Source organism: Paracoccus haeundaensis (assembly GCF_006239215.1).
Lineage (GTDB): Bacteria > Pseudomonadota > Alphaproteobacteria > Rhodobacterales > Rhodobacteraceae > Paracoccus > Paracoccus marcusii.
Genome location: NZ_VDDC01000008.1, coordinates 171318 through 219460 on the forward strand (window position 1 = coordinate 171318; position 48143 = coordinate 219460).

At 69.0% G+C, this 48143-nt stretch carries 46 protein-coding genes, 1 pseudogene and 1 riboswitch (1 of these 48 only partly in view); of the genes and pseudogenes, 17 read left to right on the plus strand and 30 right to left on the minus strand.

Features of this window, described 5'->3' with window-relative positions:
* Positions 1 to 377, minus strand: the 5' portion of a protein-coding gene (locus FHD67_RS04785; RefSeq protein ID WP_139598003.1) for a superoxide dismutase. The gene continues 310 nt to the left of window position 1, outside the view; 377 of the gene's 687 nt are visible here — the first part of the coding sequence; it begins with the start codon at positions 375 to 377; its stop codon lies off the left edge, out of view.
* 170 nt (positions 378 to 547) lie between these two features.
* Here FHD67_RS04785 and FHD67_RS04790 point away from each other — a divergent pair, with 170 nt between their 5' ends.
* A complete protein-coding gene (locus FHD67_RS04790; RefSeq protein ID WP_139598004.1) occupies positions 548 to 1912 on the plus strand; it encodes an amidase in 1365 nt (454 codons plus the stop codon).
* Between the two features lie 4 nt (positions 1913 to 1916).
* Here the strand turns inward: FHD67_RS04790 and FHD67_RS04795 are convergent, their stop codons facing one another.
* On the minus strand, positions 1917 to 3443 hold the full coding sequence (locus tag FHD67_RS04795; RefSeq protein WP_139598005.1) for an argininosuccinate lyase: 1527 nt from the start codon (positions 3441 to 3443) through the stop codon (positions 1917 to 1919).
* A 282-nt stretch (positions 3444 to 3725) separates the two neighbouring features.
* Here FHD67_RS04795 and FHD67_RS04800 point away from each other — a divergent pair, with 282 nt between their 5' ends.
* Genes FHD67_RS04800 through FHD67_RS04820 form a run of 5 tightly spaced genes read left to right on the plus strand, consistent with a single transcriptional unit; the run spans position 3726 to position 8307 of the window.
* A complete protein-coding gene (locus tag FHD67_RS04800) occupies positions 3726 to 4931 on the plus strand; it encodes an ABC transporter substrate-binding protein (RefSeq protein WP_045983479.1) in 1206 nt (401 codons plus the stop codon).
* 15 nt (positions 4932 to 4946) lie between these two features.
* A complete protein-coding gene (locus FHD67_RS04805) occupies positions 4947 to 5723 on the plus strand; it encodes an ABC transporter ATP-binding protein (RefSeq protein ID WP_045983480.1) in 777 nt (258 codons plus the stop codon).
* Entirely contained in the window at positions 5720 to 6421 is a 702-nt protein-coding gene (locus FHD67_RS04810; protein ID WP_045983481.1) for an ABC transporter ATP-binding protein, read from the plus strand. The genes FHD67_RS04805 and FHD67_RS04810 overlap by 4 nt, the downstream gene beginning before the upstream one ends.
* A 1-nt stretch (position 6422) precedes the next feature.
* Positions 6423 to 7310 (plus strand): branched-chain amino acid ABC transporter permease, encoded by an 888-nt coding sequence (locus FHD67_RS04815; protein ID WP_045983482.1) that lies wholly within the window; start codon positions 6423 to 6425, stop codon positions 7308 to 7310.
* Position 7311: 1 nt separating this feature from the next.
* A complete protein-coding gene (locus tag FHD67_RS04820) occupies positions 7312 to 8307 on the plus strand; it encodes a branched-chain amino acid ABC transporter permease (RefSeq protein ID WP_139598006.1) in 996 nt (331 codons plus the stop codon).
* Positions 8308 to 8339: 32 nt separating this feature from the next.
* Here FHD67_RS04820 and FHD67_RS04825 read toward each other — a convergent pair whose 3' ends face one another.
* Together FHD67_RS04825 and FHD67_RS04830 are read right to left on the minus strand one after the other, a co-directional pair.
* The gene (locus FHD67_RS04825) at positions 8340 to 9095 is read right to left on the minus strand and encodes an IclR family transcriptional regulator (RefSeq protein WP_139598007.1); all 756 of its coding nucleotides are present in this window, start codon (positions 9093 to 9095) and stop codon (positions 8340 to 8342) included.
* Between the two features lie 228 nt (positions 9096 to 9323).
* Positions 9324 to 10217, minus strand: a complete 894-nt coding sequence (locus FHD67_RS04830; protein WP_139598008.1) for a LysR family transcriptional regulator — start codon at positions 10215 to 10217, stop codon at positions 9324 to 9326.
* A gap of 225 nt (positions 10218 to 10442) precedes the next feature.
* Here FHD67_RS04830 and FHD67_RS04835 point away from each other — a divergent pair, with 225 nt between their 5' ends.
* Positions 10443 to 10871, plus strand: a complete 429-nt coding sequence (locus FHD67_RS04835) for a GlcG/HbpS family heme-binding protein (RefSeq protein WP_046001618.1) — start codon at positions 10443 to 10445, stop codon at positions 10869 to 10871.
* A gap of 43 nt (positions 10872 to 10914) precedes the next feature.
* On the opposite strand, the gene bhcD is transcribed toward FHD67_RS04835, so the two are convergent.
* Genes bhcD through bhcA form a run of 4 tightly spaced genes read right to left on the minus strand, consistent with a single transcriptional unit; the run spans position 10915 to position 15213 of the window.
* A complete protein-coding gene (bhcD, locus tag FHD67_RS04840; RefSeq protein ID WP_139598037.1) occupies positions 10915 to 11880 on the minus strand; it encodes an iminosuccinate reductase BhcD in 966 nt (321 codons plus the stop codon).
* 17 nt (positions 11881 to 11897) lie between these two features.
* Positions 11898 to 13061, minus strand: coding sequence for a 3-hydroxy-D-aspartate aldolase BhcC (gene bhcC, locus FHD67_RS04845; RefSeq protein WP_139598009.1), 1164 nt, complete (start codon positions 13059 to 13061; stop codon positions 11898 to 11900).
* On the minus strand, positions 13058 to 14023 hold the full coding sequence (bhcB, locus tag FHD67_RS04850; RefSeq protein ID WP_164871508.1) for a beta-hydroxyaspartate dehydratase BhcB: 966 nt from the start codon (positions 14021 to 14023) through the stop codon (positions 13058 to 13060). Before bhcB ends, bhcC begins: the two co-directional genes overlap by 4 nt.
* A complete protein-coding gene (bhcA, locus tag FHD67_RS04855) occupies positions 14023 to 15213 on the minus strand; it encodes an L-aspartate--glyoxylate aminotransferase BhcA (protein ID WP_139598010.1) in 1191 nt (396 codons plus the stop codon). The genes bhcB and bhcA overlap by 1 nt, the downstream gene beginning before the upstream one ends.
* A gap of 197 nt (positions 15214 to 15410) precedes the next feature.
* Between bhcA and bhcR the strand changes: the two genes are divergently transcribed.
* The 6 genes from bhcR (at position 15411) to FHD67_RS04885 (ending at position 22374) form a co-directional block, all read left to right on the plus strand.
* Complete coding sequence (gene bhcR, locus FHD67_RS04860; protein ID WP_139598038.1) at positions 15411 to 16232, plus strand: HTH-type transcriptional regulator BhcR; 822 nt, start codon at positions 15411 to 15413, stop codon at positions 16230 to 16232.
* Between the two features lie 62 nt (positions 16233 to 16294).
* Positions 16295 to 16481, plus strand: a riboswitch (cobalamin riboswitch).
* Positions 16482 to 16614: 133 nt separating this feature from the next.
* On the plus strand, positions 16615 to 18507 hold the full coding sequence (locus tag FHD67_RS04865; RefSeq protein WP_139598011.1) for a TonB-dependent receptor plug domain-containing protein: 1893 nt from the start codon (positions 16615 to 16617) through the stop codon (positions 18505 to 18507).
* On the plus strand, positions 18504 to 19307 hold the full coding sequence (locus FHD67_RS04870; protein WP_246071227.1) for an ABC transporter substrate-binding protein: 804 nt from the start codon (positions 18504 to 18506) through the stop codon (positions 19305 to 19307). Before FHD67_RS04865 ends, FHD67_RS04870 begins: the two co-directional genes overlap by 4 nt.
* The gene (locus tag FHD67_RS04875; protein ID WP_139598012.1) at positions 19304 to 20281 is read left to right on the plus strand and encodes a FecCD family ABC transporter permease; all 978 of its coding nucleotides are present in this window, start codon (positions 19304 to 19306) and stop codon (positions 20279 to 20281) included. The genes FHD67_RS04870 and FHD67_RS04875 overlap by 4 nt, the downstream gene beginning before the upstream one ends.
* Positions 20278 to 21033 (plus strand): ABC transporter ATP-binding protein, encoded by a 756-nt coding sequence (locus tag FHD67_RS04880; protein ID WP_046001611.1) that lies wholly within the window; start codon positions 20278 to 20280, stop codon positions 21031 to 21033. Before FHD67_RS04875 ends, FHD67_RS04880 begins: the two co-directional genes overlap by 4 nt.
* Positions 21034 to 21123: 90 nt before the next feature.
* On the plus strand, positions 21124 to 22374 hold the full coding sequence (locus tag FHD67_RS04885; RefSeq protein WP_139598013.1) for a DUF2254 domain-containing protein: 1251 nt from the start codon (positions 21124 to 21126) through the stop codon (positions 22372 to 22374).
* On the opposite strand, the gene tdh is transcribed toward FHD67_RS04885, so the two are convergent.
* From tdh to FHD67_RS04905, 4 genes are all read right to left on the minus strand, one after another.
* The gene (gene tdh / locus FHD67_RS04890; protein WP_139598014.1) at positions 22371 to 23402 is read right to left on the minus strand and encodes an L-threonine 3-dehydrogenase; all 1032 of its coding nucleotides are present in this window, start codon (positions 23400 to 23402) and stop codon (positions 22371 to 22373) included. The genes FHD67_RS04885 and tdh overlap by 4 nt on opposite strands.
* The gene (locus FHD67_RS04895) at positions 23399 to 24592 is read right to left on the minus strand and encodes a glycine C-acetyltransferase (protein WP_139598015.1); all 1194 of its coding nucleotides are present in this window, start codon (positions 24590 to 24592) and stop codon (positions 23399 to 23401) included. The genes tdh and FHD67_RS04895 overlap by 4 nt, the downstream gene beginning before the upstream one ends.
* Positions 24593 to 24675: 83 nt before the next feature.
* Entirely contained in the window at positions 24676 to 25236 is a 561-nt protein-coding gene (locus tag FHD67_RS04900) for a helix-turn-helix domain-containing protein (protein WP_046001607.1), read from the minus strand.
* A gap of 15 nt (positions 25237 to 25251) precedes the next feature.
* Positions 25252 to 25722, minus strand: a complete 471-nt coding sequence (locus tag FHD67_RS04905) for an Lrp/AsnC family transcriptional regulator (RefSeq protein WP_045982091.1) — start codon at positions 25720 to 25722, stop codon at positions 25252 to 25254.
* 104 nt (positions 25723 to 25826) lie between these two features.
* Between FHD67_RS04905 and FHD67_RS04910 the strand changes: the two genes are divergently transcribed.
* The 4 genes and pseudogenes from FHD67_RS04910 (at position 25827) to FHD67_RS04925 (ending at position 28851) form a co-directional block, all read left to right on the plus strand.
* Positions 25827 to 27290, plus strand: a complete 1464-nt coding sequence (locus FHD67_RS04910; RefSeq protein ID WP_046001606.1) for an aminotransferase class V-fold PLP-dependent enzyme — start codon at positions 25827 to 25829, stop codon at positions 27288 to 27290.
* Between the two features lie 62 nt (positions 27291 to 27352).
* A complete protein-coding gene (locus tag FHD67_RS04915) occupies positions 27353 to 27697 on the plus strand; it encodes a hypothetical protein (protein ID WP_046001605.1) in 345 nt (114 codons plus the stop codon).
* A complete protein-coding gene (locus FHD67_RS04920; RefSeq protein ID WP_046001604.1) occupies positions 27690 to 28028 on the plus strand; it encodes a hypothetical protein in 339 nt (112 codons plus the stop codon). The genes FHD67_RS04915 and FHD67_RS04920 overlap by 8 nt, the downstream gene beginning before the upstream one ends.
* A 72-nt stretch (positions 28029 to 28100) precedes the next feature.
* A pseudogene (locus FHD67_RS04925) lies at positions 28101 to 28851 on the plus strand (IS5 family transposase).
* A 19-nt stretch (positions 28852 to 28870) separates the two neighbouring features.
* Here the strand turns inward: FHD67_RS04925 and FHD67_RS04930 are convergent.
* The 18 genes from FHD67_RS04930 to FHD67_RS20385 form a co-directional block, all read right to left on the minus strand.
* Positions 28871 to 29335, minus strand: a complete 465-nt coding sequence (locus FHD67_RS04930; RefSeq protein ID WP_139598016.1) for a hypothetical protein — start codon at positions 29333 to 29335, stop codon at positions 28871 to 28873.
* 66 nt (positions 29336 to 29401) lie between these two features.
* Positions 29402 to 30913 carry a PQQ-dependent sugar dehydrogenase gene (locus tag FHD67_RS04935; protein ID WP_246071228.1) on the minus strand — a complete coding sequence of 504 codons (1512 nt, stop codon included), beginning with the start codon at positions 30911 to 30913 and terminating at the stop codon, positions 29402 to 29404.
* A 13-nt stretch (positions 30914 to 30926) separates the two neighbouring features.
* Positions 30927 to 31367: a DUF2231 domain-containing protein gene (locus tag FHD67_RS04940; RefSeq protein WP_139598017.1), complete on the minus strand. Its 441-nt coding sequence runs from the start codon at positions 31365 to 31367 to the stop codon at positions 30927 to 30929.
* Between the two features lie 121 nt (positions 31368 to 31488).
* Complete coding sequence (locus tag FHD67_RS04945) at positions 31489 to 32859, minus strand: PepSY-associated TM helix domain-containing protein (protein WP_139598018.1); 1371 nt, start codon at positions 32857 to 32859, stop codon at positions 31489 to 31491.
* Between the two features lie 57 nt (positions 32860 to 32916).
* The gene (locus FHD67_RS04950) at positions 32917 to 33522 is read right to left on the minus strand and encodes an SCO family protein (RefSeq protein WP_139598019.1); all 606 of its coding nucleotides are present in this window, start codon (positions 33520 to 33522) and stop codon (positions 32917 to 32919) included.
* A gap of 2 nt (positions 33523 to 33524) precedes the next feature.
* Positions 33525 to 34103 (minus strand): copper chaperone PCu(A)C, encoded by a 579-nt coding sequence (locus FHD67_RS04955; protein WP_246071229.1) that lies wholly within the window; start codon positions 34101 to 34103, stop codon positions 33525 to 33527.
* A gap of 95 nt (positions 34104 to 34198) precedes the next feature.
* Entirely contained in the window at positions 34199 to 34627 is a 429-nt protein-coding gene (locus FHD67_RS04960; RefSeq protein ID WP_139598021.1) for a DUF2946 family protein, read from the minus strand.
* Between the two features lie 81 nt (positions 34628 to 34708).
* Entirely contained in the window at positions 34709 to 35401 is a 693-nt protein-coding gene (locus FHD67_RS04965; protein ID WP_046001600.1) for a response regulator, read from the minus strand.
* A complete protein-coding gene (locus tag FHD67_RS04970) occupies positions 35398 to 38064 on the minus strand; it encodes a sensor histidine kinase (protein WP_139598022.1) in 2667 nt (888 codons plus the stop codon). The genes FHD67_RS04965 and FHD67_RS04970 overlap by 4 nt, the downstream gene beginning before the upstream one ends.
* Positions 38065 to 38067: 3 nt before the next feature.
* Positions 38068 to 38658 carry a potassium-transporting ATPase subunit KdpC gene (gene kdpC / locus FHD67_RS04975; RefSeq protein WP_139598023.1) on the minus strand — a complete coding sequence of 197 codons (591 nt, stop codon included), beginning with the start codon at positions 38656 to 38658 and terminating at the stop codon, positions 38068 to 38070.
* 10 nt (positions 38659 to 38668) lie between these two features.
* On the minus strand, positions 38669 to 40708 hold the full coding sequence (kdpB, locus tag FHD67_RS04980) for a potassium-transporting ATPase subunit KdpB (protein ID WP_139598024.1): 2040 nt from the start codon (positions 40706 to 40708) through the stop codon (positions 38669 to 38671).
* 11 nt (positions 40709 to 40719) lie between these two features.
* Positions 40720 to 42420, minus strand: a complete 1701-nt coding sequence (gene kdpA / locus FHD67_RS04985; RefSeq protein ID WP_139598025.1) for a potassium-transporting ATPase subunit KdpA — start codon at positions 42418 to 42420, stop codon at positions 40720 to 40722.
* Positions 42421 to 42433: 13 nt separating this feature from the next.
* Positions 42434 to 42520 carry a K(+)-transporting ATPase subunit F gene (gene kdpF / locus FHD67_RS21160; protein WP_045982103.1) on the minus strand — a complete coding sequence of 29 codons (87 nt, stop codon included), beginning with the start codon at positions 42518 to 42520 and terminating at the stop codon, positions 42434 to 42436.
* Positions 42521 to 42710: 190 nt separating this feature from the next.
* Entirely contained in the window at positions 42711 to 45083 is a 2373-nt protein-coding gene (gene ligD / locus FHD67_RS04995) for a DNA ligase D (RefSeq protein ID WP_139598026.1), read from the minus strand.
* A 1-nt stretch (position 45084) separates the two neighbouring features.
* On the minus strand, positions 45085 to 45951 hold the full coding sequence (ku, locus tag FHD67_RS05000; RefSeq protein ID WP_045982105.1) for a non-homologous end joining protein Ku: 867 nt from the start codon (positions 45949 to 45951) through the stop codon (positions 45085 to 45087).
* Between the two features lie 290 nt (positions 45952 to 46241).
* The gene (locus tag FHD67_RS05005; RefSeq protein WP_046001594.1) at positions 46242 to 46805 is read right to left on the minus strand and encodes a DUF2076 domain-containing protein; all 564 of its coding nucleotides are present in this window, start codon (positions 46803 to 46805) and stop codon (positions 46242 to 46244) included.
* Between the two features lie 22 nt (positions 46806 to 46827).
* Complete coding sequence (locus FHD67_RS05010) at positions 46828 to 47544, minus strand: Bax inhibitor-1/YccA family protein (protein WP_045982107.1); 717 nt, start codon at positions 47542 to 47544, stop codon at positions 46828 to 46830.
* A 22-nt stretch (positions 47545 to 47566) separates the two neighbouring features.
* Positions 47567 to 48143 (minus strand): anti-sigma factor (locus tag FHD67_RS20385; protein ID WP_176695055.1); only part of this gene is annotated, 577 nt, incomplete at its 5' end.

Consider the following 48143-nt stretch of genomic DNA (forward strand, 5'->3'; position numbering starts at 1 on the left):
GCCTCGATCGCCTCGGTCAGTTCGGGCGACATCTCTCCGGTCTGGTCGGCCGGGGCCATCGATTCCCAGAAGAACGTGTGGTTCCAGTGACCGCCGGCGTTGTTGCGGACGCGGTCGGGATAGGTGCCGGCATTGGCCACCAGATCCTCCAGCGCGGTGCCGGCGGGGGCGTCGCCCTCGGCGATGGCGGTGTTGAGGTTGGTTACATAGCTCTGGTGATGCTTGCCGTGATGCAGGCCCATCGTTTCGGCGCTGATGACCGGGTCCAGCGCGTCTGCGGCATAGGGCAGGTCGGGCAGCGAGAACTCTCCCTCGGTCTGGGCAAGGGCTGCGACGGGCGTGGCGCAGATGGCAAGGATCGCAAGGGTCTGTTTCATCGGGTTCTCCTGTTGGTGTCGGGGCACAACCGCAGCATGCGCCCGATGTTCCGTTCCAACGCCGATGTCATGGATGCACACGGTTCCGTCATCGACACGGGCGGCAGGGGTTGTGGGGCGCGCGGTTTCGCCCCACGGTGACGGCGAGATCAGGAAAAGGGGCACATCGGATGATCACCGGGGATGCGACAAGCCAGCTGAAGGCCCTGCGCGCGGGCAGCATCGATGCGGTCGGGCTGATGGCGCTGACGCTGGACCGGATCGCGGCGACAAACCCGTCCATCAACGCCGTCGTCGCGCTGCGCGACCGCGACACCCTCTTGGCCGAGGCCGCGCAGGCCCCTGCGGGGCCGCTGCAGGGATTGCCGATGGCGGTCAAGGATCTGGCGGACACGGCGGGGATCGCCACGACCTATGGCTCGCCCGCGTTCCGCGACCACGTGCCGGTGGCGGATAGCCCGATGGTCGCGCGCCTGCGCCGGGCCGGGGCGGTGATCATCGGCAAGACGAACACGCCCGAATTCGGGCTGGGGTCGCACAGCTACAACCCGGTCTATGGCGTCACGCGCAACCCCTATGACCTGTCGCGGTCGGCGGGCGGGTCCAGCGGCGGCGCGGGGGCGGCGCTGGCCGCGCGCATGGTGGCGCTGGCGGACGGGTCGGACATGATGGGGTCGCTGCGCAACCCGGCCGGGTGGAACAACGTCTTCGGATTCCGGCCCAGCTATGGCCTGGTCGCGCCGTCCAACCCGGGCGACCTGTTCCTGTCCCAGCTGTCGACCGAAGGCCCGATGGCGCGGTCGATCCGCGACCTCGAGCTGTTGCTGGCGGTCCAGTCCGCCCCCGATCCGATGCATCCGCATTCCAGCGGTCCCTATCGCCCCGCGCCGCCCAAGGGCAGGCTGCGCATCGGCTGGCTGGGCGATTGGGGCGGGGCCTATGCGATGGAGCCGGGCGTGCTGGACCTGTGCGGGGCCGCCGTGCAGGTGCTGGCCGATCTTGGCCATGACGTGGTGCCCATGGCGCCACCCTTTTCGGCCGCCGCCCTGTGGGAGGCCTGGACGACGCTGCGCAGCTGGACCATCGCGGGCAGCCTTGGCCCGCTGCTGCACAGCGCCCCGGATCAGGTGAAGCCAGAGCTGCGGTGGGAGATTGAGCGCGGCCTGGCCCTGTCCGCCGCCGACCTGCGCCGTGCCAGCACGATCCGGTCGGACTGGTTCCGCCACACGGCGGGGATGGACGTGGACATCCTGGCGCTGCCGTCGGCGCAGCTGTTCGCGTTCGACGCGGACTGGACCTGGCCGCGCCAGATCGCGGGACGGCAGATGGACAGCTATCACCGCTGGATGGAGGTGGTCGTGCCGGCATCGCTGACCGGGTTGCCGGCGCTGTGCGTGCCGGCGGGGTTCGGACCGCCCGGCACGCCGATGGGGTTGCAGCTGATCGGCCACCGCGGGCGCGATGCCTGCGTGCTGAACCTGGGCCGCGCCTACGAGGCCGCGACATCCTGGATCGACCGCCAGCCCGCGCCCTGAAGGGTCAGTCCCGCGTCAGGCCGTCGAAATCGGCGTCCAGCCGATCCAGCGCCGCATCGACATGGCCGCGCCGGGCGGCGATCCATCCGGCGTGATCGTCCAGCCGCGCGCGGGCGGTGCCGATCATGCGCGTCATCTCCTGCGGTTGCGGCCCGCCGGAGGTGGCGCGCGCGGCGACGATCGCGGCGGGGTCCAGGGCCTGGCGGAACTGCTCTTGGGTCAGGGGCAGGTCTGCCGGGGCGTCGGTGCCTGCGACGGCATCCGCATAGATGCGCTGCGCCTCGGCATAGGGAAAGTCCAGCGGGCCAATCCCGTTTTGGCGTGCATGTGTCACGATCTCGGAGGCGACGTGATGGCCTTCGCGGAAGGGCAGGCCGTGGTCGCGCATCAGCCGGTCGGCGATCTCCTGCGAGGCGGTCCAGTCGCTGTTCAGCTCCTCCAGTGCGCGATCCTGGTCGATGACCAGCGCCTGAAGGACCGCGTCCAGCCGCGACAGGGTGGCGATGCCCGCATCGACCATCGCGGCATTGTCGGCGACATCCTTGGGGTCGGGCATGCCGGGAGTGATGTTGTGCGTCTGCAGGACCGGCCCCATCGCCAGCGCGATGGCCTGCGACGCATCGCTGCGCGTGTTGTTCAGCAGGCCCGGATTGCGCTTTTGCGGCATGGCCGAGGAGACATAGGTGTTCTCTCCGCCCTCCTCCAGCAGCATCCAGGGGCGGGTCTGGGCGTATTGGGTCATGATGTCCTCGACCAGGTTGCCGCTGTGCAGCGCGACCGAGGTGACGATGCCGGCCACCTCGACCGGGTGGTCCATCGACGAGATCTGTGACGCGTCATAGGCGTTCTCGACCAGCGCCGGAAAGCCCAGGTATTCGGCCATCCGCTGGCGGTTCAGCGGCCAGCTGGTGCCGTTCAGGACGGTGGTGCCCATCGCGCTGCGGTCGATGCGGGCATAGGCCTCGCGGATGCGCTGCGCGTCGCGGTCCAGGCCGGCGGCATGGCCCAGCAGGTAATGCCCCAGGCTGTTGGGCTGGGCCGCGACCCCGTTGGTATAGTTCGGCACGATGGTGCCCGCATGGCGTTCGGCCAGGTCGACCATCGTGGTCGTGGTCGCGTGCAGCTGATCGGCCAGCTCCAGCATCTTGTCGCGCAGCATCGCGGCGCGGAAGGTGGCGTGCATGTCCTGGCTGGACCGCCCGGCATGCAGCAGGGTGACCTGCGGACCGCCCGCATCGATCAGCAGCGGCTCGAAGCTGATGACGGTGCGGGGGCGTTCCCCGTCGGGCGCGTCGCCCGCGGCGATCACCCCCGCCAGAGCCTCGGCGATGTCCGGGGCCAGGGCCGGGTCCAACAGCCCCTCCTGGCTGTTGATGACCAGGCTGGCCTTGTTCATCTGGCCCAGCCAGAAGAACTCGTCGCGCGGCGGCGCGTCGGGACCGGCAGGGTCCTGGGCCGCGGCGGCCTGGGCGTGAAACAGTGTGCCCGCCAGCAGGATCGCGGCGATGCGGCGTGTCGGATGACAGGTCATGGTGGTCTCCTCCCCGTGTTCAGGGGGTCAGGATAGGGGCTGTGGACCGCAGGCCAACCCCCGGCCCGCCGCTGCCCGCGCCGCTGGCGGATTGCAGCCTGTGCAAGTTGCCGCAGGGCGGTCCAAGCGTCCTTGCCAAGGCAAACCTATTCTGCAACCTTTCCCAAGCGCGACCTTGGGGAGAGGGTCGCCAGTCATTCACGGAAACGATGAACCGGACCGCCGACCCGGCGGGTGGCCCGTCCACACGCCTGCGGTCCGACACGAGGGAGAGAGAAATTCATGGCTAGACTGTTGACATCGGTGGCGATCTTGGGCGCCACGGCCACCGCCGCGATGGCCCAGGTATCGGATGACGTCGTCAAGATCGGCATCCTGAACGACCAGTCGGGCGTCTATGCCGATTTCGGCGGCACCTATTCCTATCAGGCGGCGCTGATGGCGGTCGAGGATTTCGGCGGCACCGTGCTGGACATGCCGATCGAGGTCGTTACCGCCGATCACCAGAACAAGCCCGACGTCGCATCGAACATCGCGCGGCAGTGGTACGACACCGAACAGGTCGACGCGATCATGGAGCTGACCACCTCGTCCGTTGCGCTGGCCGTGCAGGCGCTGTCGGCCGAGGCCGACAAGATCACCATGACCACGGGTGCCGCCACCACCGAACTGACCGGCGCGCAATGCACCGCGAACGGGTTCCACTGGGCTTATGACACCCACGCGCTGGCCGTGGGCACCGGCGGCGCGCTGGTCGAGCAGGGCGGCGACAGCTGGTTCTTCCTGACCGCCGATTATGCCTTCGGCTATTCGCTGGAGGAGCAGACCGGCGCCTATGTCACCGCCAATGGCGGCGAGGTGCTGGGCTCGGTCCGCCATCCGCTGTCCACCAATGATTTCTCGTCCTTCCTGCTGCAGGCGCAGGCATCGGGAGCCAAGGTCATTGGCCTGGCCAATGCCGGCCTGGACACCCAGAACGCCATCAAGTCCGCGGCCGAATTCGGCATTGTGCAGGGCGGCCAGCGCCTGGCGGCGCTGCTGTTCACCCTGGCCGAGGTCCACGGCCTGGGAGCCGAGGCCGCGCAGGGCCTGACCCTGACGGAATCCTTCTACTGGAACCGGACCGACGAAAGCCGCGAATTCGCGCAGCGCTTCTTCGAGCGCACGCAGGCGATGCCGAACATGGTCCATGCCGGCACCTATTCGGCCGTCCTGCAATACCTGAAGGCCATCGAGGCCGCCGGCACCGACGAGACCGCCGCCGTGTCCGAACAGCTGCACACGCTGCCGGTCAACGACGTCTTCTCTCAGGGCGGCACGGTTGGCGCGAACGGACGCCTGATCACCGACGTCTATCTGCTGGAGGTCAAGGCACCGGCCGACATCACCACGGACTGGGACTACTTCAACGTCCTGGCGACCATCCCCGGGTCCGAGGCGTTCATCGATCCGGCCGAAAGCGGCTGTGCGCTGGTCGCGGCGAACTAGGGCGCGGACGGACCCATGACAGCAATGCCTGTGCAACAGGACCAGCCGCGGGTGGTGTTATCCGCCCGCGGCCTTGGCAAGGATTTCGCCGGCTTCACCGCCGTCAACGATGTCGACCTGGATGTCGAACACGGCCGCATCCACGCGCTGATCGGCCCGAACGGCGCGGGTAAGACCACCGTCTTCAACCTGCTGACCAAGTTCCTGACGCCCACCCGCGGGTCGATCACCCTGCTGGGCCAGGACATCACCGCCAGAAAGCCCGCCGAGGTGGCGCGGCTTGGCCTGGTGCGGTCGTTCCAGATCTCGGCCGTGTTCCCGCATCTGACGGTGCTGGAGAACCTGCGCGTCGCGCTGCAGCGGCCCAACGGGCTGGCCACCCAGTTCTGGCGGTCGCTGTCGTCGCTGGACCGGCTGAACCCGCGCGCGGACGAGCTGATCGCGCAGCTGGGCCTGACGGAATACCGCGACACCCGCGCGATGGACCTGTCCTATGGCCGCAAGCGCGTGCTGGAGATCGCGACCACGCTGGCCCTGGACCCCAAGGTCCTGCTGCTGGACGAGCCGATGGCCGGGATGGGCCTTGAGGACGTGCGCACCGTCGCCGGCATCATCCGCGACGTGGCCCGCGACCGGGCCGTCCTGATGGTCGAACACAACCTGTCGGTCGTGGCCGACATCTGCGACCGCGTCACCGTGCTGCAGCGCGGAGAGATCCTGGCCAGCGGCGATTACGCCACGGTGTCCACCGATCCCCGCGTGCGCACCGCCTATATGGGAACCGACGCATGAGCGCGCTTCTGAATGTCGCCGGGCTGAACGCCTGGTACGGCGAAAGCCACATCCTGCACGGCGTCGACCTGCACGTGAACGAAGGCGAGATGATCTGCATCCTGGGCCGCAACGGCATGGGCAAGACCACCACGCTGCGGTCCATCATGGGCATTTTGCGCAAGCGGACGGGCAGCATCACCTTTGCCGGCAGCGACATGATGACCATGCCGCTGCACAAGACCGCCCGCGCCGGCCTGGGCTTCGTCCCCGAGGAGCGCGGCATCTTCGCCAGCCTGTCGGTGCAGGAGAACCTGATGCTGCCGCCGGTCGTGGCCAAGGGCGGCATGTCGGTCGACGAGATCTATGCCCTGTTCCCGAACCTGCACGAACGCAGGAACAGCCCCGGCACGAAACTGTCGGGGGGCGAACAGCAGATGCTGGCCATGGCGCGCATCCTGCGCACCGGCGCGCGCTGCCTGCTGCTGGACGAGCCGACCGAGGGGCTGGCCCCGGTGATCATCCAGAACATCGGCACCGTGCTGGGCGAACTGAAGAAACGCGGCATGACCGTGGTGCTGGTCGAACAGAACTTCCGCTTTGCCAGCAAGGTCGCCGACCGGTTCTATCTGATGGATCACGGCCAGATGACCGCGGAATTCCCGGTGGGCCAGCTGCCCGCCAACATGGACATGCTCAATCGCGAACTGGGTGTCTAACATGACGATGATATTCGGCGTGCCGATGGCTGCCCTGATGGGGCAGCTGCTGATCGGCCTGATCAACGGGTCGTTCTATGCGCTGCTGTCGCTTGGGCTGGCGGTGATCTTTGGCCTGCTGCGGGTGATCAACTTCGCCCATGGCGCGCAATACATGCTGGGTGCGTTCGTGGCCTTGCTGCTGCTGACCTGGACCGGCGTGAACTACTGGATCGCGCTGATCCTGGCGCCGCTGATCGTGGGCACGTTCGGCGCGCTGGTCGAACGGACCATGCTGTCCCGGCTCTACAAGCTGGACCATCTGTACGGTCTGCTGTTCACCTTCGGCCTGGCCCTGACGATCGAGGGGACGTTCCGGTACTTCTTCGGCTCCAGCGGGCAGCCCTATCCGACGCCGCCGGCGCTGGCGGGGGGCGTGAACCTGGGCTTCATGTTCCTGCCGATTTATCGGGGCTGGGTGATCGTGGCGTCGCTGGCGGTCTGCATCGCCGTGTGGCTGCTGATCGAGAAGACCAAGCTGGGATCATACCTGCGCGCGGCCACCGAAAACCCGGTGCTGGTGCAAAGCTTCGGCGTGAACGTGCCGCTGCTGCTGACGCTGACCTATGCGTTGGGCGCGTCGCTGGCGGCATTCGCGGGCGTGCTGGCGGCGCCCATCTATCAGGTGTCGCCGCTGATGGGCACGAACATCATCATCGTCGTGTTCGCCGTGGTCGTGGTCGGCGGCATGGGGTCCATCCTGGGCGCCATCGTCACCGGCTACATGCTAGGCATCGCCGAGGGTCTGACAAAGGTCTTCTACCCCGAGGCATCGAACACCGTGATCTTCGTCATCATGGCGATCGTGCTGATCCTGCGGCCCGCGGGCCTGTTCGGAAAGGACGTGTAAGATGAGCCATTCCGACGCAACCACCCCCGCGGCCCCCGCGACCGTCCCGGCAGCCGGCCGCATCAAGGCGGTCATCCTGCTGGCCATGCTGGGCTTCCTGCTGCTGGTGCCCATGTTCCTGTACCCGATCTTCCTGATGAAGATCCTGTGCTTTGCGCTGTTCGCCGCAGGGTTCAACCTGCTGCTGGGCTATACCGGCCTTCTGTCCTTCGGGCATGCGGCCTTCTTCGGGGGCGGGGCCTATTTCACCGCGCATGCGGTCAAGGTCTGGGGCCTGTCGCCCGAACTGGGGATCCTGGTCGGGGTCGCGGGCGCGGCGGGGCTGGGCCTGATCATGGGGCTGATCGCCATCCGCCGTCAGGGCATCTATTTCGCCATGATCACCCTGGCCCTGTCGCAGATGTTCTTCTTCTTCTGCCTGCAGGCCGCCTTCACGAACGGAGAGGACGGCATCCAGTCCGTCCCGCGCGGCACCTTCCTGGGCGTGCTGGACCTGTCGAACCAGATCAACATGTACTATTTCGTGCTGGGCGTGTTCCTGGCCGGGATGCTGGCGATCTGGCGGATCATCAACTCTCCCTTCGGCATGATCCTGAAAAGCATCCGCGAGAACGAGGCGCGGGCCACGTCGCTTGGCTATACCGTGGCGCGCTACAAGCTGGCGGCGTTCGTCATGTCGGCGGCGATCGCGGGCTTGGCGGGCAGCGTGAAAAGCCTGGTGTTCCAGTTCGCGACCTTGACCGATGTCGGCTGGCAGATGTCCGGAGAGGTGATCCTGATGACGCTGCTGGGCGGCATCGGCACGCTGATCGGGCCGGTCATCGGCGCGGGGCTGGTGGTGACGCTGCAGAACTATCTGGCGACCTCGCCGCTGCCGGTGACGGTCATCACCGGGGTCGTCTTCATGGTCTGCGTGCTGCTGTTCCGGCGCGGCCTGGTGGGCGAGTTCTATGCCTCGCGGATCGGCCGCAGCCTGGGGTTCAAGTCCGACAGCTGAACCAAGGCCCGTCCCGTCCGCGGGGCGGGCTTCTACAGGTGCAGCTGCTCGCCGGTGACGGCGGTCAGCCGCGCCGCGGCCTCGGCCACCGCCGCGCCGATCGCGCCGACCTGGCGCGTCCTGATCCGATGCGCGGGGGCGTTGATCGACAGCCCGGCCACCGCCCGCCCTGCCATGTCCACGATGGGCGCGGCCACGCAGCGCATCCCCGCCATCCGTCCCTGATCGTCAAACGCAAAGCCCTGCCTTCGGATGCGCGCCAGATCGGGGCAGGCCGCGTCGGGCGCAGGCCCCGCATTGATCGCCAGCATCGCCCGCCCGATGCCCGATCCGGTCAGCGATGCGCGCGTTCCGGGCGGAAAGGCCACGCGGATCGGGTGGTCGGATTCGACCTGCGACACGAACAGCACGCCACCGTCGCTGAGGATGCCCAGGTTGGCCGTCTCTTGGGTCCGCGCGACCAGGTCCTGCAGGATCGGGCGTGCCCGCGCGATCAGCCCCGACCGGCGCAGGAAGGCCGCCCCAAGGCGAAAGCTGGATGGCCCGACCGACCAGCATTGCGTCGCGGCACAGCGTTCGACCATGCCGCGCAGGGCCAGGGTCTGCAGGATGCGATGCGTGGCGGATGCGGGCAGCCCCGTGCGCTGCGCCACCTCGCTCAGCGTCAGGCCGGGATGCAGCGACAGCAGGTCCAGCATGTCCAGCGCGCGGTCCAACGCCTGGACGGTCAGCGGGCGGTCGGGTCCGTCGGCACAGGGGCGGCCACGGCGGCGGGTCGGGTCGGCCATTGCGGTCTCTCCTTGATCATCCGGTGTCGGGTCACCTCTTTTGCGTCGCATGCAATGGAAAATCCGTCCAGAAATATTAATTAATGCCCCGCGGCGTACGATGCGCCGGGCCATCACCCACGGGGCGGACAGGCGGTGGAATATGCAGGCGGATCAACGACAAACCCCGCGGTGGTGCGGTCGTCCCGTGCCGATTATCAATCGCCGCTGTAAAGTCCTTGCCCCGGCCTAGAACAGCGGACGCAGCTCCCGAACCGCGTGGTCGGCGAACATGCGGACCTTGGGATCCTGCAGACGCCTGTGCGGGGCAAGGCAGCCGAACTGCGCGGGCAGGGGGCGGTTCGCGGGCAGGACCTCGACCAGGCAACCGTCGGCCAGGTCCTGCGTCACCTCGTACAGCGGGCGGTTGGCGATGCCATGCCCGGCCAGCGCCCAATCGCGCAGCACGTCGCCATCGTCGGTGTCGAACCGCCCCTGCACCATCATCTTGCGCGGCCCGTCCGACGTCTGCAGCGTCCAGTAATATTCCGGGCTGCGCGGATAGCGCAGCAACAGGCAGTTGTGACCCGCCAGGTCGTCCGGTCGCAGCGGCGTGCCCGCGGCGTCCAGATAGGCCTGCGACGCGACCAGCACCCGCGGGCATTCCGCGATCTTGCGCCATTTCAATGCGGAATCGGCCGGCTCTCCCAGAAAGAAGGCCAGGTCGATGGCATCCTCGACGATGTTGACGTTGCGGTCGGACAAGCGCAGGCGGATCTCGATCCCCGGATTGTCGGCGCAAAAGGGCGGGATCAGCGGCGCGACCAGCCGCCGTCCCAGGCCAAGGGGCGCGGTCAGGCGGATCACGCCCTGCGGCTTGCCCGAAAAGCTGCCGATCAGGGCCTCGGCCTCGTCCAGGGTCTCGATCACGCGTCGGGCGTGGTCATAGAAGGCGCGGCCGATCTCGGTCGTGGTCAGCTTGCGGGTGGTGCGGTTCAGCAGGCGCAGGCCAAAGCGGTTTTCCAGATCCTTGATCCGGTTGGATGCGACCGCGGGCGACAGGCGCAGATCGCGCCCCCCCGCCGTGATCGAGCCCAGTTCGACCACCCGCACGAAGACCCGCAAGCTTTCAAGATAGGACATCGCCGTTGGCCCGCTTTCAATGGAACGTGGAAAGTCTTCTATGTCGCGGATGATTCCGCAACCGAAACCGTCGCGCTAGCGTGATCCGGGCGGCGGCGGCCCGCGCGCGTTGCGCATTGGGGGTGGCCGTCCGCGACCCGCCTGCTAAGCATTGCCCGTCCGCGTCGCCGACCTTCGGGTCGTTCCGCTGCGGCCGGGCACCCGGACAACAGCCAAGGAATTCCGATGCAGACCCTGACCCGACTCGATCTCGACGACGCCCGCATCCTGATGGCCGGTGCCGAGGCCCATGCCCGGACGATCGGCGTCCCGATGTGCATCGCCATCACCGACGAGGCGGGCCAGCTGATCGCCTTTCAGCGGATGGAGGGCGGCAAGGTCACCTCGACCACCATCGCCATCGACAAGGCCTTCACCGCGGCGGCGGCCAAGAAGGCGACCCACGACTATGGCACGGCCAGCCAGCCCGGCGCGCCAGCCTATGGAATCGCCTCGGCCATCGGCGGGCGGCTGATGGTGGTCGGCGGCGGTCTGCCGGTCCTGTGGAACGGAGAGGTCGTGGGCGGCATCGGCGTGTCCTCGGGGACGCCGGCCCAGGACCAGGCGGTGGCACAGGCCGGGATCGACGACTGGATCGCGCGCCAGGCGAAATGACCGCCCCCCCCGCGCGCCCGCTGTCGGGTGCGCGGGGGTGACGCTAGATCTGGACCGCGATGGCGATCCCGCGTTCAACCGCCAGATCGACCGCGGCGGATGCGACTGCCAGATCCTGCAGTCCCACCCCGGTGCCGTCGAACAGGGTGATCTGGTCGTCGGACACCCGGCCCGGACGATCGCCGTTGATCACCGCACCGATCTGGGTGATGTCGTCCGGCGCGATCAGCCCTTGAGCCACGGCGTGCTGGGCCTCTCCGATGGTGACGGACTGGGCGACCTCGTCGGTAAAGACCGACGCCTTGCCCAACAATGCAGCCTCGACCTCCTGCTTGCCCTTGGTGTCGGTGCCCATGCAGGCCAGGTGCGTGCCGGGCCGGACCTGGGCGGCCTGCAGGATGGGCGCGAATGACGAGGTGATGGTGATGATCACGTCCGCCTGCGCGCCCAGCTGCTCCAGGTCGACCGCCTGGAACGGGATGCCGCGTTCATCGGCGACCTTGGCCAGCCGATCCAGGTCGGCGGGGTTCAGGTTCCAGCCGACGACCCTGTCGAAGTCCTGCTGATCCAGCGCCGCGCGCAGCTGGAAGGTCGACTGATGCCCCGCCCCGATCATGCCCAGCACCCGCGCGTCCCGCCGCGCCAGGTGGCGGATCGACACCGCCGAGGCCGCCGCCGTGCGCAGCGCGGTCAGCAGGTTGCCGCCCACCACGGCCCGGCACCGCCCGGTATCGGCGTCGAACAGAAAGATCGTCGACTGATGGTTCGTCAGGCCCTTGTCGGCGTTCCGCGGCCAGAACCCGCCTGATTTCAGCCCAAGCGCCAGCGATTCCCGGTCGAACCCCGACTTGAACCCGTAAAGCGCATCGGCATGGCCGATCGCCTCGCGGATGACCGGAAAGTTGTAGGCCGTATCCCGCGCCATCGCGGCAAAGACCTGTTCGACCGCCGCAAAGCAGTCCTGGGCCGAGATCAGGTCCGCGATCAGGTGTTCGGGGACGATCAGCAGGGGGGATTGCGTCTGCATCAATAGGCCTTTCCGCGGGCAGAGACCGGCCAGACGACCTCGACCTTGCCGCCCCGGACGCCCACGTACCAGTCGTGGACGTTGCAGGTCGGATCGCAATGGCCGGGGATCAGGCGCAGCTTGTCGTTGATGGCCAGCACGCCGTCCGGGTCCTCGACCACGCCATGTTCGTCGGAACACTTGATGTATTTCACGTCCGTGCGGCCCTGGATGACGGGCAGGCCGCTGTCCACCGACTGCGCCTTGAGGCCGGCATCGACCACCGCCAGATGCGGCTTGGCATGGCTCATGACGCTGGTCAGGATGAACAGCGCGTTTTCCCATTCGCCCTGGTCGATGCGCTTGCCGTCCCGGTTCAGGATGCGCCCGTAATCGGCATCCATGAAGGCATAGCTGCCGCATTGCAGCTCGTTGAAGACGCCCGAGTTGGATTCGAAGTAATAGGACCCCGTGCCCCCGCCCGACACCAGTTCGGGCGTCAGGCCGATCGCGGTCAGCGCCTCGACCGCTTCGCGGACCTGGGCGATGGCCGCGTCCAGCTTGGCCTTGCGGTCGTCAAAGCTGTCCAGGTGCTGCATGGCGCCCTGATAGCCCTGGATGCCGGTGAATTTCAGGCCGGGGGCGGCGTCGATGGCCTGGGCGATCTGCACCACCGCCTCGGTCGTCCTGACCCCGCAGCGGCCGGCGCCGCAGTCGATCTCGACAAAGCATTCCAGCGTGGTGCCGTGGCGCTGCGCCCCCGCCGACAGTTCGGCCACGTTGGCGATGTCGTCGACGCAGACGATGATCCGGCTGCCCCGCAAGGGCAGGCGCGCCAGGCGGTCGATCTTGGCCGGGTCGCGGACCTGGTTCGACACGAGCACGTCGCGGATGCCGCCGCGCACGAACACCTCGGCTTCGGACACCTTCTGGCAGCAGACGCCGACCGCGCCGCCCAACCGCTCCTGCAGCTTCAGGACGTCGACCGACTTGTGCATCTTGCCATGCGCCCGGTGGCGCATGCCGTGGGCGCGGGCGTAATCTCCCATCTTGCGGATGTTGCGTTCCAGCGCGTCCAGATCAAGGATCAGGCAGGGGGTCTGGATGTCGGCCTCGTCCATCCCCGGCAGGGCGGGAATGTCGTATCCGACCTCGAGGCCTGAGAATTCTGCATGGGCGTTCATTGGGCATCTCCGTTGGTCCAGGGCAGGCGGTCCAGATCGACATTGCCGCCGGTGATGATGACGCCGATGCGCTGGCCGGCAAAGACGTCGCGGTTCTTCAGGATGGTCGCCAGCGGCACCGCGCTGGAGGGTTCGGCCACGATCTTCAGCCGTTTCCAGATCAGCTGCATCGCGGCCACGATCTCATCCTCGGACGCGGTCAGGATGTCGGTGACGTGGCTGCGGACGAAATGCCAGGTCATGTCCTTGAGCGGCACTTTGAGCCCGTCTGCCACCGTCACGGGCGCGTCGTCTGCGATGATATGGCCCGCGCGAAAGCTGCGCGCCGCGTCGTCGGCCTGTTCGGGTTCGGCCGCATAGATGCGTGTGGCGGGGGCCAGCGCGGACAGGGTCAGGCAGGTGCCCGACACCATGCCGCCGCCGCCGATGGGGGCGATGACCGCGTCCAGGTCGGGGATCTGCTCCAGCATCTCGGCCGAGCAGGTGGCCTGTCCGGCGATCACCCGCGGGTCGTTGTAGGGATGCACGAATTCGGCCCCCGTCTCGGCCACGACCTGGGCAAAGACCGCCTCGCGCGAGCTGGTCGAGGGCTCGCATTCCACGACGCGCGCGCCATAGCCGCGCACCGCGTCCTTTTTCGCCTGCGGGGCGGTGCGGGGCATGACGACCGTGCAGGGGATGCCGCGGCGTCCTGCGGCATAGGACAGGCAGGTGCCGTGATTGCCGCTGGAATGGGTGGCGACGCCGCGCGCGGCCTGGGCATCCGACAGGCCAAAGACCGCGTTGCTGGCCCCGCGCGCCTTGAAGGCGCCGGCCTTCTGCAGGTTCTCACACTTGAAGAACAGCTGCGCGCCCGTCAGCTCGTCCAGCATCCGGCTGGTCAGGACGGGGGTGACGTGGACATGCGGGCGGATGCGGTCGCGTGCCGCCAGCATGTCGTCCAGGGTCGGGATCGCGTCCATCACGCAGCCCGCCTGCAGGCCTGGCCCGCGCTGTGCCGGTAATGCGCTTGGGCGGCGGCGACGCCGGAGCCCAAGGTGACGGGCAGGCCCAGATCGACCATCACCATCTCTGCCGTGGCCAGCCCCGACAGGGCCATCACGTCGGTCAGCATCCCCAGATGCCCGATGCGGAAGACCTTGCCCGCGACATCGCCCAGGCCCGTGCCGAAGGCCACGCCATAGGTGTTCAGCGCATGGCTGACGATGCGGTTGGCGTCGAACCCGTCCGGCGTGCGGATCGCGCTGACGCTGTCGGAATACAGCGCGGGTCGCGCGGCGCACAGCGTCATGCCCCATGCCGCGACGGCCTGGCGGACGCCTTCGGCGATGCGGTGATGACGGGCAAAGACGTTCTCCAGCCCCTCGTCCAGCAGCATGTCGGTGGCGACCTTCAGCCCGTTCAGCAGGCCGACGGGCGGCGTATAGGGAAAGCCGTTCGCGGCATAGCCCCGCGCCATGTCGCGGATGTCGAAGAAGGTGCGCGGCAGGCCCGCGCCCTCGACCGCGGCCATCGCCTTGGGCGAAAAGCCGACGATCGCCAGGCCGGGGGGCAGCATGAAGCCCTTCTGCGACCCGGTGACGGCGACATCGACGCCCCATTCGTCCATCCGGAAGTCATAGCAGGCGATGGAGCTGACCCCGTCCACGAACAGCATCGCGGGATGGCCCGCCCGGTCCAGCGCGCGGCGGACCGCGGCGATGTCCGACCGGACGCCGGTGGCGGTTTCGTTATGCGTGGCCAGGACCGCCTTGATGCGATGGGCCGTGTCGGCGGTCAGGATCTCCTCGAACCGGTCGGTGGGGATACCTTCGCCCCAGGACTGGTCCACGACCTCGACGTCAAGGCCGTGCCGCTGGCACATGTCGATCCAGCGGTGGCTGAACATGCCGTTGCGCGTGGCCAGAACCGCGTCGCCCGCGGACAGCGTGTTGGTGATCGCCGTCTCCCACCCGCCTGTGCCGGTGGAGGGGAACACGAAGACCTGCGCCTGCGTCGATTTCAGGACCTTTTTGACCCCCTCCAGCGCGGGATGCAGGATCTTTCCGAACATCGGGCTGCGATGGTCGATTGTAGGCATGTCGACGGCCTTGCGAAGCACCTCGGGGATGTTCGTCGGGCCGGGAATGAAGATCGGGTTCTGGGTGCTCACGGTCGGCTCCTCCTTGATGCGACAAGGTGTAGCATGGGTCCGCAAACCGGTAAATTTTTTTGAAATCGTTTTTCGGAAATCTGGTTTAATGCAGGTTTCGCAGCGAAATCATGGGCGCTTGAATTTTTCATTGCCGGAAAGCGGCTTTCATGAAATTATTTTTCTGTGGTGTTACAGACGGAAGGGGCGTGATTCCGATGCAGCAGCCGGTGCGCAAGCGGGGACGGCCAAGAGGCGGCAAGGCCGATCAGCCCGCCGCCAGCATCCAGGCCCTGGACCGCGGGCTGGACGTGCTGGAGGCCCTGGCCGCACATGAGGGGATCACCCTGACCGGCCTGTCCACGCATCTGGATCAGTCCCCCGCCACCATGCACCGCGTCCTGGCCACCCTGGAACACCGTCGCTATGTCGAGAACAATCCCGACCGGCAGGAGTGGTTCATCGGCCCCGAGGCGTTCCGCCTTGGTTCGGCCTTCCTGCGGCGCACGAACATCGTCGAACGCAGCCGTGCGGTGATGCGCGACCTGATGGCCCTGACCGGAGAGACGGCGAACCTGGGCATCGAACGCGACGGCGACGTGCTGTTCGTCAGCCAGGTCGAGACGCATCAGACGATCCGCGCGTTTTTCCCGCCCGGCACCCGGTCTCCGCTGCACGCATCTGGGATCGGCAAGGCGCTGCTGGCGGCGTTCGATCAGACGCGGCTGGCGGTGTTCCTGCGCGACGCGACCTTCACCCGGTTCACGGAAAAGACCATCGCCGACGCGGACGCGCTGCAGGCCGACATCGCCCTGATCCGCCATCGCGGCTTTGCCTTTGACGACGAAGAGCGCACCTTGGGGATGCGCTGTGTCGCGGCCTCCATCGTGAACAGCTATGGCGAGGCGGTGGCCGGGGTGTCGGTGTCGGGCCCCACAAACCGCATGACCGATGCCGCCGTCGACCGCATCGGCGGCATGGTCGCCACCGCGGCGGAACGGATTTCGGCCGATCTGGGATCGGGCCGGGGCGGGCGGTGACCGCCTTTTGCCGGGCGTGGAACGGACGGCGGAATCCCGTTGACAGCTCCGGGGCCTCTGCGCCACAAGGGCGCCGCTACGGTTCCGGCCTGCATGCCGGATCAAAAGGGAACGCCGGTGACAATCCGGGGCTGCCCCCGCAACTGTAAGCGGAGAGCGATGGCCGATCATGCCACTGGAGCGATCCGGGAAGGCCGGCCAAGGCATCGACCCGCAAGCCAGGAGACCTGCCGCAGCACTCACCCATTTCCGGCGCGGGGCGTGCCAGGAAAGCGGCTGATCCGCAGTGGTGACAGTCACCGTCCTGCCGCGACCCACCGGGTCCGTGTGCCGGACATTTCTGTTTGCCGCAGGCCGTGCCTGCCTTGAAAGGTCCGTGCCGATGCGCCGTCCGATCTGTCTTCTGGCGACGCTTGTCGCCCTTCCCGTGACCGCCGCCGCTCAAGGTGCGGCACCGGGAGAACCCATCCTGCTGGACGAGATCGTGCTGACCGCCGGCATCACGCCCGTGGCCCAGGACGGCTATGCCCGCGCCCACACCGTCCTGACCGCGACCGAGATCGAGGATCGCGGCATCGCCACCGTCCAGGACGCCCTGCGCGCGTTGCCCGGCGTGTCGGTCAGCGGCAGCGGCGCCAGCATCGCGCAGGTCCGCATCCGCGGCGCCGAGGCGAACCACACCCTGATCCTGATCGACGGCATCGAGGCGGCGGGGGGCGAGGATGAATACGTGCTGACCGGGCTGGAGACCACCGACATCGACCGGATCGAGGTGCTGCGCGGGCCGCAATCGGTGTTCTATGGATCGAACGCCTCGGCGGGGGTGATCAACATCATCACCCGCGACGCGCCCCAGGGCCTGTCCTATGGCGGTTCGGTCGAGGCCGGGAACGGCGGGGCGGCCTCGGTCCATGTCAGCCGTCGCGGGGAGCGGGGCGGGCTGCGGCTGTCGCTGTCGGCGCGCGACGATCTGGGCTATGACCAGTCGGGCGATGGCGGCGGCAAGGACGGGATCAACCGCAAGACCGCCGTCCTGTCCGGCGACGTCCTGGCCACCGACGATTTGCGCCTTGGGGTGGCGCTGCGCCAGTCCACCGAGGATTACGGCTTTGACGCCGAGAACTTTGCCGCGACCGATGCCGAAAGCTATCTGGTCGATGCCGACCTGTTCGGCCGCCGCGACGAGTTTCAGGGCGGGGTCTGGGCGGAATATACCGCGTTGGACGGCCGCCTGGTCCAGCGCCTGGACTATCAGCACAGCATCACCCGGCAGAGCCAGGACAACAGCCCGTTCCGGCGCGGCCAGACCGAAAAGCTGAAATACCGCGCCAGCCTGGGGTTGGACGGGTCGGCCGCCGATGCCTCGCAGCTGCTGAACCTCTTGGCGGAACATCAGCGCGACAGCAACTCGACCGCGCCGGGGCAGTCCCGGGAGATGTCGTCGGTCGCGCTGGAATACCGCGCGATGCTGGCCAGCGGACTGGATGTCCAGGCCGGGCTGCGCCACGACGCGAACCGCGTCTTTGCCGATTTCACCAGCTGGAACCTGGGTCTGTCCTGGCAGATGCCCGACCGTCCGTTCCGCCTGCACGCATCCGCCGGGACGGGGCTGGTGAACCCGTCCTATTTTGAGCTGTATGCCGATGCCGGCTTCTTCGGCACCGTCTATCAGGGCAATCCCGACCTGCGCCCGGAAAAGAACAGCGGCTTTGATCTGGGGGTCGAGGCGCAGCTGCCGGACGGTCGCGGGACCATCGACGTCACCTATTTCAACGAGACGCTGGAGGATGAGATCACCGACTATCTTGTCGGCATCGAGGATGGCGTGGCGTTCTATTCCTATCGCAACCAGTCCGGCGAAAGCCCCCGCCAAGGGGTCGAGGTCGCGGCCCGCATTCTGGCGACCGACAGTCTGACCCTGGGGGCCAGCTATACCTATCTGGACGCGGAAAATCCCGATGGCAGCGTCAAGACCCGCCGCCCCCGGCACGAGGCAGGCCTGACCGCGACGCTGGCAATCCTGGACGGGCGCGGGTCGGTCACGGGCGATCTGCGTCACGTGGCGGGCACATTCGATGCCCAGATATGGAACGACGGTATCGTAGAAGAACTGCCGTCCTATACCGTGGTCAACCTTGCCGCGGGCTATGACCTGACGCCGAACGTGCGGGCGACGGCGCGGGTGGTGAACCTGTTCGACCGCGATTATTCGGATGTCTGGGGCTTTGCGAACCAGGGGCGGACCGGCACCATCGGCCTGCAGGCGCGCTGGTGATCCGCGGGCTGATCGGGCTGGCGCTGATGGTCGCCCCCGCATGGGCCGACGCGCCCGCGCGGGTGGTGTCGATCAACCTGTGCACCGATCAGCTGGCGATGCTGGTGGCGGCGCCGGGACAGCTGGCCTCGGTCAGCTATCTGGCGCAGGACCGGGTCTCTTCGGCCATGGCGCGCGAGGCCGAGGCCTATCCCACCAATCGCGGCCAGGCCGAGGACATCCTGGCCCTGCAGCCCGACTTGGTGCTGGCGGGCACCTATTCCTCTCCGGCGACGCTGGACATGCTGGACAGGCTGGGCCTGCGCGTGGCGACCTTCGACATGGGGACGGACCTGGACAGCATCCGCACCAACCTGCGCCTGATGGGCGACGTGCTGGGCCGACGGGACCGCGCCGACCGGATTGTGGCGCAGTTCGATCGCGACCTGGCGGCACTGCAGGCGGACCCGCGCCCCGACCGCCGGGCGGCGCTATATGGGGCGAACGGCTACAGCTCGGGTCAGGACAGCCTGGCCGGGGCGATCCTGGCGGCGGCGGGCCTGACGAACGTGGCGACGGAACTGGGCCTGTCGCAGGGAGGCTTTGTGCCGCTGGAGGATCTGGTGATGGCCGATCCCGACCTGATCGTGACCGGCCAGCGTCAGCCCCGTGCCTCGCGCGCCGAGGAGGTGATGGACCACCCCGTCCTGCGCGCCATCACGCCGGGGCGGCAGGTCGTCACTGCGCCCGACCGGGACTGGGCCTGCGGCACGCCGCATGTCCTGCGCGCCGTGGCACAGCTGCGCCAGGTGGCGCCATGAGGCTGACGGCCGCGCTTGGCGCGCTTGTGGGCGTGCTGTTCGTGATATCGCTGCTGATCGGGACCAGCTGGCAGCCGCCCGGGCCCGCGCTGGCGGCGCTGTTCGGGCGGGGCGATCCGCTGTTGGTTCTGATCATGCAGGAACTGCGCCTGCCGCGCGCCATCCTGGGCGCGGCGGTGGGCGCATCGCTTGGGCTGGCGGGGGCCGCGATGCAGGGCTTTCTGCGCAATCCCTTGGCGGAACCGGGGCTGATCGGCACCTCGGGCACGGCGGCGCTTGGGGCGGTGCTGGCGATCCAGACCGGGCTGGCCGCGGCCTTTCCCTTGGGCCTGCCGCTGGCGGCGCTGGCGGGGGCGGCGCTGTCGGTCGGGCTGGTCATGGGACTGGCGGGCCCGCGCGGCGGCGCGCTGGCGCTGATCCTGGCGGGGATCGCCATATCGGCCCTGGCCGGGGCCGCGACCTCGCTGGTCCTGAACCTGTCGCCCAACCCCTTTGCCGCCAACGAGATCGTCTTCTGGATGATGGGGTCGCTGGTCGACCGCTCCATGCTGCATGTCCGCATCGCTGTGCCGGTGATGATCGCGGGCGCGGTGATCCTGTGGCCCGCCGCCCGTGCCCTGCGCGCCCTCAGCCTGGGAGAGGACGCAGCCGCCAGCATGGGCATCAGCCTGCGCGCGCTGCGGCTGCGGCTGGTGCTGGGCACGGCGGCGCTGGTCGGCGGGGCCACGGCGGTGGCGGGCACCGTGGGCTTCGTCGGGCTGGTCGTGCCGCATCTGCTGCGCCGCGCGGTGGGTGGCGATCCGGGGCGGTTGCTGGGCGCATCGGCGCTTGGCGGGGCGGCGATGGTGCTGGCGGCCGACATCGCGGTGCGGGTGATCCTTCCGGGGCGCGACCTCAAGCTGGGCGTCCTGACCGCCCTGATCGGCGCGCCCTTCTTCCTGCAGCTGATCCTGCGGCTGAGGGTGCGGGCATGACCCTGATGCGGCTGTCCGGCCTGTCCCTGTCGCGCGGCGCGGTGCCGGTGCTGGACCGGATCGACCTCGACGTGGGGCCGGGCGAGTTCGTGGGCCTGCTGGGCCCGAACGGCGCGGGCAAGACGACGCTGCTGCGCGCGGCCCTGGGCCTGTTGCCGGCGACGGGGCGGTCATCGCTGGCGGCGCTGGCCCCCGATGCACGGGCGCGCCAGGCGGCCTATCTGCCGCAGGGCCGCGACATCGCCTGGCCGATGCCGGTGGAGGCGGTCGTGGCCCTGGGCCGCATCGCCCATCCCGATGCCGCCGCGCCGCGCGACCACCCTGCGGTCCACGACGCGCTGCGGGCCCTGGGCCTGACGGCCCTGCGTCATCGCGATGCGACCACCCTGTCAGGCGGCGAACAGGCCCGCGTGCTGATCGCCCGCGCGCTGGCGCAGGACACCCCCCTGCTGATCGCGGACGAGCCCATCGCCGGGCTGGACCCCGCCGCCGCCATCGGCGTCATGGACCTGTTCGCGGGACTTGCGCGGCAGGGGCGGGGGGTGGTCGCGTCGCTGCACGACCTGGGGCTGGCCGCGCGGCACTGCACGCGGCTGGTGGTGCTGGACGGGGGCCGCATCGTGGCCGACGGACCGCCCGCCGCCGTGCTGACCACCGACCTGCTGGCGCGGGTCTTCGGCATCGCCGCGCATCTGGCGGACGGTCCGGACGGTCCGATCTTTCAGCCGCTGCGGGTCACCCCGCGCGCATAGGCGCGAAAGCGGCCGCGGCATCTGGACCCCGCACCCCGTTCCGGGTCATGGTCCGCGGCAGGGTACAGGGTCAGCGGGCAAGGGGTGCGGATGTCGTCCAGGTTGAGGTGGTTCATCGTCAGGATCTCCCAGAAGATCTGGGTGGTCGCGGCGCTTTACACGGTGATGGGCATCGGCACGGCCTTCGTCGCGCCGCTGATCGGGCCCATGCTGCCCGACGGGTTGGGCGACAAGCTGGGCTCGGGCGCGGTCGAGGCGGTGCTGTCGGTCCTGGCCAGCTCGATGCTGTCGGTGGTCACCTTCTCGCTTGGGATCATGGTGTCGGCCTTCACGGCGGCATCCGGGTCGGTCACGCCGCGGGCGACGCAGCTGCTGAAATCGGACCGCACCACGCAGCGCGTCCTGTCGACCTTCCTGGGGTCGTTCCTGTTCAGCCTGATCGGCATCATCGCGCTGAACGCGGGCTTTTATTCCGATAATGACCGGCTGGTGCTGTTCGTGGCCACGATCCTGGTCGTGGTCATCATCGTCATCGCGATCCTGCGCTGGATCGCGCACCTGACCGTCTTTGGCCTGATGGACGATTCCATCCGCAAGGTCGAGGAGGCCGCCCGCAGCGCGCTGGACCACCGGCTGGACACGCCCTTCCTGGGCGGTCACGAGGGGTCGGGCCCGCCGCCCGGCGCCCGTGCCGTCCATCACGACCAGATCGGCTATCTGGTCCATGTCGACATGCCGGCGCTGCAGGCGATGGCCGACGACGCGGGCGTGGACATCCACCTGGCGGCCCTGCCGGGCAGGTTCCTGCATCCCGGCCTGCCGGCCCTGTGGATCGCGCGCCAGACCGCGTCCGACCAGGAACCCGATGACGAGGCCCTGTGCAAGGCGCTGACCGTCGCGGAAAGCCGCACCTATGACCAGGACCCGCGGTTCGGCCTGACCGTCCTGACAGAGATCGCCGAACGCGCCCTGTCGCCCGCCGTCAACGACCCGGGCACCGCGATCGACATCCTCGGCCGGTCGGTCCGCCTGCTGTCCGCCTGCGCCGCCGCGCGCGAGGTCGCGCTGGACTTTCCGCGGGTCTGGGTGCCCGCCCTGGCGGTCGAGGATCTGCTGGACGACGTCTTCCCGCCCATCGCGCGCGACGGTTCGGCCATCTTCGCGGTGCAGATGCGGCTGCAGAAATCGCTGCTGGCGCTGGCGCAGATCGCCCCGGACCGGTTCGCGGCCTCTGCCCGGCGCCACTCGGCCGAGGCGATGGCGCGCTGCCGCGACCAGATGCTGCCGTCGGAACGCGAACGCCTGAACGCGGTCGTCGAGGCCATCCAGACGGTGGGCTAGACCTGGTCCCAGTCCAGCACGATCTTGCCGCTCTGGCCGGCCTTCATGGTGCGGAAGCCCTGTTCGAATTCGGCCATCGGCAGATCGTGGGTGATGACGGCGCTGACGTCCAGGCCGTTTTCCAGCATGGCCAGCATCTTGTACCAGGTCTCGAAGATCTCGCGGCCATAGATGCCCTTGATGACCAGCGACTTGAACACGATGCGGTTCCAGTCGACCAGCGTGGGCGCGGCGGGAATGCCCAGCATGGCGATGCGCCCGCCCATCACCATCGCGCCGACCATCTGGTCGAAGGCCGCGGCATTTCCCGACATTTCCAAGCCCACGTCGAACCCCTGGCGCATGCCAAGGCGGGCGCAGACCGACGGCAGGTCCTCGGAGGCGACGTTGACCGGGACCACGTCGGCCACCCGCGCCGCCAGGTCCAGCCGCGTCTGGTTCACGTCGGTGATGACCACGTGACGCGCGCCGACATGACGCGCGACCGCGGCGGCCATGATGCCGATGGGCCCCGCGCCGGTGACCAGCACGTCCTCTCCGATCAGCGGAAAGCTGAGCGCGGTGTGCACGGCATTGCCAAGCGGGTCCAGGATCGCGCCGATCCGGTCGGACACGCCGTCGGGCAGCGGCACCACGTTGAAGGCGGGCAGCGCCAGGTATTCGGCAAAGGCGCCGGGGACATTGACGCCGATGCCGCGGGTCTCGGGGTCCAGGTGGAACTGGCCCGACCGGCTTTGGCGGCTGGTATGGCCGATCAGGTGGCCCTCTCCGGAACAGCGCTGGCCCAGGGTCAGGCCGGTGACGTCGCGGCCCAGTTCGACGATCTCTCCGGCGAATTCGTGGCCGATGATCATGGGCGCGGGGACGGTGCGGGCGGCCCATTCGTCCCAGTTCCAGATATGCACGTCCGTCCCGCAGATGCCCGTCTTGCGCACCCGGATCAACACGTCCGACGGGCCGATCTGGGGCATGGGGCGGTCCTGCAGGGCCAGCCCCTCTCCGGGGCCTGTCTTGACCAGCGCCTTCATCGGATCGCCCCGGTTTCGCGGCCTGCGTCGACAAAGGCCTGCAGCGCGGTGTCCAGGTCGGCCATGTCGATGGCGGCGTTCATCTGGGTGCGGATGCGGGCCTGACCGCGCGGCACGACCGGAAAGAAGAACCCCGCCACATAGACGCCGCGCCGTTCCAGTGCGGCTGCCATGGCCTGCGCCAAGGGGGCCTCGGACAGCATGACGGGCACGATGGGGTGCTGGCCGGGCAGCAGCGCGAACCCCGCGTCGGTCAGGCCCTTGCGCCAATGCGCGGTCTTGCGCGCAAGATCCGCTCGCAGGTCGTCGGCACTCTCGACCAAGTCGATCGCGGCCAGCCCCGCTGCCACGATCGACGGCGGCAGCGCGTTCGAGAACAGATAGGGCCGCGCCCGCTGGCGCAGCAGGTCGATGACCGGCTGCGGCCCGGCGATGTATCCGCCAAGCGCGCCGCCAAGCGCCTTGCCAAGCGTCCCTGTCAGCAGGTCGACCCGCGCGCCCAGGTGCTGCGGCGTGCCGGCGCCCTTTGGCCCCATGATGCCCACCGCGTGACAGTCGTCGACCATCACCAGCGCGCCATAGCGGTCGGCCAGATCGCGGATCGCGGGCAGGGGCGCCAGGTGGCCGTCCATCGAGAACACGCCGTCCGTGGCGATCATGATGAAACGCGCACCGCCGTCCCGCGCCTCGCGCAGGCGGGATTCCAGCTGGTCCATGTCGCCGTTCGCATAGCGAAAGCGGCGTGCCTTGCACAGACGGATGCCGTCGATGATCGACGCATGGTTCAGCGCGTCAGAAATGACTGCGTCCTCGGGGCCAAGCAGCGGTTCGAACAGCGCGCCGTTGGCGTCGAAACAGGACGCGAACAGGATCGCGTCGTCATGGCCCAGCCACCCGGCCAGGCGCTGTTCCAGCTGGCGATGCAGGTCCTGCGTCCCGCAGATGAACCGCACGGATGCCATGCCAAAACCGTGGCTGTCCATCGCCGCGACCGCCGCCGCGCGTAGGGCGGGATGATTGGCCAGCCCCAGATAGTTGTTGGCGCACAGGTTGATCGTGGGCGCCCCCGCCACCGCGACGCGGCTGCCCTGGGGCCCGGTGATCAGGCGTTCGCGCTTGGTCAACCCTTCCTGGCCGATCTGGTCCAACTGCTGGCTGACGCTGTCCAGAAACGCGCTTGCATCCGTCATGTGGTCAGTACCTCCGTTTTAACGGAGGCTAGGGCCTTTGCCTGCGCCGGGCAAGATAAAAGAAATTCGTCCGTGATGACGGATCAACTGTCCCGCACGATCATCAGCACGCGGGCGGCGGCATCGCCCGCCGTGAGGCTGTGCGGGCGGTCGGCGGCATAGTTCGCGGCATCGTTCTGCGCCAGGGCCGCCCGTTCGTCGCCCGAGGTGATGGTGACCGCGCCCTCCAGCACCACGACATCCTCGCGGCAGCCGGTGCGATGGGGCGCGGACTCCAGCGCGGCGCCGGGGCCAAGGCGGATCTCATAGATCTCGTGCTCTCCGACGGTCTGCGGCGCGCTGAGGATGCGGATCACCACGTCGCGTCCCCGGTCGGCGATGACCGGCGCGGCGGCGGCCTGCACCACGCGGATGTCGCTTTCGGCCCGCGCCTCCCACAGGCCGGCGAAATCGACCTGCAGGGCCTGGGTCAGGTTCCACAGGGTCGCGACGGTCGGGCTGGATTCGGCGCGTTCGATCTGGCTGACCATCGACCGGCTGACGCCCGACAGCCGCGCCACCGCGTCCAGGCTGAGGCCCTTGGCGCGGCGCGCCTCCTTAAGGCGGGCGGCGAGGCGCTGGACGATGTCGGTGTTCTGGTTCATGGGGCCTTCGGTCCGTCAGGCAAGCGCGATGGGTCGCTGTTCCTCGATCGCCTCCATCGCGAAATGCGACGTGACGGTGTGCAGTTCAATGCCCGAGATCAGGCGTTGATAGAACAGGTCATAGCGTCCCATGTCCTGCGTCACCACCTTGAGCATATAGTCGTATTCGCCGCCGATCCGGAAAAAGTCGATCACCTCGGGAATGGCCGACACGTGCTTGCGGAACATCGCCAGCCAGTCGGCGGAGTGGTGGCGGGTCTTGATCATCACGAAGACGACCAGCCCCATGCCCAGCCTGTCGCGGTCCAGCGTCACGGTCCGGTTGCGGATCACGCCCGCCTTGTCCAGCGCCTGCATCCGTCGCCAGCAGGCGTTCTGCGACAGCCCGACCCGTTCCGCCACCACGCGCTGCGAGATCGCGCTGTCGCGTTGCAACTCCTCAAGGATGCGCCTGTCGATGCGGTCCACGCCGTTCCCCCGGTTCATGGGTCATATGACCCAATATCGCCTTCGGAATGCAAGAAACAAGGAATGAAATCGCGCTGTCGCGGGAATAGTCATTGCGAAACGCAGGCCGGATCGGAGTTTTCATGGCACAGTTGGACGAGTTTCGGGCGATATTGACGACCGGCGACGCCGTCGCGGGCCTGCGGGCGGGGCTGATCGGCGATGACGTGGTGATCGACGGGCCGTTCGGTCCGGTGCCGATGATCTATGCCGATTACGTGGCCTCGGGCCGCGCGCTGCGCCAGGTCGAGGAGTTCGTGTTGACCCGCGTGCTGCCCTATTACGCCAACACCCACACGCAGGCGTCCTTTGTCGGCGCCTACTGTTCGGGGCTGAGGGAGGCGGCGCGGGCCTGCGTGGCGGGGATGGTCGGCGCGGGGCCGGGATACAGCACGATCTTTGCCGGGTCGGGGTCGACCGCAGGCCTGAACCGGCTTGTGGGTCTTCTGGACATCGCGGGCATCACGGTGCGCGGTGGCCGGGCGGTGGTGGTCATCGGCCCCTATGAGCATCATTCCAACATCCTGCCCTGGCGCGAAAGCGGTGCCGTGGTCATCGAGATCCCCGAGGCTGCGACCGGCGGGCCCGACCTGCCCGCGCTGGAGGCGGTGCTGGCCGATCAGGCGGGGGCCGATCTGCTGGTGGGCAGCTTTTCGGCGGCTTCGAACGTGACCGGGATCCTGACCGACACGGATGCGGTGACCCGCATCCTGCGCGCACATGGCGCGGTGGCGATCTGGGATTACGGCGCTGCCGCGCCCTATGTCCCGATGTCGATGCAGGCGGGAACGGATGCGGCCAAGGACGCCATCGTGTTCTCTCCGCACAAGTTTCCGGGGGGGCCGGGGGCATCGGGGGTGCTGGTCGTCCGCGACGCGATCGCGCGCCGGGCGACGCCGACGCTGCCGGGCGGCGGCACGGTCAGCTTCGTGTCGCCCTGGGGGCATGCCTATGCGTCCTCGCTGTCGGCGCGCGAGGAGGGGGGCACGCCCAATGTCATCGGCGACATCCGCGTGGCCTTGGCCATGATCGCGAAGGAGGCCTTGGGTCAGGATGTCATCACCACCCGCGGGCGCATCCTGCGCGAGAGGGCGCTGGCCGCGTGGCGCGGCAACCCGGCCATCCAGGTGATGGCCCCGGATGCGCCGGCCGACAGCCTGCCGATCCTGTCCTTCCGCATCCGCGACGGGCGGGGCGGGCTGGTCCATCACCAGCTGTTCACGCGCATGCTGTCCGACATCCATGGGGTGCAGGCCCGCGGCGGCTGCGCCTGCGCGGGCAGCTATGCCCACCGGCTGCTGGGGATCGACCGGGTGCAGTCGGAGGCCCTCTCCGCCCGCATCGCGCAGGGAGAGGACATCCAGAAGCCGGGCTGGGTGCGGCTGAACTTCTCGGTGCTGCTGGACGATGCCAAGGCCGACCGGATCATCGCGGCGGTCGATGATCTGGCGCGGAACGCCGCGCGGTGGGCCGGGCTGTATCAGGTCGACCCCGCAACCTCGCGGTTCACCCTGCGGCCCGACGCGGCACTGGCCCGCATCGCATAGGCGGGGTGCAACCAGGCCGCATCTGTGTTTCGATGGCAATGCATCGCAACCGAAGGCCCGCCATGATCCCGCGCGACATCGTCAGACCCCTGTGCCTTGGCATCGCGGGCATCGTCCTGTGGGGTGGCTTTGCCGCGGTCCAGGGGGTGGCGGAACCTTGGGATGCCGGCCTCTACTGGACGCTGGCCTATCCGGCGCTGCTGCTGGCATCGGGGCTTGCGGGGGCGTGGCTTGTGCGGCGTGCGTGGCTGGCAGGGCTGATGCTGACGATGGCGCAGCTGCCCGCGATGCTGCTGTGGTCGCGGGGCGACGGGATGGTCCCCTTCGCGCTGGCCCTGCTGACAGCACTGGCTGTGCCGGCCATGCTGGCCGCGGGGCTGGGCGGCAGGATGGCGCGTCATGGCTGATCGCGGTTCCGTCCTGCAGACGCCGGACGGGCGTTACATCGTCGTGCGGGGGCGGTTGTGGCGGGCATCCGATCCGGGCCTGGACCCGGACACGCGCGCCCGTCATGTCGCAGCCCTGATGGATGCGCGGCGGGCGGTCAAGGCGGCCAAGGCGTCGGAGGATGCGACGGCACTGGCCAAGGCACGCCGCGCCGTGGATGCGGCCAAGGTTCTGCTGGGCGAACGCGGCCCGGTCTGGTGGACGGATGGGGCCCCCGATCTGGGACGACACATGGTCCAGAACACCCCCTATGCCGCCTGGTTCAAGGGTCTGGGCGACAAGACGCCCTAGGGTCATGACCCATTAGTCGGGTTGCGACCCCCTTGCCGGCGTGTTTCACGCTCCCGAACTGATGGGGGCATGATGAGCAATCTTTTTTGGCTGAGTGACGAGCAGATGGCGCGGCTGCGGCCGTTCTTTCCAAAGAGCCATGGCGACCCACGGGTCGATGATCGGCGGGTCTTGAGCGGGATAATCTTCATCAATCGTAATGGCTTGCGTTGGTCCGATGCGCCGCCAGAGTATGGTCCACCGAAGACCCTCTACAACCGATGGAAGCGCTGGAGCAACATGGGTGTTTTCGCCCGGATGATGGAGGGACTGGCTTCCGAAGCCGCCGACCGGAAGACAGTGATGATTGACGCCACCTATCTCAAGGCGCACCGCACAGCTTCAAGCCTGCGGTTGAAAAAGGGGGGCGTGGCAGGCTGATTGGGCGGACGAAGGGTGTCATGAACACCAGTTGCATGCCGTCACGGACGCGAACGTCCGCCCGATCAAGTTCTTCATGACAGCCGGTCAGGTCAGCGACTACACCGGCGCGGCGGCCCTGCTGAGCAATCTGCCCGAGGCCGGATGGCTATTGGCCGATCGGGGCCATGACGCCGACTGGTATCGTGAAGCATTGCAGGACATCACGCCCTGCATTCCTGGCCGGAAGTCCCGAGGCAAGCCCGTCACATACGACAAACGCCGCTACCAGCGGCGCAATCGTATCGAGATCATCTTCGGCAGGCTCAAGGACGGGCGCCGCGTCGCGACCCGCCACGACAGGTGCCCGAAGGGCTTTCTCTCCGCCATCGCTCTCGCCGCAACTGTCATCTCCTGGCTTTGAAAATTAACGAGACTGGAGCCTAGTCGTCCGGCCCGAAACCGTTCGGAACCCGGCGACCGGGGACATAGGTCAGGCCGGCATCCTCGATCAGGTCCTGGGCCATGGAATCGGCATTCAGCGGGGCATTCCGGACATGCTGCCAGATCGCGCGGACGGCGGGCAGCATCTGCGGTTCGGACAGGGCACGGGCGGTGTGCATCCAGATCGCCAGCCCGTCGCTGCTGTCATATTCTCGCGCCTTGCGCAGGGCCGCGATCCGCGTGACGGCCCCCGACACGAACCATTTGCGCGCGGCAGGGGGCCAGTCTGAGAGGCTGTTCAGATCCTGGCCGTCGGCCAGATGGAAGGCCTGCCAGAACCATGCGGCGGCGGCCTGGCTCTCGACGAAATGCGGCTTGGCGTCTGCCAGCCTGTCGGCCAAAGCCTGCGCCTCGTCGATGAGGGCGGTCTTGGCCTTGTCGGCCTTCCAGCTGCTGAACGACATGGCGCCCCCCTTTTCAACATGACGATGCCGCCATGATCGCATGGCGGCATCGGATCGCAAGGATGATCAGTTCGCAGGTGCGGCCTGCGCAGGCTCAGGAGCGGGGGTGGCCGGCGCGGGCGTCTCGGGCGCGGCCTCCGGTTCGGCGGGCGTCGGCGCCGGCGTTTCGGCCGGTGCTTCGATCCGGTCCGTGTCGATCGGTTCGGGGATCACCGTGCCATCGGCCGCAGCCACGCGCCAGACCGTGTTGCCGGCATCATCCGCAACCAGCAGCGCGCCGGTCCCGTCGATGCCCAGGCCCACGGGGCGCCCATGCACCTTGCCGTCGACCATGAAACCGGTCACGACATCCTGCATCATCCCGTCCGGGCGGCCGTCGGCGAAGGGGACATAGGACACCTTGTAGCCGTTGAACTCGTCCCGGTTCCAGCTGCCGCGCTGACCGACGAAGGCACCGTTCGCGAAGGCGTCGGGCATCGCTGCGCCATTGGTGAAGACCAGACCCAGGGCCGCCACGTGGCTGGACAGCGCATAATCGGGCGCGATCGCCGTCTCGACCAGATCGGGGCGCGCCGGGCGCACGCGGGCGTCCACGTGATCGCCGTAATAGCTGTAGGGCCAGCCATAGAACGCGTCTTCCTGGACCGAGGTCATGTAGTCGGGCACCAGGTTCGGCCCCAGTTCGTCACGTTCGTTGATGACAGCCCACAGCGCGCCGCTGTCGGGGTTGAAGGTCAGGCCGTTCGGGTTGCGCAGCCCCGAGGCATAGATCTTGGACGCCCCCGTCCCGCGGTCGATCTGCCAGATGGCGGCGCGTCCCTTTTCGGCCTCCATCCCGTTCTCGGCGGCGTTCGAGTTCGAGCCGACCGACGCGTACAGCATCGTCCCGTCCGGGCTGAGCGCCAGATCCTTGGTCCAGTGGTGGTTCAGCGGACCGCCCGGCAGCGGCGTGACCGTCGTGGGTTCGGCATCGATCACCGTGTCGCCCAGGGCATAGGGATAGGAGATCACCGCATCGGCGGCGGCGACGTACAGCGTGTCGTCGATCCAGGCCAGGCCGAAGGGCGAATGCAGCCCTGTCAGCAGGTCGTGACGTTCGTCCACCGTGCCGTCGCGGTCGGTGTCGCGCAGCAGCGTGATCAGGTTGCTTTCCGCCGGGGGGGCGTCACCGCCGCCCGCCGCAAAGGCCATGATCCAGCCGCGGACGAAATCCTTGGGGCGGTATTTCGGCTTACCCTCCGGCGCGCGCGACTGGACCACCAGCACGTCACCGTTGGGCAGCGTATGGACGGTGCGCGGATTGACCAGGTCGGTGGCATAGGCGCTGATCGTCAGCCCCTCGGGGACGGCAGGGGTCTGGCCGTCGGCCCAGCCCACGACCTCGGCCACGTTCACGCTTGGCAGCGGATTGACGAATTGCGGTTCGGGCAGGACCGGATCGGGACCGATCTGGCTGGTGATGTCGAACCCTTCGGATTCCTGCGCGGCGGCGGCCATCGGCACGGCAAGGCCAAGCGTCAGGACAGCGGAACCGGACAGCATCAGCCTGCGACGCAGGGTGGAGGTATGTATGGTCATGATGGTGTCCTTTTCAGGCGGTGCGCAGGGACAGGGGGGCGGTGGCGCGACGGTTCAGCACCGCCGCCAGCAGCATCAGCACGCAGGTCACGACGGACAGCGTGATGCCCCAGGGCATGATGGCGGTCCAGCCGTCGCCCGCATGCAGCAGGCTGTTGAAGAAGGCGGCCAGCATCACCAGCACGTACATCCCGACCGCGCCCCAGGACGGACCGGGGCGGCGCGTCAGCAGACCGATCAGCCACAGCACGCAGCCGACCCCGGCCACGATCAGGCCGAAGAACAGCAGCCAGGACGAAAAGTCCTTCCACATCAGGACGGTGGTCTGCAGATAGGCGTAATCGGTCACCACCGGCAGGGCCAGCAGGCCCGCGGACATATGGGTCAGGACGGACAGTCCCGGAACGGGGCGCCGCGCGCCGATGGGGTGCGGGGAATAGGCGGTTGCGGCCATGGGATCGCTTTCGTGAAATGCATTATGATCAATAGAACCGCCAAATGCCCGCGATGTTCCGCCCGGATGTGCCATAACCGTGGCGGGACCGCGCCGAAACCGGACGCGGCCCCGCGCAGGGTCAGGCGGCGGCGCGCGACGCCGTGCCGCGCAGGCGTCGGATCGCGGTGTCCAGCGCCAGCATGACCAGCAGCGATGCGCCGGTCAGCGGGAACAGGATGCCACCCACCGCCAGGATGGCCAGAAGGCCGCGGAACACCCGGCGGTCGGCGGGCATCGGTGGCACGCCCATCGACCGCGACGGGCGACGCTTCCACCACATCACCCCGCCGGACACCGCCAGCAGGACGATGCCCCCGCAGACCGCCAGCAGCAGGATCTGGTTCGCCAGGCCGAACTGCTGGCCCATATGGGTGTTGATCCCGAATTCCAGCCAGCGTCCCATGGGGCCGTAATCGGCATAGCTCATGTCGAGCAGCGGCTGAGCGCTGTATTGATCCAGGTGCACCACGCGCTGCCGGCTGAGATCGTCGGGATAGACCGAGCCGCTATAGACCCCCGTCGGCGAGGACGGCAGCGACACCGCATAACCGGAATGCAGCCCAAGCCTATCGAACTCCGCTACCGCGGCATCAAGGCCGATGGGGGTTGCCCCGTCGGCGGGTGGCACGGTTTCAGGGACCTGCGCCTGCTCCAGCGACCACGATGTCTGTGCCGTGTCGGTCAGGCGCTGGTCCGACATCGGCACGTCGACGCGCACGCCCGACGGATAGCCGAAGTTGTGCCCGTTGGCCCATTCATTGACCTTGCCGCCCCAGACCTGCGACCAGGGCATGCCGGTCACCGCCAGGAACACGATGAAGCCGCCCACCACGATGCCGGTCACCGCATGGGTGTCGCGCCAGAAGACGCGCCTGCGCCGGTCGCCCCGGACCGACAGGACTCCCCCCGCCTGGCCGCGCGGCCACCACAGATAGATGCCGGTGGCGACCAGCAGGATCGTCCAACCGCCCACGATCTCGATCACGCCGCGGGCGACGGGCCCGAAATAGCGCAGGCTGTGCAGATAGCGCACCGTCCACATGACCGTGCTGCGGTCGGGGCGCGTGCCCAGGACGTAACCCTCGTAGGGGTTGACATAGACCGCCATGCGGCGCCCGTCGTCGGTGGCGACCGTCACCTCGGCCGAGGCGGCGGCCGTTGGGGGGTCGGTGTACTTGATCGCGCGGCCGGGCACCGCGGTCACGGCCGAGGCGACCAGCGCCTCGGGGCTCAGCGTACCGGTCTGCGCGACCTCGACCCGCTTGATGTCGGCATGGATGATGGCGTCGATCTCGTCGCGGAACAGATAGGCCGCGCCGGTGACGGCCAGCGTGATCAGGAACGGCAGGACGAACAGTCCCGCATAGAAATGCCAGCGCCAGACGGCGCGGTACAGATCGGACACGGCCGCGCGCGGGCGGGGCGAGGCGTCCAGGGTCGCATCGGACATGGGTTTCCCTGTCGGTTCTGTGGGGATGCGGCGGCGCGGACCCGCGCCGCCCAGGGATCAGCTGGCCAGCAGGCGCCGGATGGTGCCCATCGCGCGGTCGTGGTCTTCCTGATAGGACACCAGACCGAAGAAATCGCCGCCAGCGTCGAACAGCAGCACCTGGGTCGAGTGGTTGACGGTATAGTCACCCCCCTCCAGCGGCACCCGCTGCGCAAAGGCGCGAAAGGCGGCGACGGCCTTGTCGATCTCGGCCCGCTCTCCGGTGATGCCGGTGACGCCGGGCACCCAGGACACGTATTCGCCCAGGACCTCGCGCGTGTCGCGTTCGGGGTCCACGGTGATGAACAGCGTGCGCAGCGTCTGGCCGTCCCGGGCCAGCTCGTCCTGCCAGGCGGTGACCTCGCCCAGGGTGGTGGGACACACGTCGGGGCAATGGGTGAAGCCGAAGAAGACGGCGGTCGGCTGACCCTGCAGATCGGCCTGGGTGAACGGCTGGCCATCCGCGGTGACAAGGGTGTAATCGCCCTTGCCCAACTGCTGCATGGCGACCTGGTGGTCGGTCGGCGCGGGCCGCAGGACCGTGGCCCACAGCAGCGCGGCGCCGGCCACCACGACCGCGGTCCAGGCCAGCACCCGCACCAGGCGAAGCGTCTGTCGGGTCATGGTCAATGCCCCGCGTGCGGATCGGCGCCCTGCGGGGCATCGCCCGCCGCGCGTGCGTTGAACGCCTGGATCGACAGCGGCACAGTGATGTCGCCGGCACCCTCGAAGGTCAGGGTGACGTCGACGCTGTCGCCCTGGACCAGGGGGGCCGCCAGCTGCAGGAACATCAGGTGATAGCCGCCGGGCTGCAGCGCCACGGTCTGGCCCGCCGGGATCGGCAGGCCGTCCTCTACCGGGCCCATCGTCATGATGTCGCCCGACATGGTCATCTGATGGATCTCCATCCGTCCGGCGATGTCCGATGTGGCGGCGACCAGGCGGTCGTCCGCGGCGCCGTCATTGGCGATGGTCAGAAAGCCGCCCGCGACGGGGGCATTGGGCAGGGTGGCGCGGGCATAGGGCGCGGTGACGGTCAGGTCGCCGACCTGCCACGCCGCATCCGGGTCGGGTAGGGACAGGGGCGCCGCATGGGCGGCGGTATGGCCCGCATGGTCCGCACCGTCGCCGGTGCCGTGCGCCCATGCGGCAGGGGCCAGCAGGGTCGCGACCGCAAGCGCGGCCAGAAGGTGAAAGGTCGTCATGGCATGTCTCATCTGTGAACGGTCGTGTTCGCGGCGGCCGGAATGCGGCGGCCGGACGGTCGCGGTGCCGGGCGGGCCCGGTCGTCGCGTCGGTCTCAGACGAGGGCGGGTGGTCCGCGGGCGGCGGGGGTCAGAACCTCGGCCCGGCGAAGATGGTGGGGGATGTCGGTCCCGAAATCGGCGTCCAGTTCGTGGAACTGCGGCGGCGCCATGTCGACGGCGGGGGAGGCAAGCACCGATTGCCCGTGCAGCGCCCAGTCACAGGGCGGAGTGCCGGGATGGCCGCCGCGACCCGGCTGGTCGTCGGGATGGACCTGCCCGTCGGGGGTCATGATCGCATCGACCATGCCGGTGCCGGTGCACAGCACGATCCGCACGCCGCCCGTGGGGGCGGCCTCGATCATCGTGCCCTGGCTGATCGTGGCCAGCATCAGGAACGGCACCAGCAACAGCCAGCGCAGTGCACGCCCCGGCGTCAGCCGGGCCCGCTGCGGTCTGTCGGTCTGGGAATCGCGACGGATCAACGCTGTCTCCTGGAATGCGCGGCATCGATAGCGCAGCCCGAAACCAAAGGGAAGATGCGCCAAGGCCGCAGGCCCGACGCGTCACGACCCCGATGCAAAGCGATAGCCCACCCCGGATTCGGTGAAGATGTAGGACGGGTTGCCCGCATCGTCGCCGATCTTGGCGCGCAGCTGCCGGATGAAGACGCGCAGATAGTGGCTGTCCTCCAGATGGGCCTTTCCCCAGACATGTTCCAGCGCCATGCCCTGCGTCACCAGCCGCCCGGCATTCGACGCCAAAAGCCACAGCAGGTCGAACTCCTTGCGGGTCAGGTGGATCTCGGTGCCGCCCTTCAGGACCGTCCGGGCGGCGGCGTCGATGGTCAGGTCGGCCACCTGCAGCGCCGCCCCCTGCGGGGCAGCACCCGACCGGTCGCGCAGAAGGCCGCGCAGGCGGGCCAGCAGTTCCCCGATGCCAAAGGGCTTGGTCACGTAGTCCTGTGCGCCGGCGTCCAGCAGGGCGACCTTGTCGGCCTCGGACGCGCGGACCGACAGGACCAGGACCGGGACCTGGCTCCATTCGCGCAGTCGGGCCAGGACCGCGCGCCCGTCCATGTCGGGCAGGCCCAGGTCCAGGATCACCGCCTCGGGGGTGGTCAGGGCGCAGGCCTCGATGCCGTCGCGGCCGGTGGCGGCCTCGGTCACGTGATGGCCCTGCGCCTCCAGCGCGACCCGCAGGAAACGGCGGATCGGGGCCTCGTCGTCGATGATCAGGATGCGGGCGGGCAGGGTCATGCGGGCGTGTCCAGCGGCAGGGTCAGGGTGATGCGGGTGCCGCGCCCGTCCGCGCGGGCGGGGTGGGCGGCGATGGTGCCGCCATGGGCTTCGACGATGCCGCGCGCGATGGCAAGACCCAGGCCCGTGCCCGCGCGCTGACCGTCGCCCTCGGCCACGCGATAGAACATGTCGAAGACCCGGCCGCGCGCGTCGGGCGGGATGCCGGGGCCGTCGTCGCCGACCGACAGTTCGGCCCGTGCCCCGTCGACACGTGCGGTCACGTCGATGCGGCTGCCCTCGGGGGCGTATTTCGCGGCGTTGTCCAGAAGGTTCATCACCACCTGCTCGATCAGCAGCGGGTCGACCAGCACCTGCGGCAGATCGTCGGGGACCGCGACCTCGACCCGGTGATCGCGCAGCGCGCCGCGCAGGCGATGCCGCGCGCTGCCCGCGATTTCGCGCAGGTCCGCGGGCACGCGCTTGGGCACCAGCGCGCCGTGGCCAAGCCGCGTCATGTCCAGAAGGTTCTGGATGTAGCGGTCCAGCCGCTCGCCCTCGTCGCGGATGGTGGCGGCCATGCTGGCGCGTGCGGGGGCGGCCAGGTCCAGCGCCGGATCGGCCAGCGACGATGCCGCGCCGATGATCGACACCAAAGGCGTGCGCAGGTCATGGCTGACCGAGGACAGCAGGGCCGCGCGCAGGCGTTCCGCCTCGGACGTGACCAGCGCCTGTTCCAGGTCGGCCTGCAGCGCGATGCGTTCCAGCGCGATGCCGGTCTGATCGGTCATCGCGTCCAGCAGGCGGCGGTCCATCGGCGCCAGACTGCGCCCGTCGGGATAGGCGATGCCCAGGACGGCCAGCCGCCGCCCCTCGGTGCCGACGGGCAGGAACAGCCAGTCGCTGGCGGGCAGGGTGCCCGAGCCGCGCCCGGCCTCCTCGCCGCGGGTCCAGGCATAGTCGGCGGCGGATGCGTCGCGCAGGGCCAGCGTGTCGCGGGGCGGTTCGGCCACCTCGATCACCGGGCGGCCCAGGGGGCCGGGGCGCATCACCACGGTGTCGCATCCCAGGGCCGCGCCGACATGGATCGCGGCGGCGCGCAGGACCTCGACCGCGGATCCGGCGCCGGCGACCTGGCGCGCGAAATCGTACAGCAGGTTCGTCCGCATCGCGATGTCGCGCTGTGCCAAAGCCCGGTCGCGCAGCCGCGCGGCCAGGTTGCCGGTCAGCCCCGAGGCGATCAGAAACAGCAGCAGCGTCATGATCTGGTCCTGGCGGATCACCAGGAAGGTGTTGCGCGGATCGGTGAAGAAGAAGTTGTAGGTCAGGAAGCTGAGGCAGGATGCATAAAGCGACGGCCACAGGCCCTGGCGCACCGCGACCACGATCACCCCGGTCATGAAGATCAGCGACAGCGAGGTGACGGGAAAGATCCGGTCGGCCGACAGGGCCAGCAGGCTGGCCGCGATCACCGTCAGCGTGGCCTTGGCATAGGCGCGCGGGTCGCGGTCCACGGACCAGTGGCGCACCGCCGGCGGGGTGGGTGTCCGTTGCGGATCCGAGACGACCGTCACCTCGAAATCGCGGCCGGCCTCGGTCACGGCGCGGGCGACGTTCTGGCGGCCGATGCGCCGCCACCAGGGACGGGGCCGGGGGCGGCCCAGCAGGATGCGGCTGACGTTGCGGCGGCGGGCATAGTCCAGGATCTCGTCGGCGACGGGGCCCGCGGCGGACAGGGTCGCCACCTCGCCGCCAAGGCGTTCGGCCAGGCGCAGGGCCTGGGCCAGCGCGTCCCGGTCGGGATCGGACAGGGCCTCGGACCGGGCCGAGGTCACGGTGACCGCCACCCATTCGACCCGCGCACGGTCGGCCATGCGTTTCGCGGTCCGCACCAGCGTGCGTGCGACCGGGCTTTCGGTCAGCGCGACCAGGATGCGTTCCTGCGCGGGCCACGGCCCGCCGATGGCATTGGCGCGCATGTGCTCGCGCAGCTGCGCGTCCACGCGGTCGGCGGCGGCGCGCATGGCCAGTTCGCGCAGTGCCGTCAGGTTGCCCTTGGAAAAGAAGTTCTGCACCGCCCGCGCGATCTGGTCCTGGACATAGACCTTGCCCGCGCGCAGCCGCTCGATCAGCTCCTCTGTGGGCAGGTCGATCAGCTCGACCTCGTCGGCGCGGGCCAGGACGGCGTCGGGCACCGTCTCGCGCACGCGCACGCCCGAGATCCGCGCGACCCGGTCGTTCAGCGTCTCAAGGTGCTGCACGTTCAGCGTGGTCAGCACGTCGATGCCCGTGGCCAGCACCTCCTCGACGTCCTGCCAGCGCTTGTCGTGGCGCGATCCCGGGATGTTGGAATGGGCCAGCTCGTCGATCAGGGCCAGCTGGGGGCGACGCTCCAGCAGCGCGTCCAGGTCCATCTCGTGCAGGATGCGCTCGCGATAGAGCTGCGCCCGCTTGGGCAGCAGGTCCAGCCCCTGCAGCAGCGCCTCGGTCTCGGCGCGGCCATGGGTCTCGACGACGGCGGCGACCACGTCCACCCCCTCGGCCGCGCGTCGCCGCGCGGCCTCCAGCATGGCATAGGTCTTGCCCACGCCGGGTGCCGCGCCCAGAAAGATCTTCAGCCGCCCGCGCCCCTCGCGTTCGGCCTGGGCCAGCAGGGCGTCGGGTTCGGGGCGCAGCTCGGTCATGGATCAGCCTTCGGTTCGGGGTCCAGTGGGGGCCGCGGGGAAGGCCGCGTCAAGGGCCAGATTGACGGCCAGCACGTTCACGCGCGGTTCCCCAAAAAGGCCCAGCCAGCGCGGCTCGACCTGGGCCTCGATCAGCGCCGCGACCCGGGCCTGGGGCACGCCCCGCGCCGCGGCGATGCGCGCGGCCTGCGCCCGCGCGTTCTCGGGCGAGACATGCGGGTCCAGTCCGCTGCCCGAGGCGGTGACGGCATCCACCGGCACGCTGGCCGCCCCGGTCGATGCGACGAAATCCACCGCGCGGGCCGCCTGATCGGCGATCAGCGCCGCGCTGGTCGGCCCCAGGTTCGAGGCCCCCGCCGCCGCCGCGTCGTAATCGACCGCCGAGGGGCGCGGATGCAGGTATCCCGGCGCGGCAAAGGCCTGCCCCACCAGGGCCGAGCCGATGACCTGCCCGTCGCGGACGATCAGGCTGGCATTGGCCTGTTCCGGCATCAGCGTCTGGCCCAGCCCGGTCAGGGCCAGCGGATAGGCGAGCCCCGTCAGCACGGTCATCAGCCCAAGCGTCGCCAGGGCGGGTCGGATATGGTCGATCATGGCTGTCTCCTCACGCCAGGCCCAGGGCGGTCACGGCCATGTCGATGGCCTTGATGCCCAGGAAGGGGACGATCAGGCCGCCCAGGCCATAGATCGTCAGGTTGCGCCGCAGCAGGGCCGCCGCGCTGGCGGGCGCGTATTTCACCCCCCGCAGCGCCAGCGGGATCAGCGCCAGGATCACCAGCGCATTGAAGATCACCGCCGACAGGATCGCGCTCTGCGCGCTTTCCAGGCCCATCACGTTCAGCACGGCCAGGCCCGGATAGGCGGCGATGAACAGCGCGGGCAGGATGGCAAAGTATTTCGCCACGTCGTTGGCGATGCTGAAGGTGGTCAGCGCGCCGCGGCTGATCAGCAGCTGCTTGCCCACCAGCACGACCTCGATCAGCTTGGTCGGGTCGCTGTCCAGGTCGATCAGGTTCGCGGCCTCCTTGGCGGCCGAGGTGCCGGAATTCATCGCCACGCCCACATCGGCCTGGGCCAGCGCGGGCGCGTCGTTCGATCCGTCGCCGCACATGGCGACCAGCTGGCCCTTGGCCTGTTCGGCGCGGATCAGATCCAGCTTGTTCTCGGGCGTGGCCTCGGCCAGGAAATCGTCGACGCCGGCTTCGGCCGCGATGGCGGCGGCGGTCAAGGGGTTGTCGCCGGTGATCATCACCGTGCGGATGCCCATGGCGCGCAGTTCCGCGAACCGTTCGCGCACGCCGGGCTTGATGATGTCCTTCAGATGCACCGCACCCATGATGCGCGCACCCTGCGACACCAGCAGCGGCGTCCCGCCAGACCGCGCGATCTGGTCGACCGACGCGGCCAGCGCGGCATCCACCGCCGCCCCGGTATGGCGCAGGATCGCATCGACCGACCCCTTGCGCAGCTGGGTGCCGTCGGTCAGGTCGGCGCCCGACAGGCGGGTCTGGGCCGAGAAGGCGATGGCCCCGGCCGTGTCGGCCAGGGGCGCGTCGGCGCCGGGCTGGCGGCGGGCCAGCTCGACCAGGGACTTGCCCTCGGGGGTGTCGTCGGCGCGGCTGGCGGCCAGGGCGGCGCGGGCCAGATCGGCCGGCGAGACGCCCTGCGCCGGGATCAGCGCGTCGGCCATGCGGTTGCCGAAGGTGATCGTGCCGGTCTTGTCCAGAAGCAGCACGTCCACGTCGCCCGCGGCCTCGACCGCGCGGCCGGATTTCGCGACGACGTTGGTGCGGGCCAGGCGGTCCATGCCCGCGATGCCGATGGCCGACAGAAGCCCGCCGATGGTCGTGGGGATCAGCGTCACGAACAGCGCGGCCAGGAACACTACCGGGATCGAGATGCCGGAATAGCGCGCGAAGGGCTCCAGCGTGACCACCACGAAGAGGAAGATCAGCGTCAGGCCGGCCAGAAGGATGTTCAGCGCGATCTCGTTCGGGGTGCGCCCACGCTCGGCCCCCTCGACCAGCGCGATCATGCGGTCGAGGAAGCTGCGCCCGGGTTCCGCGGTGACGCGCAGCACCAGCCAGTCCGACACGATGCGCGTGCCGCCCGTGACCGAACTGAAATCGCCGCCGGATTCGCGGATCACCGGGGCGCTTTCGCCGGTGATCGCGCTTTCGTCGACCGATGCCATGCCACGCACCACCTCGGCATCGGCCGGAATGATGTCGCCCGCCATGACCAGCAGGATCTGGCCCTGCTTCAGGCTGGCCGACGGGACCATCGTGGCGACGTCATGTGCGCTGTCGGGGGCGGACAGCACGCGAACCATCGTGTCGGACTTGGTGGCGCGCAGACTGTCGGCGCGGGCGCGGCCGCGCCCCTCGGCCAGGGCCTCGGCAAAGTTGGCGATCAGCACGGCCGCCCACAGCCAGAACGCGATCTGGACCGCGACGCCGCTGCCTGGCACGCCCAGGACAAGGTCGCGCAGGCCAAGCACGCTGACCATCAGCGCCGCCACGGCGGTGGCGAAGATGACCGGGTTCTTGAGCAGCAGGCGCGGAGCCAGCTTGGCCAGCGCCTGTCGCGCCGCCGCGGGGGCCAGCGCCCCCATCGACGGCACGGGAAGCGAATGTTTCGACATGGATGAACGCCTCAGAAGGTTTGCCCGCCCAGCATGGACACATGCTCGGCGATGGGGCCCAGGACCAGGGCCGGAAAGAAGGTCAGCGCGCCCAGGATCAGCACGGTGATGACCAGCAGCAGGACGAACAGCGGGCCGTGGGTGGGGAACGTTCCCGCCGTGGCCGGGACCGGCGACTTCAGGGCCAGGGATCCTGCGACCGCCAGCATCGGCACGATGATCGCATAGCGTCCCAGGATCATCGCGATGCCCTGCAGGGTGGTGTGGAACGGCGCCGCCGCCCCGAAGCCGCCAAAGGCGGAACCGTTGTTGCCGGTGGCCGAGCTGTAGGCATAAAGGACCTCGGACAGGCCGTGCGGCCCGGCGTCCTGCACCGCGGCCAGGCCCGCGGGGATGACCACGGACAGCGCGCCGAAGACCAGGATGCCCAAGGGCATCGACAGGAAGGCTAGGACTGACAGCGTGACCTCGCGCCCCTCGATCTTCTTGCCCAGGTATTCCGGCGTGCGCCCGACCATCAGCCCGGCCAGGAACACCGCCAGCACGACATAGAGCAGCATGCCGTAGAGGCCCGACCCCACGCCGCCGAAGATCACCTCTCCGACCTGCATGTTCAGCATCATTACCAGGCCAGACAGGGGCATGAAGCTGTCATGCATCGCGTTGACCGACCCGTTCGACGCGGCGGTCGTGGCCTCGGCCCACAGCACCGACAGGGTGGCGCCTAAGCGGACCTCCTTGCCCTCCATGTTGGGGCCGGTGATGCCGGTGGCCTGGGTCAAAGCGGGGTTGCCCGCCTGTTCGGGGGCGTTCATCAGCAGAAGGCCAGCCACGAACAGCACGCCCATCGCGGCGAAGATCGCCCAGCCCTGCCGCCGGTCGCCCACCATGCGCCCGAAGAGGAAGCAGAAGGCGACCGGGATCAGCAGCAGATAGACGGACTGGATCATGTTCGACAGGATCGTCGGGTTCTCCAGCGGATGGGCCGAATTGACGCCGAAGAAGCCGCCGCCGTTGGTGCCCAGCTGCTTGATGGCGATCTGGGCCGCGGCGGGGCCCTGGGCGATGATCTGACCTGCGCCCTCCAGCGTGGTCGCGCGGACATAGGCCGACAGCGATTGCGGCACGCCCTGCCAGATCAGCACCACGGCCGCCAGGATCGACAGCGGCAGCAGGATATAAAGGACCGCCCGCGTCGCATCGACCCAGAAATTGCCCAAGCGGCCGTCGCCCTTGGCGGCAAAGCCGCGCACGATCGCCACCGCGACCGCCATGCCCGTGGCGGCCGAGACGAAGTTCTGCACCGTCAGCCCGACCATCTGGGACAGGTAGGACAGCTGGACCTCTCCGGAATAGGCCTGCCAGTTGGTGTTGGTGACAAAGCTGATCGCGGTGTTGAAGGCCAAGTCCGGCGCCATCGGGCCGATGCCTTGGGGGTTCCACGGCAGCATGCCCTGCAGCCGCAGGATCGCATAGAGAAGCAGGAACCCCGCCAGGTTGAAGACCAGCACGGCCATGGCATAGCCCGACCAGGTCTGGCCGCGCCCGGCGGTGACGCCCGCAGCCGACAGGAAGGCCCGTTCGACCGGGGCGATCAGCGGGCTGGACCAGACGCGCCGGCCGGTAAAGACGCGGTGCATGTGACCGGCCAGCAGCCAGGCGAGGCCGACCGTGACGGCGCCGTAGAGCGCGAAGACAAGAAAGGGGGACATGGACGCGCCCCCATCAGAACCGGTCGGGACGCATCAGCGCCACGACCAGATAGGCGAACAGGCCCGCCGCGACGGCAAGGCCAAGGACCAGGTCGACCATCGGCGCCCCGTCACGAACGGGCCAGCGCGCGCGTTCCGGCCATCACGGCCAGAAACCCGCCTGTGCCAAGCAGAAGATAGATGATGTCGGACATGAACATCCCCTTGATGAGTGATGTCCGATCATCCCACAGGCGCGCGTCAGGATGCCATGCGTGATCCCGGCCGGGGGCGTAAGGGCCGCGTAAGGATCAGGCCGTCAGCGCCGCGTCCAGCGCCGCGATCACGGCCGCCGACAGGGTCTGGGCGGGCGGCGGGTCGGTGTCGGCCCAGCCCCGCTCCAGCGCCTGCGCGGTCGAGAACGCCCCAGCCTTGCGGATGCGCCCCAGTTCGTCCCAGCTGACCGGGCAGGCCACCGGCGCGCCGGGGCGGGCGCGCACGGAGAAGGGCCCGATGGCCGTCGCGCCGCGTTCGTTCCTCAGCCAGTCGACGAAGATGCGGCCCTTGCGTTTTGCCTTGGACATCTCGGCGGTGAAGCGGTCGGGATGGGCCTGTGCCGTCAGCATCGCCACGCCGCGGCTGAACAGCTTGACCGTGTCCCAGCCCGCGGTGCGGCGCAGCGGCACGATCACATGGACGCCCTTGCCCCCCGACAGCATCGCCCAGGACCGCAGGCCAAGCCCCGACAGCCCGTCGCGCAGCTCCAGCGCGGCGCGGCGGGTCGCGGCAAAGCCCAGGCCCTCGTCGGGGTCCAGGTCAAAGACCATGCGGTCGGGCCGGTCCAGCCGGTCGCGACGGGCGCCCCAGATGTGAAATTCGACCGTGCCCATCTGCACCGCGCCCAGGATGCCCTCGACGTCGGTGACATAGGCATAGGAGCTGGGCGTGCCGTCCTTGTCGGCGATCTGCTGGATCTTCAGAGCGGCGGGAAAGCCCTTGCCGGGATGCTTCTGAAAGAACCGCTCGCCGGCCATGCCGTCGGGCAGGCGCAGCAGGGACAGGGGCCGCCCGGCCAGTTCGGGCAGCATCAGCGGTGCGGCCGCGCGATAATACTCGGCCAGCCCCGCCTTGGTCAGGCGCGGCTTGTCAAAGATCACGCGGTCGCCGCTGCTGATCGCGACGGTCGGGGCGGGCGTTCGCATCGGCGGACCCTCATCGTGCAGGCCCAGATACACCGCATGGCGCAGGCGACCCTGGGCGGTGGTTTCGGCGTAATCGATCCGGGCGGTCAGGTCCGGGTCGATCCAGGTCATGCCCGCGACCTCCCGGCGGGGGGCCTTGACGGGGGCGTCCCTGCGCACCAGCGGTTCCATGCGCCGGGCAAGGTCGGCCATCGTGTCCTGGTCGAACCCGGTTCCGACCTTGCCCATATAGGCCAGTCCCCCGTCCCGGTCGCAGGCCAGCGCCAACGAGGCGAAGGGCCTGCCGCGGCTGGTGCTTGCCTGCCAGCCGACGATGCGGAAGGTGCCCTGCCTGCGGCACTTGATCTTCAGCCAGTCGCGGCTGCGCCCGCCGCGATAGGGGGCATCGGTCCGCTTGGCGATCACCCCCTCGCCGCCATTGCCGCAGATCAGCGCCAGCGCCTCGTCCGCCGGGCCGTGGATGACGGGCGACAGCGCCACCGCGCCCATCGGCGGCAGGGGGCGCAGCAGGCCCTCCAGCGCGGCGCGGCGTTCGGTCAGGGGATGGTCCGTCAGGTCGCGCCCGTCCAGCTGCAGCAGATCGAAGGCCACGTATCCGAACGGCCCGCCCGCCGCGATCGCGTCCTGCAGCGTGCCGAAGCCCTGCAGACCGGCGCCGGCCACGATCTCTCCGTCGATCAGGGCCGAGGCACAGGGGATGTCGCGCAGGGCGGGAATCAGGTCGGCGAAACGGTCGGTCCAGTCATGGCCCGCCCGCGTGAAGACGCGCGGGCCACCTGCGCCAAGCGCCACCTGCGCGCGATAGCCGTCCAGCTTCAGCTCGTGCCAATGCGTGGCGTGATCGGCCAGATCGTCCGTCAGCGTCGCCAGTTGCACGGGCCGGTGGCCCGGACGGGTGCCGGAATGGTCGGGCAGGCAGGCGGCCTTGTCCGCGCGGATCGCCGCAAAGCTGCGCCCCGACGCCACGCTGGTGCGATAGCGCGCCACCGGGTCGCGCTGGCCCGCGGCCTCGTCGTCGATCTTGACCAGCAGCCAGTTGTCGCGCTTGTCCCGGCGCGCCATGCGGATCAGGTTCCAGTCGCCGGTCATCCGCCGACCGTGCAGCCGGAACTTCAGGTGCCCCTTGGCCAGCCCGCGCGCCGCGGGTTCCAGCGGTTGCCACCAGCCCAGATCCCACAGCATCACGGTGCCCGCGCCGTAATGGCCCTTTGGGATCGTGCCCTCGAAGGTCAGATAGGACAGGGGGTGATCCTCGGTCCGCACGGCCAGCCGTTTGTCGGCCGGGTCCAGCGACGGCCCCCGCGTCACCGCCCAGGACAGCAGCACCCCCTCCCACTCCAGCCGCAGGTCCCAGTGCAGCCGCGTGGCGTCGTGGTTCTGCATCGAATAGCGCAGCCCAAGCGCCGAAGGGGTGCCGTCCGCCTGCGGTTCGGGCGTCGCCCCGAAATCGCGCTTGTCCAGATAGGCGCCCAGGTCGGCCATGTCAGGCGGATTTCGACTTGGGCTTGGCACGCGGTTTGGACGCGGGCTTTGCGGCGGGCTTGGCCTTGGCCTTGCCGCCGTCCTTCTTCAGGCTCTCCTTCAGCGCGGACATCAGGTCCACGACGTTGCCACCCGACGGGCGGTCGTCATCCTCGGCCGCCTTGGCGCGGGGGGTCTTGCGGTTCTTGCGCTTCGTCTCGATCAGCGCACGCAGCGCCTGGTCGTAATGGTCGCGGAACGCATCGGCATCGAACGCCGAGGACTTGCGCCGGATCAGCTGGGTCGCGACCTCCAGCAGGTCGGCGTCGCTGGCAGCGTCCTCGATCGCGGCGAACAGCGGCTCCGCCTCGCGGATCTCGTCCTCATAGCGCAGCGTCTCCAGCAGCAGCCCGTCGCCGCAGGGTCGGATCGCGCACAGGTATTCGCGGCCGCGCATGGTCAACTGGCCCAGGGCGGTCTTCTTCTCGGCCCGCAGGGCGTCGCGGACCACGCGATAGGCGTCCTCGGCCAGATCGTCGGTCGGCACCACGTAATAGGGCTTGTTGTAGTACAGGGGCGGTATCTCGGACTGGTCGACGAACTGCACCAGTTCCAGCGTCTTCTTGGTGTCCAGCTTGATCGCGTCGATCTCGTCGGGTTCCAGCAGCAGATAGTTGCCGTCGCCCGTCTCGTATCCCTTCAGGATGTCGTCGCTCTTGACCGGCCCGATGCCGGCCACGGTCTTCTCATAGCGCACAGGCTTGCCAGAGGGGCCGTGGATCTGGCGGAAGGACACGCGCGCCCCGGTCTTGGTCGCGGCATGCAGCTCGACCGGGATGGCCACCAGGGACAGGCGCAGCTGCCCCTTCCAGACCGCACGTGACGCCATGACATCCTCCTGCTTTCCGGGGAAACGCCGAAACGGACCGATAAGTTCAGTCGTATCATGGAAGGACGTCGGCACGCATTGCCCGGCTGTCACTGCTGCCAGCGATCATGGCATTGCAGGTTCCGGCGTCGCCGGCAGCGATGGCGCGGGCTTCGGATCGCAGGGCGAAGACGATCGTGCTGATGGCGTCGTGGCGCAGCACCGACGGTGCGGAACGCCAATGCGGCGAGGGCGCATCGCCATGCCGTCTGCCGAAAGGCGGCGCCCGGGGGTTCCGGGCGCCGTGGTGATCATTCCTCGAAACCGCCGTCGTCAAAGCCCGGGTCGTCGAAGCCGGCGTCCTCCTCCATCGCGGGCTCCTGCTCCATCTCCGAGGCGTCGGCAGGGCCCGCGAACATGCCGCCGATGGCATTGCCCAGCAGCACGCCGCCGGCGACACCCATCGCGGTCTGCGCCGCGCCGGCCATGAAGCCGCCGCCCGACGGGCGACCGCTGCTCCACGGACCCGACCCCTGCGGCTGCTGGCCATAGGCGGGCTGGCCGTAGGGCTGGGGCGCGGGGCGATGGGCCATCGGGCGGGGCTGGGGTTGGCTGCCGCCGAACAGCTTGCCGAACAGCCCGCCCGAGGCCGGCGCGGGCTGCGCCTGCACCTGCTGCATCTGCTGTTCGGCAGTGGCCAGCGCCTGTTCCTGCATGATCACGGTCTGGGCCAGGTAATAGGCGGCACCGGGGTTGCGGGCCATCAGGTCGGCGATCAGGGCCTCGGCCTGGGGGTCGCGATGGGGCTGGGCCTGGGCGGCCTGGCCAAGCTTGCCGAACAGCCCCTCGATGGCGTGGCGGTCGTTCTGGTCCATGGATGCGGTCCTTGTCTGGGGCCTATTCCTCGCGCTGGCCGGTCAGGCTCAGCAGCAGCTGGAACAGGTTGATGAAGTTCAGGTACAGTGACAACGCGCCCATGACCGCCAGTTTCTGGTGCGTCTCGGCATCGTGATGTTCGCTGTAGGCCAGCTTGATCGACTGCGTGTCCCAGGCCGTCAGGCCGACGAAGACCAGGATGCCGATGATCGAGATCGCGAACTGCAGCGCGGACGAGCCTAGGAAGATGTTGATGATGCTGGCGATGATGACGCCGATCAGGCCCATGATCAGGAAGCTGCCGAACTTCGACAGGTCGCGCTTGGTCGTGTAGCCATAGAGGCTCATGCCCGCGAACATGGCGGCGGCGCCGAAGAAGGCGCGCGCGATCGACGTGCCCGTGAAGACCAGGAAGATCGAGGCCAGCGACAGGCCCATCACCGCGCAGAAGGCCCAGAACAGCGTCTGCGCCGTGGCGGCCGAGACGGTCTCGATCCGGAAGGACAGGAACATCACGAAGGCCAGCGGCGCCAGCATCACCACCCACCGCAGGGGCGAGCTGAAGATCGGCACGTAGATCGCCGGGACCGAGGCCACCGCGACCGCGACCAGCCCGGTCACCAGCAGGCCCAGGCCCATGTAGTTGTAGATGCGCAGCATGTGCGCGCGCAGGCCGTCGTCCAGGACGGCGGCGGGGGCGAAACCGGCGCTGCGGCCGGTCTGGCGGATGGGTTGCATGAAAACCTCCGGTTGGTTGATGTCAGTAGAGCGTGTCCGACAGCGCGACCGATGTCGCGAGCAGCGGGTCGGCATGGTCGTTGCCCGCGACCAGCACATGCGCGATCTCTCCGATCTGGAACCAGGCGATGCCGTGGTCGGGCGTCTGGTGCAGGCGGGGCAGGGTCACGTCGAAGCTGCCGGCGCGGACCGCGAAATGGCTGATCGTGCCCAGGTCGGGCGTGTCGAACAGGATCTCGATCCCCGGACCCTGGGGCGAGGGGAAGACCTGCGCGTCGCGCACCGTCCAGTCGTCGGGAAACCGGGGCAGCACGATGCCGGTGGCGGCGCGCATCTCGACCGGGTCCAGGCGGCTGATGCCGGGCTGCGAGGTCATGTCCAGACGCAGCAGGCTGACCTGATGCGCCGACAGGGCCGCCGTGACCGATGCGGGGGCGGGCGATGCCGCGACGCCTTCGCGCACCGACAGCGGACCAAGGCCGGCATGGGCCAGCCAGCCCAGCCCCACCAGCAGCGCGGCCGGCACGATGCGCAGGACCCGGCGCAGCTGCGCATCGCGCCGGCGCGCCGTCGCAAGCCGCCGCGCGGCGCCCAGCAGC

Coding starts and splice junctions, on each gene's coding strand:
- FHD67_RS04790 (WP_139598004.1), top strand. CDS start 548: ATGATCACCGGGGATGCGACAAGCCAGCTGAAGGCCCTGCGCGCGGGC.
- FHD67_RS04795 (WP_139598005.1), bottom strand. CDS start 3,443: ATGACCTGTCATCCGACACGCCGCATCGCCGCGATCCTGCTGGCGGGC.
- FHD67_RS04800 (WP_045983479.1), top strand. CDS start 3,726: ATGGCTAGACTGTTGACATCGGTGGCGATCTTGGGCGCCACGGCCACC.
- FHD67_RS04805 (WP_045983480.1), top strand. CDS start 4,947: ATGACAGCAATGCCTGTGCAACAGGACCAGCCGCGGGTGGTGTTATCC.
- FHD67_RS04810 (WP_045983481.1), top strand. CDS start 5,720: ATGAGCGCGCTTCTGAATGTCGCCGGGCTGAACGCCTGGTACGGCGAA.
- FHD67_RS04815 (WP_045983482.1), top strand. CDS start 6,423: ATGACGATGATATTCGGCGTGCCGATGGCTGCCCTGATGGGGCAGCTG.
- FHD67_RS04820 (WP_139598006.1), top strand. CDS start 7,312: ATGAGCCATTCCGACGCAACCACCCCCGCGGCCCCCGCGACCGTCCCG.
- FHD67_RS04825 (WP_139598007.1), bottom strand. CDS start 9,095: ATGGCCGACCCGACCCGCCGCCGTGGCCGCCCCTGTGCCGACGGACCC.
- FHD67_RS04830 (WP_139598008.1), bottom strand. CDS start 10,217: ATGTCCTATCTTGAAAGCTTGCGGGTCTTCGTGCGGGTGGTCGAACTG.
- FHD67_RS04835 (WP_046001618.1), top strand. CDS start 10,443: ATGCAGACCCTGACCCGACTCGATCTCGACGACGCCCGCATCCTGATG.
- bhcC (WP_139598009.1), bottom strand. CDS start 13,061: ATGAACGCCCATGCAGAATTCTCAGGCCTCGAGGTCGGATACGACATT.
- bhcB (WP_164871508.1), bottom strand. CDS start 14,023: ATGGACGCGATCCCGACCCTGGACGACATGCTGGCGGCACGCGACCGC.
- bhcR (WP_139598038.1), top strand. CDS start 15,411: ATGCAGCAGCCGGTGCGCAAGCGGGGACGGCCAAGAGGCGGCAAGGCC.
- FHD67_RS04865 (WP_139598011.1), top strand. CDS start 16,615: ATGCGCCGTCCGATCTGTCTTCTGGCGACGCTTGTCGCCCTTCCCGTG.
- FHD67_RS04875 (WP_139598012.1), top strand. CDS start 19,304: ATGAGGCTGACGGCCGCGCTTGGCGCGCTTGTGGGCGTGCTGTTCGTG.
- FHD67_RS04880 (WP_046001611.1), top strand. CDS start 20,278: ATGACCCTGATGCGGCTGTCCGGCCTGTCCCTGTCGCGCGGCGCGGTG.
- FHD67_RS04885 (WP_139598013.1), top strand. CDS start 21,124: ATGTCGTCCAGGTTGAGGTGGTTCATCGTCAGGATCTCCCAGAAGATC.
- tdh (WP_139598014.1), bottom strand. CDS start 23,402: ATGAAGGCGCTGGTCAAGACAGGCCCCGGAGAGGGGCTGGCCCTGCAG.
- FHD67_RS04895 (WP_139598015.1), bottom strand. CDS start 24,592: ATGACGGATGCAAGCGCGTTTCTGGACAGCGTCAGCCAGCAGTTGGAC.
- FHD67_RS04900 (WP_046001607.1), bottom strand. CDS start 25,236: ATGAACCAGAACACCGACATCGTCCAGCGCCTCGCCGCCCGCCTTAAG.
- FHD67_RS04905 (WP_045982091.1), bottom strand. CDS start 25,722: ATGAACCGGGGGAACGGCGTGGACCGCATCGACAGGCGCATCCTTGAG.
- FHD67_RS04910 (WP_046001606.1), top strand. CDS start 25,827: ATGGCACAGTTGGACGAGTTTCGGGCGATATTGACGACCGGCGACGCC.
- FHD67_RS04915 (WP_046001605.1), top strand. CDS start 27,353: ATGATCCCGCGCGACATCGTCAGACCCCTGTGCCTTGGCATCGCGGGC.
- FHD67_RS04920 (WP_046001604.1), top strand. CDS start 27,690: ATGGCTGATCGCGGTTCCGTCCTGCAGACGCCGGACGGGCGTTACATC.
- FHD67_RS04930 (WP_139598016.1), bottom strand. CDS start 29,335: ATGTCGTTCAGCAGCTGGAAGGCCGACAAGGCCAAGACCGCCCTCATC.
- FHD67_RS04935 (WP_246071228.1), bottom strand. CDS start 30,913: ATGACCATACATACCTCCACCCTGCGTCGCAGGCTGATGCTGTCCGGT.
- FHD67_RS04940 (WP_139598017.1), bottom strand. CDS start 31,367: ATGGCCGCAACCGCCTATTCCCCGCACCCCATCGGCGCGCGGCGCCCC.
- FHD67_RS04945 (WP_139598018.1), bottom strand. CDS start 32,859: ATGTCCGATGCGACCCTGGACGCCTCGCCCCGCCCGCGCGCGGCCGTG.
- FHD67_RS04950 (WP_139598019.1), bottom strand. CDS start 33,522: ATGACCCGACAGACGCTTCGCCTGGTGCGGGTGCTGGCCTGGACCGCG.
- FHD67_RS04955 (WP_246071229.1), bottom strand. CDS start 34,103: ATGACGACCTTTCACCTTCTGGCCGCGCTTGCGGTCGCGACCCTGCTG.
- FHD67_RS04965 (WP_046001600.1), bottom strand. CDS start 35,401: ATGACCCTGCCCGCCCGCATCCTGATCATCGACGACGAGGCCCCGATC.
- FHD67_RS04970 (WP_139598022.1), bottom strand. CDS start 38,064: ATGACCGAGCTGCGCCCCGAACCCGACGCCCTGCTGGCCCAGGCCGAA.
- kdpC (WP_139598023.1), bottom strand. CDS start 38,658: ATGATCGACCATATCCGACCCGCCCTGGCGACGCTTGGGCTGATGACC.
- kdpB (WP_139598024.1), bottom strand. CDS start 40,708: ATGTCGAAACATTCGCTTCCCGTGCCGTCGATGGGGGCGCTGGCCCCC.
- kdpA (WP_139598025.1), bottom strand. CDS start 42,420: ATGTCCCCCTTTCTTGTCTTCGCGCTCTACGGCGCCGTCACGGTCGGC.
- kdpF (WP_045982103.1), bottom strand. CDS start 42,520: ATGGTCGACCTGGTCCTTGGCCTTGCCGTCGCGGCGGGCCTGTTCGCC.
- ligD (WP_139598026.1), bottom strand. CDS start 45,083: ATGGCCGACCTGGGCGCCTATCTGGACAAGCGCGATTTCGGGGCGACG.
- ku (WP_045982105.1), bottom strand. CDS start 45,951: ATGGCGTCACGTGCGGTCTGGAAGGGGCAGCTGCGCCTGTCCCTGGTG.
- FHD67_RS05005 (WP_046001594.1), bottom strand. CDS start 46,805: ATGGACCAGAACGACCGCCACGCCATCGAGGGGCTGTTCGGCAAGCTT.
- FHD67_RS05010 (WP_045982107.1), bottom strand. CDS start 47,544: ATGCAACCCATCCGCCAGACCGGCCGCAGCGCCGGTTTCGCCCCCGCC.